Genomic DNA, 42,981 nt, shown 5'->3' with positions numbered 1-42,981 from the left:
AGACGGGGGCGGCCTATGTGCCGATTGACCCGGTGGTGCCCGCGGCGCGGGTCGAGTTCTTGCTTGGTGATGCCGCGCCCGTTGTGGTGGTGACGACCGGCGCGTTGGTCGAGCGGTTGGCCGCCCATGATGTGGCCGTCGTCGAGGTGGGCGATCCGCGTATCGCGGCCCAGCCCGGCACCGCGTTGCCCGCGCCGGCCGCCGAGGACATCGCGTATCTGATCTACACCTCGGGCACGACCGGTGTCCCCAAAGGCGTTGGCATCACACATCACAACGTGATCCAGTTGCTGGCGTCACTCGAGGCCGGCATGGAACTCGACGGGCAGGTGTGGTCGCAGTGGCATTCACTGGCCTTCGACGTCTCGGTGTGTGAGATATGGGGTGCGCTGCTGCGTGGCGGACGCCTGGTGGTGATACCCGAGTCGGTGGCGCGTTCGCCGCAGGACTTCCACGCCTTGTTGGTGGCTGAACAGGTCAGTGTGCTGAGCCAGACCCCGTCGGCGTTTTATGCGTTGCAGACCGCTGACGCGCTCGCGCCCGGCCTGGGAGCTCAACTCAGATTGCGGGCCGTGCTGTTCGCCGGAGAAGCCCTCGAGCCGCGGCGACTGGGGACGTGGCTGGACCAGCATCCGGGCTCGCCGCGGCTGCTGAACCTGTACGGCACGACCGAGACGACGGTGCACGCCTCGTTTCGGGAGATCGCGCCGGGCGACGTCTACAGTGCGGCGAGCCCCATTGGCGTGCCGTTGGCACGGCTCGGCTTTTTCGTGCTGGACCGCTGGTTGCGTCCGGTGCCGGTCGGGGTGGTTGGTGAGTTGTATGTGGCGGGCGCCGGGGTCGGCGTCGGCTATGTGGGTCGGGCCGCGCTCAGTGCGTCGCGGTTTGTGGCATGCCCGTTCGGAGGCGCGGGACCACGGATGTATCGCACCGGGGATCTGGTGTCTTGGGGTTCCGATGGGCAGCTGCGGTACGTGGGGCGTGCCGACGAGCAGGTCAAGGTCCGTGGGTATCGCATCGAGTTGGGCGAAGTGCAGGCGGCGCTGGCCGGCCTGGAGGGGGTCGAGCAGGCCGCGGTGATCGTGCGGGAGGACCGCCCCGGCGATAAGCGCTTGGTGGGTTATGTGACCGGCGCGGCCGACCCGGCCGAAGCGCGCGCCGCGCTGGCCGAGCGGTTGCCCGTGTACATGGTGCCGGCGGCGGTGGTGGTCGTGGACGCGCTGCCGTTGACGGCGAACGGGAAACTGGACAAGCGGGGTCTGCCCGCACCCGAGTACGCCGCCGGCGATCTGTATCGCGCCCCGTCCACGCCGACCGAGGAGACGCTGGCGGGCATCTACGCCCAAGTGCTCGGGCTGGAGCGGGTCGGCGTCGACGACTCGTTTTTCGAGCTGGGCGGGGACAGCATCTTGTCGATGCAGGTGGTGGCCCGGGCGCGGGCGGCGGGCCTGGTCTTTCGGCCTCGGGATGTGTTCGTCGAGCAGAGCGTGGCGCGGTTGGCTCGGGTGGCCGGGTTGGTCGAGGGTGCTGGTGGCCCGATCGACGAAGGCGTGGGACCGGTAGTCGCGACACCGATCATGCGGTGGTTGGCCAGCGTGGACGGCCCGGTGCAGCAGTTCAATCAGACGGTGGTGGTGCAGGCCCCGGCGGGGGTCGGTGAGGCCGACGTCGTGGAGGTGGTGCAGGCCCTACTGGACCGGCACGCCATGTTGCGGCTGCGCGCTGCCGACGACGGCGCGCGGAGTTGGCTGTTGCGGGTTCCCGAGCCCGGTGCGGTGGACGCCCGCGAGTGCGTGCGGGTGGTTGAGGCGTTGTCTGACGAGGCGCTGGTCGCGGCGCGGTCGCGGCTGGATCCGGCTGCCGGGGCGATGCTCAGTGCGGTGTGGGCAGGCTCGACGGGGCAGTTGGCGTTGGTCATTCACCATTTGGCGGTGGATGGAGTCTCGTGGCGGATCCTGTTGGAGGATCTCAATCTGGCGTGGGAACAGCGTCGGGCTGGTCAGCCGATAGCGTTGCCGGCGGCGGGGACGTCGTTCGCCCGCTGGTCGGCGTTGCTGGCCGCGCACGCCGCCAGCACCGCGGTCGTGGATCACGTGGAGGCTTGGCGGCAGGTGGCGGCGGCGTCGGCCGTGTTGCCGGCGGTGCAGCCCGAGCGGGATACGTTTGCCGGGGCGGGTCATCTGTCGGTGGCGCTGGATGTCGAGACCACGCGGATGCTGTTGGGAGAGGTGCCGACGGCGTTTCACGCCGGGGTGCACGACATCTTGTTGATCGCGTTCGGGCTGGCGGTGGCCGAGTTCGCGGCCAGCGATGGGGGGCCGATCGGCATCGACGTCGAGGGGCATGGGCGTCACGAGGAGCTGGCCGCCGATGTCGACCTGACTCGCACGGTGGGGTGGTTCACCACCAAGTATCCGGTGGCGTTGAACGTCGGCGGGTTGGCCTGGGATCAGGTGGTGGGCGGCGAGGCGCCGCTGGGTGCACTGGTCAAAGACGCCAAGGAGCAACTGCGTGCCCTGCCCGACCCGCTGGGCTACGGTCTGCTGCGGTACGTGAACCCCGATGTCGACTTGGGCGGCTCGGACCCGGCGATCGGGTTCAACTACCTCGGACGACTGGGCGCGGGCGGCGAGGTTTCCAACGACCTGTGGCGAGTCAGCCAGGATGTCGCGTCGGTCACGCGAGCGGCCGCGGCCATACCGATGCCGCTGATGCACACCCTCGAGCTCAACGCCGGCACCCTGGACACCGAATCCGGCCCGCGGTTGCACGCGAATTGGACGTGGGCGCCATCGGCCGTGGACCGCGAGCAGGTCGATCGGCTGGGCCGGTTGTGGTTTGACGCCTTGGCCGGGATCTGCGCGCATGTCCGCAACGGCGGGGGCGGGTTCACGCCGTCAGATTTCGCTCCCGCTCATCTGAACCAGCAGCAGCTCGACGAACTGCAGCAGCAGCACCGTATCGCCGACATACTGCCGTTAACCCCGTTGCAGCAGGGGCTCTTGTTCCACGCCGGCGTCGGGTGCGGTCCCGATCACGATGTGTATGCCGTACAACTGGACTTCACCGTGATCGGTGCCCTCGATACCGAGCGGTTGCACGCGGCGCTGCACACGGTGGTAACCCGCCATCCCAACCTGGCGGCCCAATTCTCGACGCAATTCGATGAGCCGGTGCAAATCATCCCGGCTGATCCGGTGGTGCCGTGGCGGTATCTCGAGCTGCATCCCAACGGTGTGAGCGTTGACGAACAGGTCCGTGAGGTGCGCACCGCTGAACGCGTCGCGGTGTGCGACCTGGCCGAGCAGGCCGCGTTCCGGGCGGTGCTGATCCGCACCGCACCGGGTAGGCACCGGTTTGTGCTCACCAATCACCACATCGTGCTCGATGGCTGGTCGCTGCCGATCCTGCTGCAGGAGATCTTTGCCAGTTATTACGGACGCCCGCTGCCCGCGGCCGCACCGTATCGGAACTTTGTCGCGTGGCTCATCGGGCGGGATCGCGCTGCGGCCCAGGCCGCTTGGCGCGAGGTGCTGGCCGGCCTGGACACCCCCACTTTGGTGGGCCCGCCGGGCCAGCTGAGTCAGACGCGGCGGTCCGCAGCGTGGTTTGAGGTGCCGGAGAACACCACCCAGGCCGTGAGTGACTTGGCGCGCTCGCGTCATACGACCGTCAACATCGTGCTTCAGTCGGCCTGGGCGCAGATGCTGATGCGGTTGACCGGTCAGCATGACGTGGTGTTCGGTACCGCGGTGTCGGGGCGGCCGGCGGAATTGGCCGGTGCGGACTCGATGGTGGGACTGCTGATCAACACCGTCCCCGTGCGCGCACGCATCACCACCGCAACCACCGCCGCCGACCTGCTGGATCAGCTGCAGGACGCCCACAATTGCACGTTGGAGCACCAGCATCTGGCATTGGCCGAGATCCACCGCCTCACCGACCACGACCAGTTGTTCGACTCGATGTTCATCTACGAGAACTATCCGGTCGACACCGAGGCGTTGACCGGCGACTACGACCTGACCATCACCGAAGTCAACACCAGCGAATCCACCCACTACCCCTTGGCGGTTGCCGCCATGCCGGGCCCTCGGATTGGGCTCCGCGTCGAGTACGACGCGGAGGTGTTCGACGAAGCCGGCATCGAGGCGCTGTTCGGCCGATTCCAGAAGGTGCTGGTCGCCATGACGGCCGACCCGACCCGGCCGCTCTCGTCGATCGATCTGCTCGACGCCGACGAGCACGCCCGCTTGGACGCGTGGGGCAACCGCGCCGCGCTGACGCACTTGGCGCCGCCGTCCGTGTCTATTCCAGGGGTGTTTGCTGCGCATGTAGCGCGTGCCCCGGAAGCGGTGGCGCTGACGTGCGAGGGCAACTCGATGACGTACCGCGAGCTCGACGAGGCGGCGAACCGGTTGGCGCACCTGTTGGCCGGCCAGGGTGTGGGTGCCGGTGATGTCGTGGCGCTGCTCCTGCCACGCTCGGCCGAAGCGATCGTGGCAATCCTGGCGGCGCTCAAGACCGGCGCGGCCTATCTGCCGATCGACCCGGCAGTTCCAACGGCTCGCATCGAGTTCATGGTGGCCGACGCCGCGCCGGTCGCGGCGATCACCACCTCGGATCTGCGGCCGCGACTGGGCGGATCCGACTTGCTGATCATCGATGTCCACGACACCCGCATCCCCGGTTATCCGTCTACGGGTTTGCCGGGGCCGGCCCCCGATGACATCGCTTACCTCATTTACACCTCGGGCACCACGGGCGTCCCCAAGGGCGTGGCAGTTTCTCACCACAACGCGATCCAGCTACTCGAGGTAGTGGATAGGCACTTGCCAACGCCGGCCGCCTGGGCTCAGTGCAAATCCCTGGCTTTCGACGTATCGGTGTCCGAGATCTTCTTCGCACTGCTGCACGGTGGGCGGGTGGTCGTGGTGCCCGATTACGTGGCGAGCTCACCGGACGACTTCAAGGCGCTGCTGGTCGCCGAGCACGTCGACGTCTTCACCGAAACCCCTTCGGCACTCGCGGCGCTTTCACCGGAGGGGTTGGAGTCACTCGCCGTGATGGTGGCCGGTGAAGCCTGCCCGGCCGAGGTGGTGGATCGGTGGGCGCCGGGGCGCCTGATGGTCAATGCCTACGGCCCGACCGAGACGTCGATGGGCATCACGATGAGCGCCCCGCTGACGCCGGGGACGGGTGTGGTGCCGATCGGCGCGCCGGTGCTCCAGGCAGCGTTGTTCGTTCTGGACGCCTGGTTACGCCCCGTTCCAGTTGGCGTGATAGGGGAGTTGTACGTGGCCGGCGCCGGGGTGACATACGGGTACCTGAACCGGCCGGGACTGAGCGCATCGCGGTTCATGGCGTGTCCGTTCGCCGGTGCGGGGACTCCGGGAGCACGGATGTACCGCACCGGGGATCTGGTGTCCTGGGGCTCCGACGGCCAGTTGCGGTACTTCGGCCGTGCCGATGAGCAGGTCAAGATCCGCGGCTATCGCATCGAGTTGGGTGACGTCCAAGCGGCGCTGGCCGAAATCGACGGCGTGGGCCAGGCGGTGGTGATCGCTCGCGAGGACCGCCCCGGTGACAAGCGGCTGGTCGGCTACATCACCGGCACCGCCGATCCGGTCACCACGCGCGCCAAGCTGGCCGAGCGGCTGCCGGCCTACATGGTGCCGGTCGCCGTGGTGCCGGTGCGAGCGCTGCCCCTGACGCCCAACGGAAAGCTTGACAGGCGAGCCTTGCCGGTACCCGAGTATGTCGTCGCCGAACGCTACCGAGCCCCGGCGAACGCCATCGAGGAGACACTGGCCGGCATCTTCGCCCAAATCCTCGGGCTGGACCGCGTGGGCGTCGAAGACTCGTTCTTCGACCTGGGTGGCGATTCCTTGTCAGCGATGCGCGTGATCGCCACAATCAACAAGACTTTGGATGCCCACCTTGCGGTGCGCACCATATTGGACGCGCCGTCGGTTCGAAGCTTGAGTCAGCAGCTGAGCACAGATGACAGCGCGGCGGAACTGCTCCCGATAGAGGTCCTCAAGAAGGGCACGGGCATTCCGCTGTGCTGTGTTCATGAAGGTCTCGGCCTGAGTTACGCGTATCGGGCGTTGGGCGATTACCTGGATTGCCCGATCATCGGCATCAACCAGATCCCGGACAACGGCGAAGTCGGACGCCAATCGATTCGTGCCATGGCGAAGGATTACGCCGACCGACTGCAGGCCCTTTATCCCGTGGGACCGTACAACCTGCTCGGCTGGTCATTTGGCGGACCCGTGGCCCATGAGCTGGCTGTCGAACTTCGCCGGCGCGGCGGTGAAGTCCGGCGTCTGATAATGCTGGATCCGGTGCTCGGCGACAGCGGGCCCACGAATCCCGCGGGGCCGGACGACGAGATTCAGGGCGAGAGCCGCATCCTGGATCTCACCCTGCGATCCAACCGCATCGATGTTCCCGAGCAGGCGGACCCGCTCACTTACGAGCGGGCCGAGGAGTTGATACGCCAGCAGGGAAAGACGGTGGAGTTGATTCTTCCGCCCCGGCCGATCTTCGAATTCGTGGTTGAAAATTACAATTCGAACGGGTCACACCTGCGACACCATGTGCCCGGCGTGTTCGATGGCGATGTGATCATCTTCTCCGCGCGGCGCGACGAAGGCAACGAGTCGGCAGATCCACAGAACTGGAACCCTTACGTTGCCGGTGTCCCTACGGTGTATCCGGTCGACTGCGGCCATGACGACATGATGGCCGCCGAATCGCTGGCTCTGTACGGGGAACAACTCAAACTGGCATTGGATTCTTAAGGCGGCCGGCGTCGCCGAATGCCCGAGTTGTCAAGTGATTTCGCCCGTCAGGTTGAACTCGTCCAGCGTGCGGGCAGCGAACTCGCGCATGGCGAGTTTCGTGTTCTCGGTGCCCGGCTGGTAAGCGCCGATGCTGATGACGATTCTGCTGTGCAGCCGCCAAGACTGCACAGTCATCAGGCCGCCCGTGCGCTCGAGCCACTGTTGCGTCAGGTGCTGGAAAGCCAAACGCCCGGTGACAAATTCGGCGTCGCTGCCATCGAGGCGGCACACCACGGAGCCCAGGTCGCCCAGATTGGAGCACAGCACGGGAAGCGCTTCGCTGAGCATCGCGTAGTCCATGGCGCTCAGCCGTTTGAGGACCCGTTTCGGTATGAAGGGGATCAGCGAGGCGACTTGCGCGGCCTCCTCGGCAGGTGTTTCCCGCAGGGTCGCCAGCGCTTGCTTGATCGCGGCGCGCACGTCACGCAGATCTGTTGTCACCCGCGTCGGATCGATGCTGACGCGTGCGAACGACACCGCGTTTGCGCGCATGTCACCCGCGGCCCGGGTGCTGATGGGCAGTTGCACCGTCACGGTGTCGTCACCGGCACGGCGGCGGCCGACATGCTCCGCGAATTTCGCCACGAACCCGGCGAGCAGTGTCTTACTGGTTCCGCCGAGGGCCTCAGCGCAGGCATCCCAGTCGGCCAGATCGACCAAGACGGTAACGGTCGGCACGACGACGACGGGACCTGCGGCGCCGTTGGTGTCGGATAGCAACGGCGGCCGCGATGTCTGCGATTGGGGCGCGTTCTGCCGTTGATTACGGGCTTGTTTTGCCGCCACCACGAGCGCCCGGCCAACGTCAGGCGCCTGCTGCGCCGTTTGGCGGGCATCCTCAACCAGCGCGCGCAGCCGCGTGCGCGAACGTGGCGGTGGGTAAGCAAAATCGTGCGTGATGCCCGACAGGGCCTCGATTCCCGACACGACAAGCCCGAGACCGTCAAGCAGGTAATGGGAAATCACCAGGCTTACCGCGGTGGAGCCATCGGTCAGGGGCAGCACGCCCAGGTGCCAGCCGGGGCCGGTCTCCGGGTCGACGGGGATTTGTGAGCGTTCATCCGCCCAGTCGCTGACCTCGGCGCGCGCGCGGGGGCTCTCCGCGACATCGATGTCCGTCGGGCCGCGGTCCAGGACCCAGCGATACCGGGCAAAGGGTAGCGGCGAACGCTCGATGCGCCTTCCCAGCAACCCGTGGCCGAGATTGTGGTGGAAACGTTTCAGCCCGTCGAAATCAAGGAAGTGCTCATAAACCCACACGACCTGCATGATTTGCTTCGGCCCGGTGACGCGCTGCCCCATGAACAAGGCTTGGTCCACGTAAGCGAGGCGGTTGTCCAGGCACGCATCACCGTTGACTGCGCGGCTGCGTTCGGTGGCTCGTGCAGGAAGTATCCGCAGTGGCACTGATCAGCCTTCCCTCACGTTTGTTCTACGTTGCGTGATCGCAGCGTAATACAAAGCCGCCGTTGGCATTTGACGGTTTTCATCCTGATTCTGCAAGCTTGTCGCACAGCATCGCCGCTAAGCCGCGTATGGTGCCGACGTCGACGAGATCGGCGGAATACATGCGTATCCCTGTTTCGGTCTCGATGCGGGTGCGTAGCTCCAGCGCGCTCAGGGAGTCCATGCCGTACTCGGAGAGCGGCCGGTCGACATCCACATTTCGGCGCAGGATCAGGCGGACCTGGTCGGAGATCAGCGCCAGCAGCCGGGTGGGCCACTCATCGAGGGGCAATCCCTCGAGCTCAGCGCGCAATCTGGTTATGCCCCTTGCGGTTTGCCCGGTGGCGCGGAACGCCTCAAAGAAGGGACTGTGCTGCGCGAGGGCCGTCGCGGCGGTGTCCATGACCGCATAGCCGGTGTAAGCGCGCTCATGGCGCAGCAGCGTCTCGAACGCGTAGGCGCCCTCGTCGGCAGCAATGGCGGTGTCGACATCGTCCGTCACGGTGGCGCGGGCGTGCTGAGCCCACGGGCCCCACGCGATCGCGCTGGCCGGCAAGCCCTTCGCCCGCCGCCACAGGGTGAAGGCGTCCAGCCAGCTGTTGGCCGCTGCCGGGGCGCCTCGCCCCGGCGACCCCACCAGAGCCGTCGCGGAGGAGAACGAGCAGAACCAATCCAACGGCTGGCCGGCAGTGGCGAGGTGTAAGTTCCACGCGCCGTTGACCATTGGTGCCCAGCTACGTCCGATGAGCTCGTCGGTGGTATCGGTCAACGCGGCGTCCTCGGCCACCGCCGTCGCATGTACCACCCCGCGTAAGGCAAGGCCGGTGGCCGTCGCCGCCATGACCAAACGCTGAGCCGTAGCTTCCTCGGCGATGTCGCCGCACTCCACTACAACGTCGGCGCCGATCGCACGGATGCGCTCGATTGCGTTCCGGGCCTCGGGAGTCGGCTGCGAGAGCGAAGACAGCACGATGCGCCCGCAGCCGTCCCCGGAATCGGGAGAAGCCATCCTCTCGGCCAACAACAGACCCAGGCTTCCGAGTCCATCGGTGATGATGTAGGCGCCGTCGTCGCGGAACACCCGGGCCGCCGCCGGCGGCACCGTCACGCGGGTACCCCCGGCGCGAGGGACATCGAGCACGAGCTTTCCTGTGTGTTGGGCGTCGCTCATCGTCCGAATTGCGGTGGCGGCCTGCTCCATCGGGAAGTGCATGCACTGCGGCATCGGCAGCATGCCGTCGGCGGTGAGTTGATACACCTTGTTCAGCAACGTGCGTACCCGGTGCGGGTGGCTCTCGGACATCGAGGCTAGGTCCACGGCATAGAACGCGAGGTTGCGCCGTAATGGCAGGAGCCCCAGGCGGATGTCACCGTGGCCGCCATGTTTGCCGATCTCGATGAATCGTCCGCCGTCCGCGAGTAATTCGATCCCCGCGCGCTGGGCGGGCCCGGTGACGGCGTTGAGCACGATGTCAACCCCGTAACCGCCGGTGTTTCGGCGTATCAGGTCGGCGAATTCGATGCTTCGTGAGTCGTAAACGTGCTCGAGGCCCATGTCGCGCAGCAGATCTCGGCGCTGCTCGCTACCAGCGGTCGCGAAGATCTGCGCTCCCGCCGCGCGGGCGATCGCGATTGCGGCCTGCCCGACACCACCGGTTGCGGAATGGATCAATACCCTGTCGCCGCCGTCGATGTGGGCGAGCTCGTGCAGCCCGTACCAGGCTGTTGCCGTGGCGGTGGTGACTGCGGCCGCTTGCTCGTCGGAAAGCCCGGCCGGCAATGGGACGGCCGTACGCGCGTCACAGGTGAGGAACGTACCCCACGAGCCGGTGTGGCACAGGCCGCCAACTCGATCGCCCACCTCATGATCGGCCACGCCCGGTCCGACCGCTGTCACGAGCCCGGCGTAGTCGGTGCCGAGCTGCGTCGGGTGGCCGTCGAATTCGACAGAGGCAAGACGACCGGATGCCAGAAGGACGTCGCCGAAATTGACGCCGGCCGCGCTGACGGCAATCTCAATCTGTCCGGGCCCGGGCCTAACCCGTTCGCAAGCAACGAGTTCCATCGACTCCAGGACGCCGGGTGTGCGGATCTGCAGGCGCATCCCGTCGGTCTCGGGGTGGGCCACGGTGGTGCGACGCTCGTCGGGGAGCAGCGGACTCGGTGACAGCCGCGCGGTGTACCAGTCGCCGCTGCGCCAGGCGGTTACGTCTTCGTCGGATCCGCTCTCGAGTTGCCGGGCAAGGTGTTCGGCTTCGGCGTCGGCGTCCAGATCGACATGGGTGACCCGCAGGTGTGGATGCTCAGTGCCGACCACCCGGATCAGACCCCTGAGCCCGGCCTGTTCCAGGTTCGGTTCATCACCGGCGAGCACCGTCTGAGAGCCGCGGGTCACGACATACAGGCGAGAGGACTCGCCCGGTATGTCCGGCAATTCTCGGATGATCCGCACCAGATGCTCCACACACTCGCGGCCCAGCAGCGGATCGATGGAGTCACCGTTTTGCGGGCCCATGAGTACCACAACGCCGGTAAACCCGGTGCGGAGCAGATGTTGCCGGAGCTGCTGGCTGTTCACGCTGTGGTCGGCGTGCGGTGTCCAGGACACGGTGGTGCACTGCGAGCCGTGGCTTTTCAGCGCGTCGGGCAAATCGGTGGCGAGAACGTCTGCGACGGCGGTGGTGCTGATCAGCAGCCAGCTTCCGGGGTGAGCGTATTCGACCTCGGGCAGTTCGCGCTGCCGCCACTCGATGGTCAACAGCCGCTCGGCCAGTGTCCGGTCTTTCGTGTCTTTCTCGGAGAGACCGGTGTCCAATCGCAGGCCCTGCACGGTGAGCAGGACCGCCCCGTGCTCATCGAGAAGCTCGAGATCGGCCTCGACCCCGGAACTGTCGGCTTTCGTTACGCGTGTGTAGCAGTAGTGGGCGTTGCGAGCCGAATCGTAGGCCCGTAGCCGGCGGATGCTGTGTGGCAGCGCCAACGCGTTCCCGCCAATTACCTGCATGGCCGGATGAGCCGCGACCGATTGAAAGCAGGCATCGAGCAGTGCCGGGTGCACGGTGTAACCATGTTGGCCGGAGCGGATTTGACGGGGGAGCGCGACCTCGGCCAGGACGCTGCCGGCCCCTTCGCAGGTGTGCACTGTGCCAAGGCCGGTGAACGCCGGGCCGTATTGCGCGCCCCGCTCGTCCAGGCGCCTGCGCACCTCTTCGCCATCCTCGCTGGACGGGTGCGCGGCAAGCAGAGCGGCGATGTCGCGCGCGGCCAGTTGTGGTTCGTCAGAGGCGTGTAAGGCTGCGCTGCTCAGCCGCGTCGGCGCGCCGCCCCGGAATGCCTCTACGGCGAACTCGACGGAGCCCGCCGACGACAACGACGATGCCGAAGCGCCGATCGTGGTCTGCTCGTCCAGCGGTAGCGCCCGCTCGAAGCGGATATCGCGGACTTCCGAGAGCTCGCCCAGCGCCGTGTGCGCGGCGGCCAACGCCATCTCGCAATGCGCCGCGGCCGGAAGCGCAGCGACACAACGGATCTGGTGGTCGCCCAGCCACGGCTGGGCGTCAGTGCCGACCTCTCCTTGCCAGACATGACGCTCCGGTTCGTCCGGCAAGCGCACATGCGCACCCAGCAGCGGGTGTGCCGAAACGGTGCATCCGGCGGCGGCGGCCGAGGATTGCTGATCATCGCGGTCCAACAGCAGTCGCCGGTGCGTCCACGTCGGCAGGGGCGCGTCTACCAGTCGCCCGTCCGGATAGAGCGCGGAGAAGTCCACCGCTGCACCCGCATTGTGCAGATCCGCCAGGAGGCCGCGCAGCCCGTGCGGCAGCGCTTGCTCCCGTCGCATGCCGGCCACAGCGGCGACCGAGATGTCGAGGCTGCGAGCGTTCTGTTCGAGATAGTTGTCGAGCAGGGAATCGGCGGCCAGCTCGGCGAACACCCGGTAGCCGTCCTGCATCGCGGCCTGGACCGCCGCCGCGAAACGCACGGTGCGCCGCACATTGTCGACCCAGTAGCGGGCATCGCAGACCGGCAGCTCACGCGGGTCGAACTGGCTCGCTGAGTACATGGGCACTTCTGGCGTTGCCGGGGACAGCTCGGCCAGCGCCTCCGAGAGTTCGTCAAGGACGGGTTGCACCACCGGGGTGTGCCATGCCACGTCGGTGACCACCTCGCGAGCCGTCACCGCCCGTGCTTGCCATGCGCCCACCAGTTCGCGCACCGTCTCGGCGGCTCCGCCGATGATCGTGGACTCTGGTGAAGCCACCACGGAGATCACAACGTCCCTGATCCCGCCGGCCATCAACTCGGAAAGCACCTGCTGCGCAGGCATTTCCACCAGAGCCATCGCGCCGGAACCGGCGAGGCGGGCCATCAGCCGGGAGCTGCGACAGATGATGCGTACACCGTCTGCCAACGACAGTGCCCCCGCGACCACCGCCGCCGCCGTCTCGCCCAGCGAGTGCCCGATCACCGCACCGGGGCGCGCTCCGTAGGACTTCATGGTGGCCGCCAATGCGACCTGCATGGCGAACAGCGTCGGTTGCACCCGGTCTACGCCGGTCAGCACCTCGGGTGCCGTCATCGCTTCGGTTACCGAAAATCCAGACTCCTGCGCGATCAGTGGCTCGGCCGCGGCGATAGAGGCAGCAAACACGGGCTCGCTGGCCAGCAGATCGGCCGCAATGGCCGGGCACGGGGACCCGTGACCGGAAAATACCCACACCGGACCCCGATCATCGCGTCCGGCAGCCGCCGGATACGGAGTTTTGCCGTCGGCGACCTCGCGCAGCTTCGCCGCTGCATCGTCGAGGCTGCCTGCGACGACGGTGGTCCGTACCGGCCGGTGCCCACGACGGCGGGCCAGGGTATAAGCCAGATCAGGCAGCGTCACCTCGTCATGTGACTGCACCCAATCAGCCAATCTGCTTGCGGTGCGGCGTAATTCGTCGGCTGAGGTGGACGAAAGCGTCAGGAGTAACGGTGGCTGGGGGAGCGATGTCGCTCTCGCGCCAATGTCGTTGGATTCTGAAGTCTGGGGAGCTTGCTCCAAGATCGCGTGCGCGTTGGTCCCCGAGAACCCGTAGGCCGACACCGCTGCCCGCCGTGGTTGCGGTCCATCGTTGGGCCACGGCGTATTCGACTGTGGTACAAAGAGATTTGTCTCGATTTGCGCGAGCTCATCGGGCAGGCGTGAGAAGCGTAGATGTCCGGGCACCACGCCGTGCCGCAGTGCCAGGGCCGCCTTGATCAAGCCCAGCGTTCCCGAAATGGATTGGCTGTGTCCGAAATTCGTCTTCGCCGAGCCCAGCGCGCAGCGGCCGGCGGTGCCATAAACCTCTGCTAGGCTGGCGAATTCGATCCGGTCACCTACCGGGTCGCCGCTCCCGTGTGCTTCCACCATGCCGACGCTGCCGGCCTCCACACCGGCCGCTGCCAGGGCCGTCCGGTAGGCGGCTACCTGCGCGGGCCTCGACGGCGTGGTGATGGCCGCAGTTCGGCCACCGTTGTTCAGGGACGTGCCACGCACCACGGCCAAGATCCGGTCCCCGTCGCGCAACGCATCCGGTAACCGCTTGAGCAGCATCATCGCGCTGCCCTCGCCGATGGCGAAACCATCGGCGGCGGCGTCGAATGCATGGCAGCGGCCGGTCGCTGACAGCACGCCGCCCGCTGTCCCGGCGGCGTATCTCCGTGGATCCAGCGTCAGCGAGACACCGCCCGCCAGCGCGAGATCGCATTCGCTGTCATGCAGGCTGCGGCATGCGAGATGCACCGTCACGAGTCCAGACGAACACGCGGTATCCACCGTTATCGCCTGACCTCGCAGGTCCATGGCGTAGGCGATTCGCCCGGATGCCATGCTGTGACTGTTGCTGAGAAATCCGTACGCGCCCTCCGGCGAATCGGTTTCGGCCGCCACCGACACGTAGTCGTCGTGCGACAAACCCACGTAGACGGCGGTCCGCGACCCGGCCAGAGTCACCGGGTCGAGACCCGCGTGTTCCACTGCCTCCCACGACGTTTCAAGCAACAGGCGATGCTGGGGGTCGATCGCGGTTGCCTCCCGCTCTTCGATCCCGAAGAATTCGGAATCGAACCCTGCGAAGTCGTCCAGGAAGGAGCCCCACTTCGACACCGACCGACCCGGCACCCCGGCCTCGGGGTCGTAGTATTCCTCGGCGTCCCAGCGGTCGGCCGGGATTTCGGTTATCAGGTCCTCGCCGCGCAGCAGCGCTTCCCATAGCCGGTCCGGTGAGTCGATGCCGCCTGGAAGTCGGCATGCCACACCAATAATGGCAATCGGGGTGACGGGTTTGGCGGCCGCAGCGGGCGAACAGCTCAATGACTCCGATCGGCGTGCATCATCATCATCATCGATGGCCCGGAATGCAACCATTCCGCCTCCTAACGGGCAACGACCGCCTGGCCTTGCCCCCACTGCTTGACTCAAGACGCGGCAGGTCCCCCGATGACCAGCTCCACCATCCCAGCCGATCGACCCTGCTCAGGTCGGCGCTCCCGTGCCACCCGTGGCCTAGATGGCAGGGCGATGGTATTACGCACCCGGCAGGCGAATTTAAACAGTTGATAAGATCGTTACCTAACCGTGATGTTAGCTGGCCTGTGTTCACAGTCAAGACCGTGAACGGAGGATGATGCGGCGGTGATGTCCTCCGATTGGGATGTCATCGACCATGGCCCCCCGCCCGTTGCAGACGGGCCTGCCCGGCGCCGGGCCGCCGCGGATCAGTCCTGCTGAGCACCTACGCAGGCGTCAATAACGGTAATTTTGCCCACCCGCATTGCGGCGTTGCGGCGGCAACGTCTCCGCTGGCGCGCCGCGGCGCCGCCGCCGCCGTTCCGCGCGCCCCGGCAACTGCGGTGCGGCTAGAGCGAAAGTTTGCTCGCGGTGCCGGACACCGGGATCGCGATGCCGCGACGGCTTGCCATTGGCCTGTCGTCGGTTAGGCGACGGCCGCGCGGGGAAATCGTCAAACTGGCGAGACTCCGCACCGATATCGCGGGCCTCCACTATGGTTTGTAGCGGTCTTACTCACCTCGATATAGGCGGGCTGGAGAACTTGTGAGCATCAATCCATTCGACGACGACAGTGGCAGTTTTTTCGTCCTGGTCAATGACGAGGAGCAGCACAGCCTGTGGCCCACCTTCGCCGATATTCCGCCCGGCTGGCGAGTGGTGTACGGCGAAGCCGATCGCGCCGCGTGTCTGGAATACATCGAACAGAACTGGCCCGACATACGTCCAAAGAGCTTGCGCGACAGGTTGGCGGGCGATCGTTCGTCTGACGGTTGAGCCAGCCGCCTCGTCGCAAAGGCCCGGGCGGGTTCGTTCCGAGGACGATCACGTCGGCGGCCGCAGCTGCACGAGCCGTTCTTGGGCGGTTCGTCCGTTAGTCGATCTCGCCAGTCAGGTCGAATTCCGCAAGCGTGCGCGCAGCCAGCTCGCGCAAGGCGGGCTTTGTATTTTCCGCGCCCGGTTGGTAGGCCTCGATGGTGATGCCAACCTTGTCGCCGATGCGCCAAGACTGGATGGTCAATTGCCCGCCCGCTCGCTCGAGCCATTGTCGCGTGACACCTTGTCCGATGACCCGAATGAGGTGGAGCGGATAGAGTACACCGGAGACGGCGGCGTACTGGTTTTCATTGTGGGCGAGCGCCAAGACCATCGGACCGAGGTCGCGCAAATTCGAACAAAACACTGGAAGGTCCGGGTCGACGACGGCCGCGTCGGCCAGCCGTCGCAGTACCCGCTTCGGCGCGAATGGGGCCAGCCATAAGAGCTGGCGCTCGTCTTCATTTGGCGTCTGGCGTAGAGCCGTCAGCGCCTGCTTAAGCGCAGCGCGGACGCCGCGCAGATCCGTCGTGACCCCCGTCGGGTCCACGCTGACGCGCGCAAATGACACCGCCACCGCGCGCGTATCGTCCGGCGTGCGCTCGCTCATTGGGAGTTGCAAAGTGACGGCGCCGTCACTGACACGCCGGCGGCCTACACGCTCCGCAAGTTTTGCGGCCAACCCGGCGACCAGCGTGTCACTCGTTCCGCCAAGGGCCGTGGCACGGGCATCCCAGGCATCCGCGTCGACGTGGATGGTGATAACCGGCACGACTGCGATCTCGTCGCCGTCGCCGTCGCCTCCGTCTCGGGCGACGGGCTGCGGGGCGGGTGATTCGGCCGCACCGCGCCGTGATGATTCGGCAGCATCGCGCCGCTGACGACGGGCCAATCTTGCGGCCGCTCCGAGCGCCCGTGCCGCCTGCGGCACGTCCTGCGCTGTTTGGCGGGCATCCCGTACCACCGCGCGCAGTCGGGTTCGCGAACGTGGCGGCGGGTAGCCAAGATCGCGGCCGATCTCCAGCATGGCCTCAGCTATCGCCAGCGCGAGCCCGAAGCCGTCGATGAGGTAATGGGAAATCACGAGGCTGACCGCGGTGGAACCATCGTCGAGGGGAAGGACGCCGATGTGCCAGCCGGGACCGCGCTCCAAGTCAATCGGCAGCTGCGCACGTTCGTCAGCCCAATCGGTGAGCTCCGCGCGCGGGCGGGCACGCTCCGCGATATCGATGTCCGCGGGCCCCGGATCCGAGACCCATCGATGACGGGCTAGCAGCGGTGAGCGCTCGATGCGCCGCCCGGCCAGCCCGTTGGCGAAATTGTGCTTGAAACGCCTCACACCTTCGAAATCGATTGCCTGGTCATATATCCACACGACTTGGATGACTACGCTCCGGTCGATAGCGCTGTGCTGCGCGAAAAGCGCGTGGTCCATGATGTCGAGCCGATGGTCGGGCCGCACATCCCCGTTGGCTGCACCGCGACTCGAGAACGTGCGTTCACGGCGGATACGAAGAGACACTATGCAGAGCCTCCGGCGACTCGGATCGATTCACCCGTGCTGGTTTGTCGGGCGTACACATCGTCACGAATGGCGACGCTGGGCGGGACGCTGCGGGTCTTCAGCCGGTCGAACCAATGCATTCGCATGAGGGTAGCCGACCCCTTTGGGATCGCACGGACGAACGCGACCGTCGAAGCGCGGGGGCAAATCGAGGGGAGCTGTTCGATTCGGGTCGGTGCGCTAACTTGCCGCCGCTTGCTGCGGATACTTTGGCTGAGTCCGCGCTGCGAGGTCCGCTTCTTCGGATCGCCTGAATCGGTGTTGATAGCGCTGGGTACCGCGTTACACTTCCCAGCAACTGCGCCGGAAAGCGAGACGGTGATGTAACTTTGCTGCACTGGCCGGGGGGAAATCGAGGCTAAGGGACTTGCGATGAAATTCGTGCTGGCATTTTATGGCACTCGGGGCGATGCCGAGCCTGGCGCCGCCATCGGTCGTGAGCTGCTACGCCGAGGGCACGACGTGTGCATGGCCGTCGCGCCTGACCTCGTCGGCTTTGCCGAGTCGGTCGGGCTTGCGTCGGTTGCGTATGGTCCGGATTCGCAGACGTGGCTGGACGTGCACCGCGAGTTCTGTACCCGTTTGTTGCGCAGCCCTTGGAGGATCCGGGATCTGTTCGAGCTAGGGCGCAAAGACTGGGAACTGTTGACCCAGTGCCGACAGGAGGCCAGCAGGACCCTGACGTCGCTGGCCGACGGGGCCGACCTGCTGTTGACCGGCCCGAGTGCGGAGGAGTCCGCGGCCAACGTCGCTGAGCATTGCGACATTCCGCTGGCCGCAATGCATTTCTCTCCGCTGCGGGCCAACGGCCAAGCCATTCCGATGCTGCCGGCGGTAGTGGGACGTTCCGCAGGGACCGCGGCCGACTGGCTGGTGTGGCGCCTGACCAAGACGCTGGAGAACCGCGAGCGCCGTGAACTCGGCCTGCCGAAGGCGAAATATCCCGCACCGCGGCGGATCACAGAACGCGAATCGCTGGAGATCCAGGCCTATGACGAGGTTTGGTTTCCAGGGTTGGCGGCCGAGTGGGCGAAATTCGATGACCGACGGCCGTTTGTTGGCACGCCGACGATGGAGTTGTCGACGGATGCGGATGACGAGGTTGCGTCGTGGATTGCCGCAGGTACACCACCGATTTTCTTCGGGTTTGGCAGCATACCGGTTGAGGGTGGTGCCGGCACACTCGCGATGATCAGCGATGCCTGCGCACGGTTAGGCGAGCGGGCGCTGGTTTGCTCGGCTGCCACCGACTTCACCAACGCCGCCCGGTGGGACCACGTCAAGGTAGTGGACGCGGTTAATTACGCGGCCGTGTTCCCGGCCTGTCGCGCCGTCGTGCACCACGGTGGCTTGGGCACCACGGCGGCAGGCGTGCGCGCAGGAGTCCCCACACTGATGCTCTGGACGTGGCCGGACTCGGCGATTCGGGGACGTCGGCTCGAGCAACTGAAGGCGGGTGCCGCCCGGCCTCTTTCGACCACTACACGGGAATCGCTGGTCGCCGATTTGCGCACTGTCCTTTCACCGCGATACGTCGCTCGGGCCCGCGATATCGCGACCCAGATGACCAAACCATCCGAAAGCGTCACGGTCGTCGCTGATCTTTTAGAGAAGGTCGCGGGCTCCAGGCGTCACGCCTCGGTGGTCCAACCGACGCAAGAATCAAAGCATGTTTCCAGCGCCCGGCATCGACCCGCAGATTAAGCCCGCAGGAACCAAGATGCCCGCAATCACTCAGGGCTGTAGGTTGATCGACCTGCCCAAGATTCACGATGCTCGAGGGAACCTGACCTTCATCGAATCGGGCAGGCACGTGCCCTTCGAGATAGCAAGGACTTTTTGGATCTACGATGTCCCCGGCGGTTCAGCGCGGGGAGGACACGCCTACCGAACGATTCACGAATTCATCGTGGCGTTGTCTGGGAGCTTTGATGTCACGGTGGACGATGGTTCGCATCGAGTTCGCTATACGTTGAATCGCTCTTACCATGCTCTATTGGTTCCTAATCTCATCTGGCGGCAGATGAGCAATTTTTCTACGAATTCGGTCGCGCTCGTCCTCGCCTCAGGCCCCTTTGCGCCCGACGATTACGTGCTTGACTATCGTGAATTTCTGCAACTCGTGGGTCTTCAATGAGTCGCATAGACGAATGCAGGCTGCTGAGTCTAGAGAAATTCGAGAGTCCCCAAGGCAACTTGTCTCCCCTTTATAGCGGTATACACGTCCCCTTCCCGATCAAAAGGGTCTACTACCTATACGACGTTCCAGGTGGCGCCGAGCGTGGTGCACACGCGCATCGAGAACTCCAACAATTCATTGTCGCGGCCTCGGGCTCCTTCTCAGTCACGGTCGACGACGGGAAGAATCGACGAACCATTTCGCTCGACCGTTCCTATTACGGGTTGTACCTTCCGAGCCTGATCTGGAGAGATATCACGGGCTTCTGTACAGGAGCGGTATGCCTGGTATTCGCCTCGCGGGTTTACGAGGAGCACGATTACATCCACGACTATCAGGAGTTCCTGGCCACCGTCCGCGGATCGGCCAACGGCGAAACGGGCTGAGTGGACCATCCAGCCGTCTTTCAGGCCGACAATCGTGGCCAGAATAGAATGCTCGGATGCCGAGACAATATCATCTGACTGTGTTTGAGGTCGTGCAGCTTGTTGCGGCAGTTAGGCGAGATTCCCTGGGGCGGAACTCAAGGCGAGGCAATTATGCGAAATCGATATTCTGGGAGTTCGAGGATGACCAACCGACCCGCTGCGGTGCCCTTTTTGGACCTTGGCGCGGCCACGCACGAGCTCGAAGCGCCTGTCTTGGAGGCCGTCGAACGAGTCGTGCGTCGCGGCTGGTATGTACTCGGCGAAGAAACCGCAGCGTTTGAATCCGAGTTCGCTGCATTCACCGGCGCCCAACATGCGGTCGGAGTGGGCAATGGCTTGGACGCTATTGCCCTGGCACTGCAGGCGTTCGGGATTTGCCCCGGCGACCAGGTCATCGTTCCAGCGAACACTTTCATCGCAACATGGCTCGCGGTAGCACGCGTTGGGGCACACCCGGTAGGAGTGGAGCCGGTGGATGGTCAATGGAACCTAGATCCCGCTCGGGTCGAAGCTGCAATCACTCCGCGAACGCGCGCCCTTATTCCCGTGCATCTCTTCGGCCAACCTGCAGACCTCGCCGAGCTTTTGGCTTTGGCAAATACCCATGGGCTGGCGGTAGTGGAAGACGCCGCACAGGCACATGGGGCACGCTACAAGGGCCGCCGTATCGGTGCTCATGGCCATGCCGTGGCTTGGAGCTTCTACCCGGGGAAGAATCTAGGCGCTTTCGGTGACGGGGGCGCCGTCACCACCGACGACCCCGAAATCGCCGATCGGGTTCGATCACTCGGCAACTACGGAAGCCGTCAGAAATACGTGCATGACATCCTCGGCGCGAATTCGCGACTCGATGATATTCAGTCGGCGGTGCTACGCATCAAATTGAAACACCTTGATAATTGGAATGCTCGCCGGGAAACCATCGCACGGCGCTACGCCCAAGAACTTTGCGATGTCCCAGGATTACGCTTGCCCGGTGTCGCGCCTGATCGTGAACACGTGTGGCACCTGTACGTAGTCGACCATTCCTCACGCGATCAACTGCAGCAACATCTGGCTGGCCAGGGGATCCAAACGCTGGTGCACTATCCGATCCCTCCGCACTTGTCGGGCGCGTTTGCTCCGCTCGGGTTGAGCGAGGGGACATTTCCGATCACGGAGCGGGCGGCGCGAACTCACCTCAGTCTTCCAATAGGCCCTCACCTGTCGGAGGACAGCGTTACCCGGGTCATTGATGCCTGCCACTCGTTTTGCCCATAACTGAACGAAGGACGCGCACTCGCGCCGCACGGCGAGGCACCGTCGGGTCGGTGATATCTCCGCCCAAAAAGAGCATGGCTCTTTGGAATTGGTCCACCCGAGACGCTCCAGCACACTAGTGTAGGCGCAGTGACAGCTTCATGCCGCGTTTGCTCGGGACCGCTCGAGGAGTTCCTGGATCTTGGACGTATGCCTCGGTCTAACCGGTTTATTTCCCCTGATGAAATCGCCAGCGAACACTGGTATCGCTTGGCGGCGGGTCTCTGCCTCACTTGTACGACCGTCCAGGTGGTCGAGGCGCCCCCCGGCGACGAGATTTTCACCGCCGACTACTCGTATCTGACGTCCGGAACGGCTGCCATGAGTAGCCACTTGAAGGACGTCGCGCGGTCGTTGCAGCTCGAATTGCAAGGTCGCCGGGACCCGTTCATCGTGGAACTCGGCAGCAACGATGGCGCGATGCTGCAAAGCATCGCTGAAGCGGGAATACGACACTTGGGAGTCGAACCCGCAAAAGTTCATGCCGACTATGCGTCGAGCAGGGGGGTCTCCACGCTGACCGAATTTTTCACCGCTGAACTTGCGGCGCACATACGGGACAGCTGCGGTCCCGCGGACATCATTTTCGCGGCAAACACCCTTTGCGCTATCCAAGACATTCGCCAAATTTTCGACGGTGCTGCGCTCTTGCTTGGGCCCGAGGGAATATTGATTTTCGAGGACGTCTATCTGGGCGACATCGTTGCCAAGACTGCCTTCGACCAAATCTGCGACGAACACGTGTTTTTCTTCTCGCTGCGGTCGGTATCGCAAGCAGCCCAGAGGAGCGGTCTCGAAGTGATCGACGTCGAGCATTTGCCAGTGGGCGGTGGTGAAATGCGTTATCGCCTAGCTCGTCGCGGCTGCTACCAGAAGAAGCCGTCGGTCGATCGCCAGCTCGCACACGAAGCGCGAGCCGGGTTGGGCCATCCCGAAACGTTCGTCGCTTTCGCTGAACGCGTCCGTTCGACCGCTCGCCAGTTGACCGACGTACTCTCCGATTGCCACGCGCGCGGGCAGCGGGTCGTCGGATACGGCGCGACGATGAAAAGTGCCACCGTCACCAATTTTTGTGGCATCACGACAGACCTTGTCGAATTTGTTTGTGACACAACGCCCGCCAAGCAGGGACGCCTCACCCCAGGCGCGCACCTGCCAGTCCGACCGCCGGAGGCCTTCGCGAATCCGTATCCGGATGTTGCCCTGATGTTCGCGTGGAATCATGAGGCCGAGATTCGCGCCAAGGAAAAGTTTTTTGTGGACAACGGTGGCCGCTGGCTCCGCTACGTCCCCACGGTCGTGCTGGAAGGGTAGACAGTGCGACGCCAGTGACGTTGGGGCCCACGCGATTTCATCCGCTGGAGCCGCCTCAACCAAGTTATCGCTCATAACGCTGCCCCAAGAAAGGGTCTGAATCTCGCGAGTGCGGCTACACTCGCCTCGGATCCGGTCAACTCGAATCCATCCCGCGAACCGATGTGAGACGGATTGGGAAGCTCACTGCAGCGGGCAAGTCCACCAACAAGTTCGACACCCATTTACGTCGTCTGACGTGCTGAATCAAGCCGTGTCGATTTTCTCGCCTACCGCCGACTGTGCGACGGTGGCCCGCGACCTCACTGAAGAAACTCAATCCGCTCCAGTCTCGGACGTTTCTGACTGCAACGCAGGTCGTCACCGGCTCGCTTCGACGTCTTGATGCAACTGGCCGCCCGGCACGGCGTTGCTGTCCGGAAGGGAAGTCCGTTTGAATCACGATCACCATGCCGGGATCGCAGCTTGATAAGTTCGACTAACTGCTGGATGAACCGCATAGCCCGCCGACCACGAGGATCTGCATGTTTCGTCTCGACGCCATCAAGCGACGGGGGCGTAACCTGGTGGTGCGATCCGCGCGCGCCTGCGTCACCCATGATCGCCTCCCCATGATGGCCAAACTCCCATATTTGGCCGCAAGCCATCTGCTACTCCTGGCACTCGGCATCAAGTCGGATGAGACCCTGCTTGAATCCGAGTACGGGACTAAGTTCGTACCCGGATCCACCAGCTCTTGGTTCGACGCATATCTGCGCTATCGCGGACTTTGGGAGCCGGCGCTCTCCGAATTCATCCTGCGACACGTGCACGACGGCGACGTCTGCGTCGATGCCGGTGCGAACGTCGGCTACTTCTCGCTTTTGTTCGCACAGCGTGTTGCACCTTCTGGCAAGGTAATCGCGATCGAGGCCGCACCCGATACCGCCCGTCGGCTGCGCGCCAACCTCGGTCTGAACCGGGCGGCCAGCATCGTCGACGTCGTCGAGGCAGCGTGCGCTGAGCAGCAGGAAGAGATTACGTTTTACCTGCATCCCCGCGTTAACGGGTGGTCCCGGTCGACGCCACCCGCGAAAGGCGATCCCCAACGCTACATAATGGGGAAGACCTGGAACCCCGTGACGGTAGCCGCGGACACTCTCACCTCCATCGTCGGTACCGACGCTCGGCGAGTCTCTTTCATTAAGGTTGATATCGAAGGCGCGGAAGCGGTTCTAGGTCAACAAATCGTCGAGGGATTCCCCCATCCCGAATTGGTTGTGGCCTTTGAGGCTTCGGGTGGGCCGGCGGAAATCGAAGCCAGGTTGAAGCCATTCGAAGACCGCGGGTTTCACGTTTACGACCTGCACAATGACTACCGTTGGATCTTCCAGCGGAACGTACCAGCGCTCACCGAGGCCACATATAGCGATTTCTTCCACCGCAAGGTCGCCGATGTGCTCCTTAGCCGCAAGCCGCTGGCCCTCTCCTAGTTCTGGTCCGGTGTCGATGTCCTGACCTCGGGCTGGAGATCGCCGGCGTCCATGGCCTTCTTGATTTCCTGGGCGTGCGCTACTTGCTGCGCGGTGTAGCCGATGAACAGAGCCACCACACCGACCAGTACGGCCATGCCGGCCAGCCACAGCATGCCATAGGTGTAACCGTGCCCCAGGGCAGTCAGCTGGGCCGGGTTCATAGATTCCGGCGGGCCGCTAGTACCGCCTAGGTGCAGCGTGCGAGAGGTCACGATTGCCTGGATGATGGCTATCACTAACGGTCCGCCGATGGTGTACAGCATGAGCGCAATTGCGGAAGTGGGCCCTAGCCGATCTGGACGAACGTCAGCGATCACCGAGAGTGAGACCGGGACGTCGGCCACGCCAAGACCGAAACCGCCAACTATCAGCGGCACCACCAAATTCGGGAAATAGGGGATACCGCTGTGAAGCGTCGAGAAGTAAAACATTGCAACCAGCAGGCACATGCCGCCAGCGGTCACCAGTACCCGTGGCGGAAATCGCGTCACCAGCCGCGCCGACGCGCCCATCCCGACGCCCGCCCCCAGGACGAAGGGGATGAACGCGGCGCCCGTGCGCAGGGGGCTATAGCCCATGATGTTCTGCACGTAAAGGGTGACCAGCACCGTCAGGGCCAAGAGCACGCCACCGGCGAGGAAGAGGGTGGCGAACGTCGCCAGCCGGTTGCGGTCGAAGAACAAGTCAAACGGCACGATAGGGTTTTGGGCAGTGCGCTCCACGATGACGAATGCCACCAGACCGCCAAGTGCCACCACGCCCGCACCGATCGGCACGGCCGACAGCCAGCCCCTTTCCGGCCCCGCTGAGACGGCGACAACTGCGGCGATACACGTCAACGTGGCCAACCCGGCGCCGGTTACGTCGAGCTTCATCCGCTCCAGCTGGGTTTCGCGCAGCGCAGTGCGAGCAAGGTAAATCACGAGCACCCCAATCGGCACGTTGACCAAGAAGAGAAGCCGCCACGACACCCCGGCGAGTGCACCTCCCGCCACCAGGCTCATGACCGAACTGAGGCTGTTCATCGCACCGAACACCGCCACGGCGGCGTTGCGTACCGGCCCCTTTGGGAAGGTAGTTGCCACCAGCGCCATGCTGGTCGGTGCGAGGATCGCGGCGGCGACGCCCTGCAGAAGCCGGGCCACAATCAGAGTGCCCCCGTCCTGCGCGATGCCGCACACGCCCGAGGCAACGGTGAATATCGCGACCCCGATCACGAAGACGCGTTTGAGCCCCATTGTGTCGCCGAGGCGACCGCCTACCAGCAGCAGGGCGCCATAGGTCAGCATGTAGGCGGTGATAACCCAGCTCCGCCCTGCATCGGTCATGCCCAGCTCGTTCTGGATTCTCGAGAGCGCGACAATCACGATGGTGCCGTCCATCGTGGCCATGAGCTGCACGCCGCCGAGGGTGATGACTGCGGCGATAAACCGGCGAGACGGCAGCTGAGCTGTGAAATTACTCGTACGGCCCAACGTGGTCCGTTTAAAGGGCATCGCTCGCTCATCCCCCGCGCTCTGTCGTCTCATGATGTCGCGCTGTGTCGTTAGTGAGGTTGTGCCAGCCCTACGTCTTTAGAGCCGTCATGCGCGCACGCTACCGCAACGCTAGGAATGATTAACCAATTACCGTCCAGATAGGCATCCTGCGCCAGCTAGTAGGCCCCAAGACGCCCGGACATGCGTAGAGAAGGCAAATCCGACTTGATTGTTGGTGGCCCAAGGCGTTCGGGTAACTGTGCGGTATCGGAAGGGCGGGCGTGCCGACTTCACGTGACAGAATCGTGCCATGGGCGGTATCGGTGTGCGATCCGCGACAACTAGCGTTCTTTAGCGCGGGTGGTTGGGGCCAGGGCTTGGTAAGGTGGGCGTTCTGAGTCTTCTGACGCGCAGCGACTAGACGGTCAATGCGAAGGCGCCATGATGCGAACTGGTTGAATCGATTGTGGCGCTGCCGTTTTCATTCTAAAGCCACGTCGGAAGTAGTGAGAGGCTAAGGTCCGCGATGAAGTTTGTGCTGGCAAGCTATGGCAGTCGCGGCGACGTCGAGCCCTGCGCCGCTCTCGCTCGTGAGCTGCAGGACCGCGGGCATGAAGTGTGCCTGGTGGTCGCTCCTGACCTGATGGGGTTCGCGGAATCGGCAGGACTTCCGGTAGTCGCCTACGGTCCGCCTACGCGGCCATGGCAGGACGTGCACCGCGACTTATTGGTGCACCTATTCCGCAAACCCTGGAAGATTCGGGACCTGATCGAGTTGGTCCGCGAAGATTGGGAGCTGTACATCAAGTGCCGATCAGACATCGGCAAGACCCTGACTTCGCTGGCGCATGGGGCCGACCTGCTGTTATCGGGCCTGCTCGGTGAAGACATCGCTGCCAACATCGCGGAGCATTACGACATTCCATTCGCCGCACTGCACTTTGCTCCGGCACGGAGCAACGGTCAGTTCCTTCCAATACTGCCACCTGCGTTGAGTCGCTTCGTGGGCGAGGTATTGGACAGGGTGTCGTGGCAGGTGATGAGGAAGCACGAGAACGCACAGCGATCTGAACTAGGCCTCCCGAAGGCCACAGGTCCAGCGACGCAACGGATCACCGCGCGTGGAGCGCTGGAACTTCAGGCATATGACGAGATTTGCGTTCCCGAGCTCGCGGCTGAGTGGTCGAGATGGAATGGCCAACGTCCCTTTGTAGGCGCGTTGACGATGGAGTTGCCGACGGGTTTCGATGGGGAAGTCGCCTCATGGATCGCTGCGGGAACACGGCCGATTTATTTCGGGTTTGGCAGCATACCGGTCGAATCTTCGGCCGACACGCTTGCCATGATCAGCGCCGCGTGCGCGGAGTTAGGCGAACGGGCGTTGGTTTGCGCCGGCTGGACAGACTTCAGTGACGCGCCTGATTCTGAGCACGTCAAAGTGGTGGATGCGGTAAACCACGCGGCCATTTTGCCGAACTGCCGTGCGGTTGTGCACAGTGGTGGCGCGGGCACCACGGCCGCGGGCTTGCGCGCCGGCGTTCCAACACTGATCCTTGCCACCTGGCCCGAGCAAAAATTCTGGGGAGGCCGGGTGCAACGGCTGAGGGTGGGATCTGCCAGGGATTTCTCCAAGACGACCGTCCAATCGCTCGTCGCGGACCTACATACTATACTCGCCCCGCAATACATCGTTCGGGCTCGCGAGACCGCGCAACAGATGACGAAGGCCGCCGAAAGTGTTTCCGCCGCCGCTGATCGCATGGAAGTTTTCGCCTGCTCGCGCGTTGGTTGATCGGCGCCGACCGGGTGGTCCGTCTGGCACGCTGAAGCGACTGAGCCAAGACACTGCCCGCGCTGGCCTCCGTCGCGCCCGCATCTATGAATTGCCGTGGACCATGACTACTGTGCGCAGCTGTCGGACAGACGCTGGTTTGGTCCGCCGAGCGTGGCGTCAGGCCCTGCATTCGGGTCGAATCCGCGAATGTCGATTTATCAGCGGCTTTTCCGGTCTGCTGCCGTACCCACGCAAGGGTGTGGCTGGGCCGATATCGCCGACCGACTACCGAACTTTCGAAAATTTTCCAACCGAATTAGGAATTTTCCACGGTCGATAGCGCGATATGAAGTTACGCTGCCGAACGGCGAAGCTTTTCGGGATGACTGGCGCGATTCGTCTTGCGCGGGTGCATGGAGGAAAGGATTCGGTTCGCGATGAGGTTTGTGCTGGCCTGCTATGGAACTCGGGGCGATGTCGAGCCCCTCGTCGCGGTCGGCCGCGAGCTGCTGCGCCGCGGGCACGAAGTTCGCATGGCTGTCTCACCTGGCCATATTGGTTTCGCGGAGGCGGCTGGGATACCGGCGGTCGCTTACGGGCTGGAAAGGAAGGCTCTGCTAGACGCGCACCGCAATTTTTGGCGGGACCTGTTCGAAAACCCTTGGAGGATCCGGAATCTGATCAGGGTGTGGCGCGAATCTTGGGAGCCCAGTGTCCAGTACTGGGGGCAGATGAGCAGGACGCTGGCGGAGCTAGCAGAGGGGGCCGATCTACTTTTCACCGGTTTGGCTTACCAGGAGGTCGCGGCCGACGTCGCGGAATATCACAACATTCCATTGGCCACTCTGGATCACATCCCGCTGCGGCCCAACGGCCAGCTCGTGTCATTTCTGCCAAGTCGGTTGGGTCGCGCCGCAATCGTGGTGGGCGAGTGGTTGATTTGGGGCGTTTGGAAGAGGACCCAGGACGCGGCGCGCCGCGAACTGGGCCTGCCAAAGGCCAAACGCCCTGCGCCGGAGCGGATCACCGCACGGGGATCACTGGAACTCCAGGCTTACGACGAGAGTTGCTTTCCCGGGCTCGCGGCCGAATGGGCTAGATGGAATGCTCAACGGCCTTTCATTGGCGCGCTCACGATGGAGTTACCGACAGATGCCGACGACGAGATCCTCTCGTGGGTCAGCGCGGGTAGCCCACCGATTTACTTTGGCTTCGGCAGCATGCCGGTCGAATCTCCCACCGACACGATCACCATGATCAGCGCGGCCTGCGCGCAGTTAGGCGAACGGGCGCTGGTTTGTTCGGGCTGGAGTGACTTCGGCGAGGCCCCGCAGTTCGAGCACGTCAAGGTAGTGGACTGCGTAAATCACGCAGCGATCCTCCCGGCTTGCCGCGCTGTCGTCCACCACGGCGGCGCCGGCACCACGGCCGCGGGCCTGCGCGCCGGAGTTCCGACGTTGATCCTTTGGATGTTGGGCGATCAGCCGTTCTGGGGAGCTCGGATTAAACGACTGAAAGTGGGCACCGCTCGGCGCTTTTCGAGCGTCACCCAAGAGTCGCTGGTTGCGGACCTGCGCACCATCCTGGCTCCCGAATACGTCGCCCGGGCTCGCGCGTTCGCCACTCAGATGACCAAACCCGCTGAGAGCGTTACGAACGCGGCCGAGCTCTTGCAAGACTTCGCCCGCTTGCGGCGTGTGGGCTGATCGGCAAAACTGTGGCTTAAAGTCAAACCGGCGTGTCGCGACGGTAGGCAGGCCGCTCCCGACGAAACTCCCCGAGGCCGCACTTTTATTAGCGAGTCGCGGAGCGCCTCGGCATGTCAACCACCGACGAGCGCACGGTCTGTCAGTGCGCCAATCGCCGGTGCCAATTTCCGGGAATATTCGGCCGTTAGGTGATTCCAGTCAAGGTAGACCAAGCTGTTACCGACTATGACCGGGCAGCGGTTGACGGTGCAAAACAACTCGGTGAGGTCGGCGTAATGTCCGCCGCCGACCCGGGTTGCGGCGGACTCAGCCGCCATGCCCGATTCGTCCACCGCCGTCGACCGTGGTGCCGAGCAGTCTGACGCCTCATCAAGGTGCGCGGACAGACAGATCGGCACCACCGAATGCGGATCCGGTACCGGCCCGAGCACCAAAACCTGAGCCCCAGTGCCGCGCAGTTGCTGCACAAGGCGGGTCAAGCCGTCGATCCAGGCCGGGTCGTAAGAGGTGAAACCCGGCGTCCATCCGTACCCGGGACGGTATCCGCGCCACATGGTGACCACCACCAGCCGCGGGTGCTCAGCACGCAATCGGGCCATGATCTGATGGCGCCCTTGTTCGCAGTCCTTATAAACCATTCGGAGGAGCGGGTTGGTGATGGGCAGGCTTATTGGTGGGCAGCCCACTCTGGTCATGGGCTCTAGCCGCCAATGCCGTTGCCTCGCGACCTGCACGAGCGCCGGCGCCCACATCGCGGCATCGGAGTCGCCGACCAGCGCCACCCTAGTCGCGGATGCGGCGTCGCCCTTCGCGCACTCAGGATGTCCGGCTTCGAACATATCGCGGAGGCAGCCATCGATAGCCATAGCCTTGAAGTCGCCCGCCGCGTCGGCAAGCGGCGGGTCGAGGTTGGACGGAACGGCTCGCAGTTCAGCAGACGCCGCGAGGGCGGACTGTACCTGTGCGAACGCTTGCTGCACTGCCACGTTGTACGCGTCGAGGTCGTTCCCCGAGGGCGTGGCCGACGCGGTGACGGTGAACGCCGCCGCGGGCGCGCCAGGGCCCACCGGAATAGGCACCGACGAGATCAGCGCCACGCTCACACAGACCGCGACTGCGGTGACGGCACCGCCCAGAGCGAGACTGTGCAGGGGTGACCGACGGAAGAAAGCGGCGAATCGGAAAGGGTTTTCGACGAGGTGCAGTGTGACCACCGCCAGGCCGCCGGAGAACACGGCCGCCGTTAACCTACCGGCCAGCCCAAGTGGATGGCCAAGCAATAGTGGTGCGAGCAGCAGCACAGGCCAATGCCACAGATACCACGAGTAGGAGACCCTGCCGACCGCGCGCATCGGCGCTGTAGCCAGGACGCGTCCACATCCCCCCGAAGGTGTGGCACAGCCGGCGCCGATCACCAGCGCCGCGCCCAGCACGGGCAACAGCGCGGCGATCCCCGGGAAGGGCGTGGCCGCGCTCAATAAAGTGCTGGCCGCCAGGATCAGTGCCAAGCCTGCCCATCCGCCGATCGCGGCAGGCGCTGCAGGTAGTCGGCGCCAATGGCCGGCCGTGAGCGCTATCAGGCCGCCGGCGGCCAACTGCCAGGCCCGGGTGGGCAGCGTAAAGAACGCCACCGACGGAACCACGTAAGTGAGAGCCAGCGATAAGGCAAACGAGGCCGCTCCGACCAGCGTCAGGACTACTAGATAAGGCCTACGCGGCGGTTCGCCATCTGCTTGATTACGCCGACGCACACGCCGAATGAGCCAAGCCGTGCCGATGATTAACGCCGGCCATACCAGGTAGAACTGCTCCTCTACGCCCAACGACCAATAGTGCTGGAACGGCGACATCGGCAGGTGCGTGTCGAAGTAGTTGCGCAGTCGTAGACCAAATCGATAGTTGCCGACGTACAGGGCGCTCCAGACGCCGTCCATGAGGACATCCGGCGCCTGCAACGGGGGAAGTAAGAGCGCCGAGCCGACCGCCGTGACCACGCCGACCAGGGCCGAGGCTGGCAGTAACCGGCGCGCTCGCGCTCCGTAGAAGCGGCGCAGCCGGACGGTGCCGGTCTTACTTACCTCGCGCCACAGCAGGCCGGTGATCAGGAATCCCGAAATCACAAAGAACACGTCCACGCCGACGTAGCCACCACCTACACCGGGTACGTCAGCGTGAAACAGGACGACGGCCAGCACCGCGACAGCACGCAGGCCCTCGATGTCCGGGCGAAAACCCCTCTGTGCGGAGTCCCCGGCCTGCATCCCTTCGGCGGAGCTAACGCTGCGGGTCTGGCTCAAGGCCACCGCCGTGGTGGTAAAGGGAAGCGTTCTTCGACTGCATGCATTTTTATACCTCGGCAGCAGCGTTTCTTCAGCAAATTCTCAAGGATCCCGACTCCGGTCAGCGTCAAGCGCCAATCGCCGTAGAGGAAATGAGCACCGTGCTGACGCCACACCTCGACGGCGAGATCACTCCCGTTATCTCGTCGCGGATGCTTGCCCACTGTCCCCGCGCCAGCCCTGCCTGGCTTTCCCGGAAGACGGCGCTTCAGGACGCGACGCAGGTGGCGAAATGCGCCTGATCGACGTGCGCGGCCACCCGCAAAGCGTTGGCGGCGACCGTCAAACTCGGGTTCATGCCGGTGCTGGACGGGAAGAACGAGGTGTCGACCACATAGAGGTTGTCAACTTCATGGGCCCTGTTTTGAGGGTCCAACACGCTGGTTGTGGGGTCGGTACCGAAGCGGCACGTGCCGCATACGTGTGCCAGGGCCGCGTTGCTTGTGGCGGTCCGCAGGGTGATATTGCGAAACGGCTTCAACGCCTTTTTCACCTCTCGCGTGAACACCGCGCGGCGCTCAACCTCACTGGCGTGCAGACGATATTGAAGTCGAAGCCGCTGGCGGCCGTCTGAGCTCGGCCGATCGTATGGCAGTACCCGGTTGTCCAAATAGGGCAGGTCTTCCATGATCGCCGCGAGCACCAGCCCGCCGCTGATGAACCGCTCGTAGATCGGCCGCACCGCCGGGCTGACCAGGCGCAGCGCCCTATGCTGCCAGCCAGGGTGGTTGAGCAGCGCATCTGCCGGGGGCATCGCGCCACCTGACTGCACGGTGCCGAATTTTTGTCCTTCCCAGAAATAAAAATCATTCAGCCCGATCTGCTTGTTTTCGGCCGTGATGTGGCAACCGGGTCGCGGCCAGACCTCGAAATGGTCGACGACATGGCGCATGAAGTTGCGTCCCACCCAGTCCGAACCGTTGGCCAATCCGCCGGGCCAATCGCCAGATCGGGAATTCAGCAACAGCACCGGGGTGATCAATGCTCCGGCGGCCAGTACCACCACCTTGCCCCTGAGTGCCAGCGTGCCGGAGGGGTGTTCGCAGATCACTTGCTGGACCCGGATTGCGTCGGCGTCGAGGCGCACGACCCGACACTCGGTCAGCAGCTGGGCACCGTGTTCGGCAAGGGCCGGTAGCAGACAATTGCGGGCGCTGTCGTTTTTGCACGACTGGTTGCAGAGATAGCTCTGACACGTCACACAATTATCGGTGTAATCACAGGCCATCGGTAGGTGGTAGGGATGCAATCCCTGGCGCACTAGATTATCGACCAAAAGTTGGTTGTCTGCTGAAAACGGCGGCACCGCAGGCAGATTGGCATCGGCCGCCTCCGGGCGCAGAGGATCAGGCTGGCCGCGAACCCCGAGCAGCTTCTCTGCCGCTGCGTACCAGGGTCGCATCTGGTCGTAGGTGACCGGCCACGCTTCGGGGACGGTGGAGTCCCCGGGGTCGCGAAAGTCTTGCCGGGGGGTGAAATCGCGAGCGAAAAAGCGCTCGCAGACCATGCCATAGAGAGCCGAAGACCCGCCGGTCCCGCTGCCGATTCCCGCCAAAAACCGATGCGAACGGCGCCCGCTGATGTCTTCGACTTCGTCAGTGGAGCGTCCGGCGCGGGCAAGCGCGTCGTAGTAGGTCTCCGCGGAACGGCTGGCCAGCGGCTCGGCCAACTCCGGCATGGAAGAGCGAATCGTGCCCGGAGCACCCGGCAGCGTCGACCGGCCTTTCTCGACGAACAGCACCTTCCGACCTGACTTCGCCAGCGAATAGCCCAGCGTCCCACCGCCCATGCCGGTGCCCACGACGATCACGTCCCAGGTAACGCGTTCTGCCTCTTGCGGATTGACTTCGCCGTAAGCCAACATCCAGCTCCTTAAGCGGTGGTGCAAAGTTTGCCCGGTCTGAGCGGATCACGACGATAGCACCGCTGCCCCAGCAAGGGGGCGGTTTTCGCCTGGCCACAACAATTTCACCGCGCGTCGCACTCCGGAAGGCTTGCCCGCAGTCAAAGCGGCGTGCGCGGGGGCAAGCATGCATATCCTTTGGGGACACGCGGTGCGATTGTCGCGGTGTCCGCTTCCAATGGGAAACCAATGAGCACGTATGAAACGAGACGAACACGTATGCGCACAAGCGAATTGACGTACGACGCCATTGTCGTTGGCTCCGGAGCCTCTGGATCGTGGGCTGCCAAGGAGCTGACCGAAGGCGGCCTGAACGTCGTCCTGCTCGAGGCCGGCCGGAACCCGGACATCGCTGATGAATTTCCCGCCGATGCAGAGCTACGGGCGATGGGGATTGCAGGGCGCGTCCGATCGGCGGCTCGGGGACAACACGTTCAGATTCGATGCTCGTCATTCGCCGAGACGACCAAGCGGTTTTACGTCAGCGACAGGGAGAACCCGTACACCACGCCGGGGAGGGACAAGTTCCTCTGGTTCAGGGGCCGACAACTGGGCGGCCGCCTCCACACTTGGTGGAGACATACGCCTCGGATGTCGAACTACGAGCTAAAAGCCGCAAGCGTCCGTGGCGATGGCGTCGATTGGCCGTTGTCATACGAAGACCTCGCGCCCTACTACGACATCGTCGAGAGGACACTCGGCGTCTACGGAAAAGCCGAAGGCATCCCCAATTGCCCGGACGGAGAGTTCGTAGGACCCGCGAAGACGACCAAGATGGAAGCAGCTTTCCTCACCAATGTCGAGAAAAAACTCCCGAACGTCCGCGTGACATACGCCAGGAAGACCAAGTACGACAACCATAGAGTTCCGCTTCCCGTCAGGCTCGCGCTGGCGACTGGTCGGCTCGAGATTCGGACCGACTCCGTCGTGAGCAGATTGCTGATCAATGCGCGATCGGGAAAGGCGACGGGCGTCGAATACATCGATCGATTGACCAAGCGGACGCAGACAGTTGAGGCAGAGGTCGTCGTACTGTGTGCGTCGGCAATCGAAAGCGTGCGGATCATGCTGAATTCGAAGTCCGCGCAACATCCGTCGGGCGTGGGCGGATCATCGGGCCGCCTGGGCCGCTATCTGTGCGACCACGTCTCTTACACGCAGGTTGGTGCGGTGTCTAAGGAGGATGTCGAGATCGGTCTCAACGAGGACGGTTTCGACTTTGGCGGCACAGGGCTTTACATTCCCAGCTTCTGCGAAAAGGACCCATCGAATGACTTTCCGGGAGGATACGGCATTCAGGTCGCGATTGGCCGCGATATGCCGGTTTGGGTTATGAGCGCGCATGGCGAAATGCAGCCCCGGTACGAGAATCACGTTTCGCTCGACCCGAAAGTCAAAGACGCGTGGGGAATTCCTGTGGCCAGAATCGAGTGCAAGCATTCGGGGAGTGATGTCAACATGGTCGCGCATATGAAGCGGACGCTTCCCGAGATTGCAGCGGCTGGCGGCCTGAAGGCCGCCAACAACCTTGACGCCGCTCGGTGGAACATCCCCTACCGGCTGCTCCGGTCCCTGGTCCTCACGGACTCTGGCGCCTTGTGGCCTGGGGGAGCCATCCACGAGACCGGCGGCGCATGCATGGGCGAGGCACCGGAGAACTCTGTGGTCAACTCTTTCTGCCAGTGTTGGGATGTTGACAACGTGTTTGTTACCGACGGTGCCTGTTTCGTCTCGCCCGGATATCAGAATCCCACGCTCACGATGATGGCCCTCACTGTTCGAGCGTGCCGATTCATTGTTGGTGACTATGCGAACGGTGTGAACTGAATGGAGTACAGGAAGGTTGCGGGGATTGATAAGCCGGTCTCTCGGATCGTCTTCGGCACCGATCGATTGCGGGGCCGGGGATTGCCGTTGCTGCCGCCCAGTCGAGCCCTTGAACGACAAGCTTTCTCGCTTTTGGATCGGTCATTCGAGCTGGGCTACAACACATTCGACACTGCGCGCATTTATTGGGACAGCGAACGCACGCTGGGGGCATGGATGCGGCAACGCCGGAATCGCGATGAGGTTGTGATCATCAGCAAGGGATGTCATCCGCACCTCTTGCTGAAAAGTCCTCGGCTCTCTGCGTCTGACGTGACGCGCGACCTTCACGCATCACTCAAGGCGCTCGGCACGGATTTCATCGACCTGTACCTGCTTCATTACGACCACCCCACGGCATCGGTCGAACCCATCATTGAGCGGCTCAGCCGTCACGTGGACGAAGGAAAGATCAGCGCGATCGGCGCGTCGAACTGGTCTCACGAGCGAATTACGCAGGCCAACACGTATGCCACCGCCGCGGGATCGACGCCATTTACCGCGTCAAGCGTTCAGTTCAGCCTGGCCGAATGGGCGAAAGCCCCATGGCCCGGCGCCGTCACCCTTGGAGGGGACGGCCAGCGTGCGGCGAGGGAATGGTATTCGACGCACGCGCTGTCGGTGTTCTCGTGGTCCAGCCTCGCCCGCGGATTCTTTTCCAACCACTACGACCCGAAAAGTCCCGGCCGCAACCGCATGAGCCGTTGGTGCGCAACCTACTTCGGCACCGAAGAGAACATCGCAAGGCTCGATCGCGCAAAAACATTCGCGCGGGAGCGTGATGTCACCGTTGCGCAGGTTGCGCTCGCGTACGTCCTGCGCCACCCACTCCATGTGTTCGCCGTGGTCGGTTGCACCACGTTGGAGAAGTTCGCCGACAACGCGTCAGCATTGTCTCTCAACCTGGATGAGGCGACGCTGCACTGGCTGGAAACAGGCCAAGCGTCGGGCCAATGACTTCCACAGCAACAACCCGTCAGCGGTGGAGTCGACACGACGGACGGTACGGCAAGCACCCATCGACTCCCACGAAGGGGTGATAGTTTTGTGTTCGTGCACAGCGTCTTTCGATTCCGGCACCGTGGGGGAAAGACGAACAGGACCGACGGAGGCGGGTGAAGAAGATGTCGTGGGGCGAGCGCGTCGAAACGCGGACGTCGATGCGCCCTGCAGGGCGCCCGTTCACTGCCGACCACCTAAGCGCGCTGGTGCAGATGTGCGCGCGCTATGACCACAAGTGGACGGGTGGCTTCGTGCGACCATCGCATGACCGCATCAGCCTGCGGGCGCTGACCCGCTGCGCGTGCGCGGGCCGGCGATGCAAGAGAGTCGCGTTCGACCTCAGAACGATGGTGTGCGGCGAATGTTAGATTTCCTCACCAAGATTCGGCGGCTGTCGCAAGGTATTGCGGTGCGCGCACTCGTATACGTGATGCGGTTTCCGCTGATTCGAAGATTTGCTTCCTTCGGTGAGCCATATCTTTTTGGGCGGGTTCTAAAGCTAACAACTACCGCCGGCTCCACAGGTGGAGCTATAGGGTATCTCTTCCGAAATCACGATCCTCAATTGTCTGCGAAAGACATTTATCGTCAGGTTTTCTCTGCCGATCGTCTTGGGCGGGGTTACCAAAGTCAAATGGGCCAAGATATGTTCCTGAATCGATGGTTCTTCAAGAACCACGGGCCCGGATTTTTTATTGACGTGGGCGCATTCGACGGAATTATCGGCAGCAATACGGCTTTTTTTGAGAAAAATCTCAACTGGCAAGGTATCGCTTTCGAACCTAATCCAGCCGCGTTTCAAGTTCTACAACGCACGCGAGCCTGCCGTTTGATCCATGGCTGCGCATACTATCGGGACGGTCAAGTTCCCTTCCTCGCGCTATCGCAAAGAACGCAGCCCGAAAGAATTAAAATGCCTCCACCTGGGAGCATGCTATCGATGGTATTCGACTCGACTCATGGGGGCTCCATGTTGAGCGGGATACCTGAACACATGGACCAACTTCAATGGATACAGTGGCTGAGCAAGCCCATGAAGCTCAATCAAGAAATGGAGACCGTTCCGTGCCACCGTATTGCCACTGTTCTGAATGAATCCGATGTGAAAGTCGTTGACTACCTATCGATCGATGTCGAAGGTGCCGAGCTGGAGGTCCTGCGTGGTATTGATTTCGAGGCGGTTCAGGTCAATGTCATAGGCGTAGAGCACACTCATACATTCCCTGAAGTTTATGAATTACTGACAACATCAGGATTCGATTACCAGGGCCTACTTTTCTTTGACGAAATTTTCGTGCACAAAAGCCCGCGCTACTCCTGGGACATCTAGTTGAACTTTTTGTGGGAATGCGCCGGCCGGAGCAAGCCCGCATCAGCTGTTCGGTCCGGGCGTGTGGTCTTCGTCAGGTAGGTTGGTTGTCAAGAAGGCTTTGGCTATGGTCGCTGTTCCCGAAGGTCTGAATGGCAGCTAAATAGCGCGGGCGGCGGGTTAAGCTGCCGGTCGGCCGGGCAAGTGAAGAGGCTGCCGCTTTCATTTCGTACGAGACAACACGATAAGTGAAAGGTCTGACTCCACAGTGAAATTCGTGGTGGCGAGCTATGGAACCCGCGGCGATGTCGAGAACTGCGGCGCCGTGGCTCGCGAGCTCCTGCGCAGAGGGCACGACGTGTGCATGGCTGTGCCGCCCGACCTGGTTGCCTTTGTCGAGTCGGCTGGCCTTGACGCGGTCGCTTGTGGCCTCGAGACACAGGCCATTATGGACGCCTACCGCGACTTCTGGTCATCTTTTTTCGGCAACATCTGGCGGGTCACGGACCTGCGTAGGTTGTGGGCCGATCTGCGGGAGCCGATAACCCGGTGTTGGTGGGAGATCAGTGCGACTCTGACATCGCTCGCCGACGGGGCCGATGTGTTGTTCACCGGCCTGGCTTTCGAACGGCCCGCGGCCAACGTTGCGGAGTATTACGACATTCCGTTGGCCACGCTTCACTATGCCCCGGCGCGGCCGAACGGCCAGCTTGTGCCGTTCCTTCCAGCACCGCTGGGGCGGTCCGCAATGGCGGTTTTCGAGTGGCTCGATTGGCGCATCGAGAAGAAGGTCGAGGACACACAGCGTCGTCAGCTCGGCCTGCCGAAGGCGACACGCCCGTCACCACGGAGGATCGCCGAGCGCGGATCGTTGGAGATACAGGCCTACGACGCGGTGTGCTTTCCCGGGCTCGCGGCCGAATGGGCGAAGTGCGATGGCCGGCGTCCCTTCGTCGGCGCGTTGTCGATGGAGTTGCCGACGGATGCCGATGAGGAGGTCGCGGAGTGGATTGCGGCGGGAACACCGCCGATTTTCTTCGGCTTCGGCAGCACGGCGGTCGAATCGCCCGCCAAGACGATTGCCATGATCAACGAGGCCTGCGCCCAGTTGGGCGAGCGGGCGTTGGTTTGCGCCGGATGGAGTGACTTCAGCGACGTCCACCATCTCGAGGACGTCAAGGTGGTAGGCACAGCGAATTTTGCGGCCATCTTTCCGGCCTGCCGGGCGGTCGTCCACCATGGTGGCTCGGGCACCACGGCAATCGGCCTGCGTGCCGGGGTTCCCACGTTGGTCCTTTCCACCGACGTGGCTCAGACGATTTGGGGAGCCCGGGTCAAACGATTGAAGGTGGGCACGACCCGTCGCTTTTCGCACACGACCCGGGACACGCTGGTTGATGACCTGCGGGCCATCCTCGATCCGAACTGCGTAGCCCGGGCTCGCGAGATCGCCACCCGGATGACCAAGCCGGCCGAAAGCGCCGCGGCGGCCGCCGATCTGTTGGAAGATTTCGCTTGCAAGGGGCGGGTTGGCTGATCGGCACTGCCGGCCGTCGCGAGACGGCACGCCACCGCCGCGTACCCGCAATGGCCGGCCGCGCCCGCTCCGCGCGGGGCGCGAACGTAGCCATGACCTGTCCAAGGGCTCGTCAGAAACAGCGGCGTGCATACAGCTGATTTCGTGGGGTGTTGTAACGCGGTGGATTCAGGCGCGAATGACATTGATTCTCAGAATATGTCCGATCGGTCGGCTACTAAATCAGATCCGTGAGACGCGAACCTGCAGTGTGCACCGCTGTAAAATGGACACCGACCCGGCGGAATTCATCATGTCTGTCAAATTTATTATGCAGAGTTGGGGAGCGAGCGCGACTTTAGGCGATGACTGACACCGTGTGTGCAGCGCGATTTTTCCGCTCTCGGAAAGAGGGCTTACTTGGCGCAGAGCGTCGAGCCCGCCAGATTTCCAGTCATTATAGCCGACAAACTCGAGAGCCGTTCACGGACGGCAAGGACGATGGAGACCCGATCGTTATTGAGTCGGTCGAATGATCGACTAAAATGACGACGCAACGTCAAGTCCGCTTTCAAATGACGAGACATCTCGTTTGAAATAACAACGGACCCGCTGAGGACGAATGGATGATGATGTGTTATGGCGTGGCATCCACTGGCTTTACGCTCGTTGTCCGCGGGACGCTTCACCCGTCCAAAGCGCCACCCAGCAAACTCGAGAACCACGAATCACAGTGTGGGAAGTTCGTCCGGCGAAACCCGGTCGCGCACACCGCCACCCGGCCTGTGGTGAGCGTCACGCGGGCCTGGGCATCGAGTTTGTCAAAAGCACGGACAGGCCCGGATGCCTCAGGTACCGTTTGGAACTGGTTACACAAGTCAACTAGAGGGGTATGAAGAATCGGTGAGCGTCAACCCGTTCGACGACGACAGCGGCCGCTTTTTCGTCTTGGTTAACGACGAGGAGCAGCACAGCTTGTGGCCGACCTTCGCTGACGTTCCAGCCGGGTGGCGGGTGGTGTACGGCGAAGCCGACCGCGCCGCGTGCCTGGACTACATCGACCAGAACTGGACCGACATACGGCCGAAAAGTCTGCGCGAGAGGCTGGCGGCCGCCCGCGCTTCTGACCAGTAGACGTGTGTTTGGGGGAGTGGTATGAGACTTCATGACCGTTCACTTCCGCTAACGCGGGGGCAACTGGACATTTGGCTTGCCGAGGAAACAGGCCAGTTTGCCGCTAGGTGGCAACTGGGCGTGTTTGTGCGGATTGCGGGCCCAATTGATGCTGATTTATTCGAATCGGCGATCCGCCAGGTGGTGCGCGAGGCCGAACCACTGCGAGCCGCCTTTTTCGAAGATGATGGCAAGATCATTCAGACTGTGGTCGACGACCCACACGTTGAGCTTGCTCGCTATGACTTGATGGAATCGCAAGATCCCAAGCAGGACGCTTACCGGCTGGCTTCATCCATTCAGCGAACTGCGATGCCGCTGAGTGGCCCCCTGTTCAAATTCGCATTACTGCAGACACAAACCGATGAGTTTTATTTTTTTGTGTGCTGCCATCACATTGTTGCCGACGGAATCGGACTCGCACTCGTTTTGCATCGGATAGCGACCACCTACAGTGCCATCGCTTATGGCGACTCGATTCCTGATACATACTTTGGGTCGCTGCAGGATTTGATTGAGTGTGAGCTGGAATACGAAGCTTCCAGCGACTATCTCGATGACCAGGAATATTGGGCCAGGAATCTACCCCCGCAGGGTGAACCCCGCTATCAGCCGGCGAATGGAAATGATGGCGACGAATCGTCTGCGCCCGTGCAGTTGGACTCGGACGCTGTCGCTGGCATCGACAAACTGGCGAAGACGTTGGGCATGCGCAGGTCGTCGGTGATCACCGCGGCGTGTGCGCTTCTGGTCGGTGGGGGCGACGTCGAGAGTTCGGAAGTTGTCTTCGACTTCCCGGTAAGCAGGCGTGTGCGGCCCGAGTCAAAGCTCGTGCCCGGGATGGTTTCCGGGGTGGTGCCCCTGGTCTTGAAGGCGGCGCCGGGTTCGACGGTGGCCGACTTTTGCGAACATGTCGACACCCGGATCCGGGAATTGCTGCAGCACCAGCGGTTCCCGGTGCACGCGCTCGAAAACGCGGCAGGATTCCGCGGGTCCGGGCAGCCTGCGAATCGGGTAGCCGTCAACTTCATCCCGACCACGCACCTGGCCGATCTTGCCGGCTCGGCCGTGACGGCGACCCTGACCCATGACGGCCTCGGCGACCAGTTCAGACTGGTCTTTTTCCGGGACGAGGATCAGCTCTTTCTCAGCACTCCAGGTTCCGGCCAGCTGCTTCCGGATTGCGATCTGCCCGAGTTGGCGAAGCGGCTGGAACGCGTGCTGGTGGGGATGGCTGGGGATCCGGTGCGGCGGTTGTCGTCGATGGATTTGTTGGATGAGGTTGAGCATGTTCGGTTGGATGGGTGGTCTAACCGGGGGGTGTTGACCCAGGCGGTGGGCTTGGGGGTGTCGATTCCGGAGTTGTTTGGCGCGCAGGTGGCGCGGGTGCCGGATGCGGTGGCGGTGAGTTTTGCCGGCCGGTCGTTGACTTATCGCGAGCTTGATGAGGCGTCGAATCGGTTGGCGCACTTGTTGGTTGGTTTGGGTGTGGGTCCGGGTGAGCGGGTGGCGTTGCTGTTTTCCCGGTCGGTCGAGGCGGTTGTGTCGATTTTGGCGGTGCTGAAGACCGGGGCGGCGTATGTGCCGATTGATCCGGCGGTGCCGGCGGCGCGGGTGGAGTTTGTGCTCGGTGATGCTGCTCCGGTGGTGGCGGTGTGTGCGAGTGCGTTGGCGGATCGGTTGGATGGGTTTGGCCTGGTGGTGGTCGGATTCGATGATCCGCGTATTGGTGAGCAGCCGGGTACGGGGTTGGCGGCGGGGTCGGCTGATGATGTGGCGTATTTGATCTATACCTCGGGTACGACGGGTGTGCCTAAGGGTGTGGCGATTTCGCATCGCAATGTGACGGGGTTGTTGGAGGCTGCCGGCGAGCATCTTGAGTTGTCCGGGCAGGTGTGGTCGCAGTGGCATTCGTTGGCCTTTGATGTCTCGGTGTGGGAGATCTGGGGTGCGCTGCTGCATGGTGGGCGGCTGGTGGTGGTGCCGGAGTCGGTGGCTCGTTCGCCGGAGGATTTCCACGCGTTGCTGGTTGCTGAGCGGGTCAGTGTGTTGAGTCAGACGCCGTCGGCGTTTTATGCGTTGCAGGCTGTCGATGAGGTGCGCCCGGAGCAGGGTCAGCGGCTTGGGTTGCAGGCTGTGGTGTTTGCCGGGGAGGCGTTGGAGCCGCAGCGGCTCGCGAGCTGGCTGGACAATCACCCGGTTTCGCCGCGCTTGGTCAATATGTATGGCACGACGGAGACGACGGTGCATGCGTCGTTTCGGGAGATTGCTCGCGGTGATGTGGAGCGTAGTGCCAGTCCGGTGGGGGTGCCGCTGGCGCATTTGGGCTTTTTTGTGTTGGACGGCTGGTTGCGGCCGGTGTCGGCCGGTGTGGTCGGTGAGTTGTATGTGGCCGGTTCGGGTGTGGGGTATGGGTATGTGGGCCGCGCTGGGTTGACGGCGTCGCGGTTTGTGGCGTGCCCGTTCGGGGGGACCGGTCAGCGGATGTATCGCACCGGGGATGTGGTGTGTTGGGGTGCTGATGGGCAGTTGCAGTACTTCGGGCGTGCTGATGAGCAGGTCAAGATCCGTGGGTATCGCATCGAGTTGGGTGAGGTGCGGGCGGCGTTGGCCGCGCTGGATGGGGTGCGTCAGGCAGTGGTGATCGCTCGTGAGGATCGCCCTGGTGACAAGCGTTTGGTGGGGTATGTGACCGGGACGCTGGATCCGGCTGCGGCGCGCACAGCCCTGGCTGAGCGGTTGCCGGAGTACATGGTTCCGGCGGCGGTGATCGTGCTCGAGGGGTTGCCGTTGACGGTGAACGGCAAGCTCGACAAGCGTGCGTTGCCGGCCCCGGAGTATCAGGATGCCGAGGGGTATCGCGCCCCGGCCACCCTGACCGAGGAGATCCTTGCCGGGATCTACGCCCAGGTCCTTGGCCTCGAACGCGTCGGCGTCGACGAATCCTTCTTCGAACTCGGCGGAGA

Annotated in this window: 23 protein-coding genes; 17 read left to right on the top strand and 6 right to left on the bottom strand. The window is 63.4% G+C overall.

Features of this window, described 5'->3' with window-relative positions; translation table 11 throughout:
• The coding region (locus AC5Y4H_RS23985) for an amino acid adenylation domain-containing protein (RefSeq protein WP_499985969.1) at positions 1–6,809 on the top strand (6,809 nt) is incomplete at its 5' end.
• Positions 6,810–6,839: 30 nt separating this feature from the next.
• Here AC5Y4H_RS23985 and AC5Y4H_RS23980 read toward each other — a convergent pair.
• The gene (locus tag AC5Y4H_RS23980) at positions 6,840–8,192 is read right to left on the bottom strand and encodes a hypothetical protein (protein ID WP_499985971.1); all 1,353 of its coding nucleotides are present in this window, start codon (positions 8,190–8,192) and stop codon (positions 6,840–6,842) included.
• A gap of 145 nt (positions 8,193–8,337) precedes the next feature.
• Positions 8,338–14,691, bottom strand: a complete 6,354-nt coding sequence (pks2, locus tag AC5Y4H_RS23975; RefSeq protein WP_499985967.1) for a sulfolipid-1 biosynthesis phthioceranic/hydroxyphthioceranic acid synthase — start codon at positions 14,689–14,691, stop codon at positions 8,338–8,340.
• Positions 14,692–15,378: 687 nt separating this feature from the next.
• Here pks2 and AC5Y4H_RS23970 point away from each other — a divergent pair.
• Positions 15,379–15,609 carry an MbtH family protein gene (locus tag AC5Y4H_RS23970; RefSeq protein ID WP_499985966.1) on the top strand — a complete coding sequence of 77 codons (231 nt, stop codon included), beginning with the start codon at positions 15,379–15,381 and terminating at the stop codon, positions 15,607–15,609.
• Positions 15,610–15,706: 97 nt separating this feature from the next.
• Here the strand turns inward: AC5Y4H_RS23970 and AC5Y4H_RS23965 are convergent, their stop codons facing one another.
• Entirely contained in the window at positions 15,707–17,170 is a 1,464-nt protein-coding gene (locus AC5Y4H_RS23965; protein WP_499985963.1) for a hypothetical protein, read from the bottom strand.
• A 414-nt stretch (positions 17,171–17,584) separates the two neighbouring features.
• Between AC5Y4H_RS23965 and AC5Y4H_RS23960 the strand changes: the two genes are divergently transcribed.
• From AC5Y4H_RS23960 to AC5Y4H_RS23935, 6 genes are all read left to right on the top strand, one after another.
• Complete coding sequence (locus AC5Y4H_RS23960) at positions 17,585–18,916, top strand: glycosyltransferase (protein ID WP_499985961.1); 1,332 nt, start codon at positions 17,585–17,587, stop codon at positions 18,914–18,916.
• Positions 18,882–19,349, top strand: a complete 468-nt coding sequence (locus tag AC5Y4H_RS23955) for a sugar 3,4-ketoisomerase (RefSeq protein ID WP_499985959.1) — start codon at positions 18,882–18,884, stop codon at positions 19,347–19,349. The genes AC5Y4H_RS23960 and AC5Y4H_RS23955 overlap by 35 nt, the downstream gene beginning before the upstream one ends.
• Positions 19,346–19,777 carry a sugar 3,4-ketoisomerase gene (locus tag AC5Y4H_RS23950; protein ID WP_499985957.1) on the top strand — a complete coding sequence of 144 codons (432 nt, stop codon included), beginning with the start codon at positions 19,346–19,348 and terminating at the stop codon, positions 19,775–19,777. The genes AC5Y4H_RS23955 and AC5Y4H_RS23950 overlap by 4 nt, the downstream gene beginning before the upstream one ends.
• A 183-nt stretch (positions 19,778–19,960) precedes the next feature.
• Positions 19,961–21,079, top strand: a complete 1,119-nt coding sequence (locus AC5Y4H_RS23945; protein WP_499985955.1) for a DegT/DnrJ/EryC1/StrS family aminotransferase — start codon at positions 19,961–19,963, stop codon at positions 21,077–21,079.
• 129 nt (positions 21,080–21,208) lie between these two features.
• Positions 21,209–22,432 (top strand): methyltransferase domain-containing protein, encoded by a 1,224-nt coding sequence (locus tag AC5Y4H_RS23940; RefSeq protein ID WP_499985953.1) that lies wholly within the window; start codon positions 21,209–21,211, stop codon positions 22,430–22,432.
• 524 nt (positions 22,433–22,956) lie between these two features.
• Entirely contained in the window at positions 22,957–23,904 is a 948-nt protein-coding gene (locus AC5Y4H_RS23935) for an FkbM family methyltransferase (RefSeq protein ID WP_499985952.1), read from the top strand.
• Here the strand turns inward: AC5Y4H_RS23935 and AC5Y4H_RS23930 are convergent.
• Positions 23,901–25,475, bottom strand: a complete 1,575-nt coding sequence (locus AC5Y4H_RS23930; protein ID WP_499985949.1) for an MFS transporter — start codon at positions 25,473–25,475, stop codon at positions 23,901–23,903. The two genes, AC5Y4H_RS23935 and AC5Y4H_RS23930, sit on opposite strands and share 4 nt — an antisense overlap.
• A 475-nt stretch (positions 25,476–25,950) precedes the next feature.
• On the opposite strand from AC5Y4H_RS23930, the gene AC5Y4H_RS23925 reads away from it, so the two are divergent.
• Both AC5Y4H_RS23925 and AC5Y4H_RS23920 read left to right on the top strand, forming a co-directional pair.
• Positions 25,951–27,216 (top strand): glycosyltransferase, encoded by a 1,266-nt coding sequence (locus tag AC5Y4H_RS23925; protein WP_499985948.1) that lies wholly within the window; start codon positions 25,951–25,953, stop codon positions 27,214–27,216.
• Positions 27,217–27,635: 419 nt separating this feature from the next.
• Positions 27,636–28,904 (top strand): glycosyltransferase, encoded by a 1,269-nt coding sequence (locus tag AC5Y4H_RS23920; protein WP_499985946.1) that lies wholly within the window; start codon positions 27,636–27,638, stop codon positions 28,902–28,904.
• Positions 28,905–29,020: 116 nt separating this feature from the next.
• Here the strand turns inward: AC5Y4H_RS23920 and AC5Y4H_RS23915 are convergent, their stop codons facing one another.
• Positions 29,021–31,168 carry an acyltransferase family protein gene (locus AC5Y4H_RS23915; protein ID WP_499985970.1) on the bottom strand — a complete coding sequence of 716 codons (2,148 nt, stop codon included), beginning with the start codon at positions 31,166–31,168 and terminating at the stop codon, positions 29,021–29,023.
• Positions 31,169–31,245: 77 nt separating this feature from the next.
• Between AC5Y4H_RS23915 and AC5Y4H_RS23910 the strand changes: the two genes are divergently transcribed.
• Positions 31,246–31,488, top strand: coding sequence for a hypothetical protein (locus AC5Y4H_RS23910; protein WP_499985944.1), 243 nt, complete (start codon positions 31,246–31,248; stop codon positions 31,486–31,488).
• Here the strand turns inward: AC5Y4H_RS23910 and AC5Y4H_RS23905 are convergent.
• Positions 31,455–33,110: a GMC oxidoreductase gene (locus AC5Y4H_RS23905; RefSeq protein ID WP_499985943.1), complete on the bottom strand. Its 1,656-nt coding sequence runs from the start codon at positions 33,108–33,110 to the stop codon at positions 31,455–31,457. The genes AC5Y4H_RS23910 and AC5Y4H_RS23905 overlap by 34 nt on opposite strands.
• 258 nt (positions 33,111–33,368) lie before the next feature.
• On the opposite strand from AC5Y4H_RS23905, the gene AC5Y4H_RS23900 reads away from it, so the two are divergent.
• From AC5Y4H_RS23900 to AC5Y4H_RS23875, 6 genes are all read left to right on the top strand, one after another.
• Positions 33,369–34,976, top strand: coding sequence for a GMC oxidoreductase (locus AC5Y4H_RS23900; RefSeq protein ID WP_499985941.1), 1,608 nt, complete (start codon positions 33,369–33,371; stop codon positions 34,974–34,976).
• Entirely contained in the window at positions 34,977–35,972 is a 996-nt protein-coding gene (locus AC5Y4H_RS23895; protein WP_499985939.1) for an aldo/keto reductase, read from the top strand. It abuts the gene before it with no gap.
• A gap of 406 nt (positions 35,973–36,378) precedes the next feature.
• Positions 36,379–37,347: an FkbM family methyltransferase gene (locus tag AC5Y4H_RS23890; protein WP_499985938.1), complete on the top strand. Its 969-nt coding sequence runs from the start codon at positions 36,379–36,381 to the stop codon at positions 37,345–37,347.
• Positions 37,348–37,594: 247 nt separating this feature from the next.
• Positions 37,595–38,863, top strand: coding sequence for a glycosyltransferase (locus AC5Y4H_RS23885; protein ID WP_499985937.1), 1,269 nt, complete (start codon positions 37,595–37,597; stop codon positions 38,861–38,863).
• An 882-nt stretch (positions 38,864–39,745) separates the two neighbouring features.
• A complete protein-coding gene (locus AC5Y4H_RS23880; protein ID WP_499985934.1) occupies positions 39,746–39,976 on the top strand; it encodes an MbtH family protein in 231 nt (76 codons plus the stop codon).
• Between the two features lie 21 nt (positions 39,977–39,997).
• Positions 39,998–42,981, top strand: a 2,984-nt coding sequence (locus tag AC5Y4H_RS23875) for a non-ribosomal peptide synthetase (RefSeq protein WP_499985932.1), incomplete at its 3' end; no start/stop codon positions are given.

This window comes from Mycobacterium sp. NGS58 (genome assembly GCF_059812385.1).
Note: the sequence above shows the minus strand (reverse complement) of the source record. Positions and strands in the feature narration are given on the sequence as shown.

Bases quoted from the DNA above. Each gene is read 5' to 3' on its own strand.
- pks2 (WP_499985967.1), bottom strand. From the start codon at position 14,691: ATGGTTGCATTCCGGGCCATCGATGATGATGATGATGCACGCCGATCG.
- AC5Y4H_RS23960 (WP_499985961.1), top strand. From the start codon at position 17,585: ATGAAATTCGTGCTGGCATTTTATGGCACTCGGGGCGATGCCGAGCCT.
- AC5Y4H_RS23955 (WP_499985959.1), top strand. From the start codon at position 18,882: ATGTTTCCAGCGCCCGGCATCGACCCGCAGATTAAGCCCGCAGGAACC.
- AC5Y4H_RS23950 (WP_499985957.1), top strand. From the start codon at position 19,346: ATGAGTCGCATAGACGAATGCAGGCTGCTGAGTCTAGAGAAATTCGAG.
- AC5Y4H_RS23945 (WP_499985955.1), top strand. From the start codon at position 19,961: ATGACCAACCGACCCGCTGCGGTGCCCTTTTTGGACCTTGGCGCGGCC.
- AC5Y4H_RS23935 (WP_499985952.1), top strand. From the start codon at position 22,957: ATGTTTCGTCTCGACGCCATCAAGCGACGGGGGCGTAACCTGGTGGTG.
- AC5Y4H_RS23930 (WP_499985949.1), bottom strand. From the start codon at position 25,475: ATGAGACGACAGAGCGCGGGGGATGAGCGAGCGATGCCCTTTAAACGG.
- AC5Y4H_RS23925 (WP_499985948.1), top strand. From the start codon at position 25,951: ATGAAGTTTGTGCTGGCAAGCTATGGCAGTCGCGGCGACGTCGAGCCC.
- AC5Y4H_RS23920 (WP_499985946.1), top strand. From the start codon at position 27,636: ATGAGGTTTGTGCTGGCCTGCTATGGAACTCGGGGCGATGTCGAGCCC.
- AC5Y4H_RS23915 (WP_499985970.1), bottom strand. From the start codon at position 31,168: ATGCAGGCCGGGGACTCCGCACAGAGGGGTTTTCGCCCGGACATCGAG.
- AC5Y4H_RS23910 (WP_499985944.1), top strand. From the start codon at position 31,246: ATGCATTTTTATACCTCGGCAGCAGCGTTTCTTCAGCAAATTCTCAAG.
- AC5Y4H_RS23905 (WP_499985943.1), bottom strand. From the start codon at position 33,110: ATGTTGGCTTACGGCGAAGTCAATCCGCAAGAGGCAGAACGCGTTACC.
- AC5Y4H_RS23900 (WP_499985941.1), top strand. From the start codon at position 33,369: ATGCGCACAAGCGAATTGACGTACGACGCCATTGTCGTTGGCTCCGGA.
- AC5Y4H_RS23895 (WP_499985939.1), top strand. From the start codon at position 34,977: ATGGAGTACAGGAAGGTTGCGGGGATTGATAAGCCGGTCTCTCGGATC.
- AC5Y4H_RS23890 (WP_499985938.1), top strand. From the start codon at position 36,379: ATGTTAGATTTCCTCACCAAGATTCGGCGGCTGTCGCAAGGTATTGCG.